Raw genomic sequence first — 57671 nt, forward strand, 5'->3', positions numbered from 1 at the left:
GGCATTGTTGATCACCGCCTCGATCTTGCCGCGGTGGCGGACGATGCCCTTGTCCTGCAACAGCCGCGCGACATCCGACGCGCCGAAACCCGCCATCACGTTGAAATCGAACCCGGCGAAGGCGGCGCGGAAATTCTCGCGTTTGTCCAGAATGGTGCGCCAACTGAGGCCGGACTGGAAACTCTCAAGGCAGACTTTCTCGAACAGGCGGATGTCATCGCCCACGGGATAGCCCCATTCCTCGTCGTGGTAGCGCAGGAAATCCGGCGCCGACGCGGCCCAGCCGCAGCGAGGCTGACCATCGGGCGCGGTGTAGATCCGGCTCACTCGCCGCCCCGCAGGAAGTCAAGCCGGGGGTCCATCATGGTGGGCGCCACGCCGATGATTTCCGGCTCCACCACGCCTCCGGTCACGAAGGGGTCCTTTGCGATGCGGGCGGCAAGCTCGTCCTCGGTTTCACCAACGGCAAGGATCGCGCCGCCCTCGCCATCCGTCATCGAGCCGGCCGCGAGGAAGACCCCATCCTCGAACCCCTGCTGAAGCCACGCCTTGTGCGCCTCAAGAAACTCGGCCAGCCGATCCTTCTGGGCGGCAAATGAGAGCAGAATGAAATACATATGTGTCTCCTGTGATGTGAACCAATCGGGGCACAGCGCTGGCGTATCCTCCCCCCGCCCCCGGCACTGCGTCGGCGCGACTGCTGATCGCGAGCCGACAGGTGCAGCGCACGCGCATCGGGCTGCGCCCCTGCAACAGCCGCCCGCAGCCTCGGGGATGCGGTTTCAGGACGCCCCGGCTGCTGGCGGCGCCACGACAGCTCCCAAGGCACGCGACATGGGTCTCGATAGGGCAAATGCCCCCATGCCACAACAGTCCACAACAGGAATGGCCATTGCCGAGCCCATCCGCTGGTTTCGCGTTCAGCGCTTCCGGGCGAAGAAATCCTTCAGCAAGGCGCTCGCCTCGGCCTCGGCAATGCCCTCGTAGACCTCGGGGGCGTGATGCGCCTGCGGGTGCGAGAAGACGCAGGCGCCATGGGCCACGCCGCCGGACTTGGGGTCGGAGGCCCCGTAGTACACCCGCCGGATACGCGCGGCAGCAATGGCGGCGGCGCACATCGCGCAAGGCTCCAGCGTCACATAAAGATCAAAACCGGTCAGCCGCTCGCTGCCGAGGTGGGCGCAGGCTTCGCGGATAGTCAGGATCTCGGCATGGGCGGTGGGGTCGTTCAGCTCCCGCGTGCGGTTGCCCGCCAGCGCGGTCACCTGCCCGTCGGGCGCGATCAGCGCGGCCCCCACCGGCACCTCGCCCCGGCGCGCGGCGGCCCGCGCCTGCTCCAGCGCCTTGTCCATATGCGATTTGAACGTCATGCCTCTTCCTGCCCGCGATTGCGCGCTTTCGCAAGGCGCATGCCTCTTCCTGCCCGCGATTGCGCGCTTTCGCAAGGCGGCGGAATGTTCTATGGCAGCCTTATGAGCAAAACACCCGCATCCCCGAAGGGCAAACCGGCCCCGAAAGCCGCAGCAGGCAAAGCGCCCGCTGCAAATCCGACTGACGGCAAAGCTGCCGAGGGCGACCGCATCGCCAAGGTACTGTCGCGCGCTGGCGTGGCCTCGCGCCGCGAGGCCGAGCGGATGATCGCCGAAGGGCGCGTGTCGGTAAACGGCAAGAAGATCGACAGCCCGGCGCTGAACGTGACGGCACGAGACCGCATCAGCGTCGACGGCCAGCCCCTGCCCGAAGCGGAGGCGCCGCGGATGTGGCTGTATTACAAGCCGATCGGGCTGGTGACCACGACCAGCGACGAAAAGGGCCGCAAGACGATTTTCGACGAACTGCCCGAGGATATGCCGCGGGTCATGACGGTCGGGCGGCTCGACCTGAACTCGGAAGGGCTGCTGCTGCTGACCAATGACGGGGCCATCAAGCGCAAGCTGGAACTGCCCTCGACCGGCTGGCTGCGGCGCTACCGGGTGCGCATCAATGGCCGTCCCCGCGACGAAGATTTTGCGCCGCTGCGCAAAGGGGCGGTGATCGACGGGGAAAAATTCCAACCGATGACGGTGACGCTGGACCGCCAGCAAGGTGCCAATGCCTGGCTGACGGTAGGGCTGCGCGAAGGCAAGAACCGCGAAATCCGCCGCGCGATGGAACATGTCGGCTTCACCGTGAACCGGCTTTTGCGGGTGTCCTACGGGCCGTTTCAACTTGGCGAGCTGAAACCCGGCGAGGTCGAGGAGCTGCGCCCGCGCGTGGTGCGCGACCAACTGGGCCTGGAACCGGAGGAGGCCGCCCCGACCGCGCGTCCGACCCGCGCCCGTGGCAAGCCAGGCGCCAAACCGGGGCGCAGACCCGGCAGCGCCCCCCAGGACAAGGCAACTGGTGGCGCAGGCAAACCGGGCGGACGCCCCGACGGCAAGCGGGGCGACAAACCGGTGCGCGCCCCGGGCGGAAAACCCGCCGCGCCATCGACCGGCCGCCGTGCGGCCCCCGGCGGCCGCGGCACCCCCAAAGGCGCAGGACGCCCGGCGCACCCCGGCGGCGCAAAGCCCCCGGGTGGCAAGAAACCCCGGCGCTGAGACAATTGCGGCAGACTTCCCCCTAGCAAGATCGCAACCTATCCCCTAGGTTTCCAATTAGTTAATCGCTTTTGGCTGCTTTGGGGGATGCTCGCGTGCAGAAAATTGCCTTCGTCGCCTTGTTGATCCTTCTGCTGGGGCTTGGCACCGGCTGGATCGTGGGGGGCTGATCGGATGGCACAGCGCTACGGCGGCAAGTACAGTCCCGATACGAAAACCACGGAGGCGTCCCAGCCCAAGGGCACGCCTGCGGCGCGACGCCCGGCACGGGTGCAGGTCGATCCCGTCGGTCTGCGCGCCAACCTGATGTTTGTTCCGCCGGCGCTGCTGACGCTGCTGTCCCTGACCGACGGCGCCACCGGGCTTGCACTCGGGCTGGTGGGCGCGCTGTCCTGGACCGGCGCGGCGCTGCTGCTGCGCGAGGGGCTGAAAGCCGAAGCCGCTTACCAGGCGCGCAAGGTCGCGCGCCGCCCCGCCCTGCCCCGCAAGATCCTGGCCGCGGTCCTGTCTGGCGGCGGCGCGGCGCTGGCCGCGGCCAAGGGCGATCCCAGCATCGTGACAATGGCGCTCTACGGCCTCGCGGCCGCCGGGCTGCATCTCGCGGCTTTTGGCCTTGACCCCTTGCAGGACAAGGGCGCCGACGGGGTTGACGATTTTCAACGCTCGCGCGTGGCCCGTGCCGTCGACGAGGCCGAAGCCAACCTGTCGGCGATGACGCAGGCCGTGCAGCGCACCCGCGACCGGCAGCTGGAAGCACGGGTGGAACAGTTTCAGGCCATTGCCCGCGAGTTGTTCCGCACCGTCGAAGAGGACCCGCGCGATCTCACCGCCGCGCGCAAGTACCTGACCGTCTATTTGCGGGGCGCAAAGGATGCTACTGTGAAATTCGCCGACATCTATGACCGCAGCGGCGATCAGCAGGCCCGCATCGATTACCTGGCTCTGCTGGACGATCTGGAACAGAATTTCGCCGCCCGCACCCGCAAGCTGCTGGTTGAGGACCGCACGGATCTGACCGTTGAAATCGACGTGCTGCGCGACCGCTTGCAGCGTGAAGGGGTCCACCTGGACCGGAACTGATGAGTGAGGAAGCCATTTATGTCCCAAGCAATTCAAACCAAGGCCGCTGAGGCCGAAACTCTGGTTCAGGAAGTCACCGCCACCCAACTGCCCGAGCCCAAGGCCGAGGTGCAGAGGCTGGAGGAGGCCGATGCCGAGACCTCCGAGGCGATCCGCAAGCGGATGAACCAGATCGATATGGCCGATACCAACTCGATCATCCACTTCGGTTCCGACGCGCAGGCGGAGTTGCAGACGATCAGTCAGGCGATGCTGGCGGATGTGCGCAACAAGGACGTGGGCCCGGCTGGCGACAGCCTGCGCAACATCGTCACCACCATTCGCGGCTTCTCGGTGTCGGAACTGGACATGCGCCGCAAGCCGTCCTTCTGGGAGCGCCTGCTGGGCCGCGCCGCGCCCTTTGCCAAGTTCACCGCCCGCTATGAAACCGTGCAGGAGCAGATCGACAAGATCACCGATGACCTGCTGGGCCATGAACACACGCTGCTGAAGGACATCAAGTCGCTGGACCTGCTGTATGAAAAGACGCTGGAGTTCTACGACGAGCTGGCGCTTTACATCGCCGCGGGCGAGGCCAAGCTGGCCGAGCTGGACGGCACCGCCATCCCCGCCAAGGAGGCCGAGGTGCAGGCGGCGCCCGAAGGCGACCAGGTGATGAAGGCGCAGGAATTGCGCGATCTGCGGGCCGCCCGCGACGACCTGGAGCGCCGGGTGCATGACCTGAAGCTGACCCGCCAGGTCACCATGCAGTCGCTGCCCTCGATCCGGTTGGTGCAGGAGAACGACAAGTCGCTGGTGACCAAGATCAACTCGACCCTGGTGAACACCGTGCCGCTGTGGGAGACCCAGCTGGCGCAGGCGCTGACCATCCAGCGTTCGGCGCAGGCAGCCGCTGCCGTGCGCGATGCCAACGACCTGACCAACGAACTGCTGACCTCGAACGCCGCCAACCTGCGCCAGTCGAACGAGATGATCCGGCAGGAGATGGAGCGCGGCGTGTTTGACATCGAAGCGGTGAAACAGGCCAACGCGGATCTGATCGGCACCATCCAGGACAGTCTCAAGATCGCCGACGAGGGCAAGGCCAAGCGCGCCGCCGCCGAGGCCGAGCTGCAGAAGATGGAAGCCGAGCTGCGCGACACGCTGGCCGCCGCCAAGGCCCGTCGGGACGGGGTGGGCGACAATGCCGGCACCGCGGTGCCGGGCTGAGCCATGCGGCGGGTCGCGGCACATAGGTCTGTGCTCGGTCGCAGCGCCGCCCTTGGCGCTCTGGTTGCGACGGCGGGCTGTCTTCCGATGTCAAAACCGGAGTCGCTGGTGCCGCGCCCGCGCCCGGCCACGCTGCAACCGGCGGTCTACGAACCCTCCGCCGACAGCGCCCAACTGGCCTATTACTACCAGACCCTGCAACGGGACCTGCTGACCCGCGGGTTGCTGCGCACCGATGGCGGCGGGCCCGACACCCCCTACGACGCCGAGGATCTGGCCGAGAGCTTTGAAGCGCTGGCCTTCTACGATGAATACGGCGGCTCCGACGTGGCCGGGGAACTGGGGCGCTGGGACAAGCCCGTGCGCATCGCGGCCGAGTTCGGCCCCTCGGTTCCGAAGTCCCAGCGCGACGCCGACCAGCAGATGCTGGGCGACTACGCGGCGCGGCTGGCACGGATCACCCGGCACCCGATCAGCATGGTCAGCAGCCGCGCCAATTTCCACGTGATCTTCGCCAGCCTCGACGACAGCGCCTTTGTCGCCGAGCGGGTGCGCGAGCTGCTGCCCTCGATCAGCGCCAAGGACCTGTCGCTGCTGGCCGCCCCGCCGCGCAACTACTACTGCCTGGTGATCGCCGGTGGGCCGCAGGAGGATCCGCTCTCCTACAGCCACGGCGTGGCCCTGATCCGCGCCGAACACCCCGACCTGGTGCGCAAAAGCTGCGTGCATGAGGAAGTCGCGCAGGGCCTGGGTCTTCGCAACGACAGCCCGCGGGCGCGGCCTTCGATCTTCAACGATGACGACGAATTCGCCCTGCTGACCAGTTTCGACGAGAAGCTGCTGCAGATGCTGTATGATCCAAGACTGAAGACGGGCATGCGTGCCGAGGACGCCCGCCCGATCGTTCGCATCCTCGCCCGCGAGGCGACCGGCCGCGACCTGTAGGCCGCCACATGAAGAGGACCTGACTGATGGGTATTTTCGATTTTCTCAAGGGTGAATTCATCGATGTCATTCACTGGGTGGATGATACCCATGACACGATGGTCTGGCGGTTCGAGCGCGAAGGCCACGCGATCAAATATGGCGCCAAGCTGACGGTGCGCGAGGGCCAGGCGGCGGTTTTCGTGCATGAGGGCCAGCTGGCGGATGTCTTCACCCCCGGTCTCTACATGCTGGAGACCAACAACATGCCGATCATGACGACGCTGCAGCACTGGGACCACGGCTTCCAGTCGCCGTTCAAGTCCGAGATCTATTTCGTCGACACCACCCGTTTCAGCGATCTGAAATGGGGCACCAAGAACCCGATCATCTGCCGCGACCCCGAATTCGGCCCGGTGCGGCTGCGCGCCTATGGCACCTACACGATCAAGGTGGCGGACCCTGCCCGCTTCCTGACCGAGATCGTCGGCACCGACGGTGAATTCACCATGGACGAGATCTCCTTTCAGATCCGCAACATCATCGTGCAGGAGTTCTCCCGCGTGGTGGCAGGCAGCGGTATCCCGGTCCTCGACATGGCCGCCAACACCGCCGATCTGGGCAAGCTGGTGGCGGCAGAGATCTCCGGTACGCTGGCAGAATACGGCCTGATGATGCCCGAGCTTTACATCGAGAACATCTCGCTGCCGCCGGCAGTGGAGGAGGCATTGGACAAGCGCACCCAGATGGGCGTGCTCGGCGATCTGGGCCGCTACACCCAGTTTTCTGCCGCAGAGGCGATGACGGCGGCGGCCCGGACCCCGAACAGCGGCATGGGCGCCGGAATGGGTATGGGCATGGGTATGGCGATGGCCCAGCAGATGGCGCAACAGATGGCACCGGGTGCGGCGGGTCAGCCTTCGGGCCCCTGGGGCGCCCGTCCCGCCCCCGCTGCGGCGGCCCAGGCCGCGCCTGCCGCAAGGTCGCAAACCGCCCCGGTGGCACCTCCGCCGCCCCCGGTGGAGCATGTCTGGCACATCGCTGTCGACGGTCAGACCTCCGGGCCCTTCTCCAAGGCCCGCATGGGGCGCATGGCGCAGGATGGCACCCTGACCCGCGACACCCATGTGTGGACGCCCGGGCAGGATGGCTGGAAACGGGCCGGGGACGTGATCGAACTGGCACAGCTGTTCACCATTCTGCCGCCGCCCCCGCCTCCGCCGCCACCCGCGGGCTGACCCTCGCCATCTTGCTGCTGCCCCTGCCCGACTTTCGACCGCCCTTTACCTGACAGGTACGCCCGACCGTGACGATGCCGCCGCCGCCGATTGCGCCCGAAACCGCCGCCGAAACCACCCACCGCTTTCCCTGCGAGAATTGCGGCGCGGACTACACCTATGATCCGGCCACCGGCCAGCTGACCTGTGCGCATTGCGGCCATACAGACCGCATTCGCAGCGGCCCCTGGAAGGGATCCGCGCTGAAGGAGCTGGATTTTCACGCCGCGGTGGCGGAGCAGCTGCCCGAGATCGAAACGGAAGTCACCCGGGTCAGCACCTGTCCCAACTGCGCCGCCCAGGTGGAGTTCGACCCTCAGACACACGCCCGGGAATGCCCCTTTTGCGCAACGCCGGTGGTCACGGACACGGACGAGAGCCGACAGATCAAGCCCAAGGCTGTGCTGCCCTTCGCCATAACCGAACGCCTGGCGCATCAGGCGATGAGCAACTGGCTGGGGCAACTGTGGTTCGCGCCCAGCGGGCTGAAGCAATATGCCCGCAAGGGGCGGCGCATGCAGGGCATCTATGTGCCCTATTGGACCTATGACGCCCAGACCCGCAGCACCTACCGCGGAGAGCACGGCACGGTGTATTACGTCACCGAGCGTGTCCAGCGCAATGGCCGTACCGAAACCCGCCAGGTCGCCAAGGTGCGCTGGCGCCCCGTGGCGGGACGGGTACAGCGCTTCTTTGACGATGTTCTGGTCCTCGCGTCGCGAAGCCTGCCGAAACGCTACACCGACGCGCTGGATCCCTGGGACCTGTCGCAACTGGAGCCTTACCAGCCGCAATACCTGGCCGGGTTCCGGGCCGAGGCCTATGGCGTGGACCTGGAAACGGGTTTTGCCGAAGCCCGCCAGCGGATGGACCGGGTGATCGAGCGGGACGTGCGGTTTGACATCGGCGGCGACCGCCAGCGCATCCACGCGATCGACACGCAGGTCTCGGACGTCACCTTCAAACATATCCTGCTGCCTGTCTGGCTGGCCGCCTACAAGTACCGTGGCAAGACCTATCGCTTTGTCGTCAATGGCCAATCCGGCAAGGTTCAGGGCGAACGCCCCTATTCCGCCATCAAGATTGCCCTTGCTGCGCTAACGGCCGCGGTCGTGGTTGCAGCGGTCGCCTATCTGGCTGGACAACAGTAGATCGTCTCGCCAAAGAGCCCCGGGACACCAACACAGAGAGCCTGAGCATGCGCGCTTTGATACAAAGGGTTACAGAAGCCTCGGTCACTGTAGACAAAGAGGTCTGCGGCGAAATCGGCCCCGGCCTGCTGGTCCTGGTCTGCGCCATGCAAGGCGACGATGAGGCGGCGGCCGAGCAACTGGCCGCGAAAATCGCCAAGCTGCGCATCTTCAAGGACGAGGCCGGGCGGATGAACCGCTCGGTGCTGGACACCGGCGGCAGCATCCTGGTCGTCAGCCAGTTCACCCTGGCAGCGGACACCCGCAGCGGCAACCGTCCCGGCTTTTCGCAGGCTGCCCCGCCGGTGGAGGGCGAACGCCTCTACCTGCATTTCGCCGAAGCCGTGCGGCAGCAGGGCCTGACCGTCGCCACCGGCCGCTTTGGCGCCGACATGAAGGTGGCGCTGGTCAATGACGGGCCGGTGACCATCTGGCTGGATACCGCACAGCGCTGAACCGACCGGTGGCCGCTGTGACCGGATCGAAGCAAGGTGACTCGCGTCGGGGTCAACAGGGCTGGTTGAGACGTGGCATGCCCATGTTTGCGGCAACATTTTGGCAACTCCAGGTTGCGAGCTAGCGACGTCAGCGCAATTAAATTAAGCGTTTGCGGCTCCGTAGGGTAAAAAAATTCTGGTCGCATTCCGGCCGGAAATTTGATTTACACGCCGCACGACAATCTGAATACGGCACCTAACCACACAAAGGCGACGCGCTGCGATTTCGCCATGACTCTGCATGTGCGCCCCCTCCGGGGCCGCCGCGAATAATCCTTGCGAGGCTGCGGCAAATGCGCAAATCTTGAACCATCAATTAAAAAACGGGTGTTTACAGCACCTAATCAAACCGGGAGATCCTCATGAACAGACACATCCAGTATCTGGCCAGCCAGGCCGTGGCAGGCAAGCTGTCGCGTCGCGAATTCCTGGGCAAGGCCGCGGCTCTGGGCTTTACCGCCGTGTCCGCCAATCTTGTCCTCGCCAACAGCGCCCGCGCGGCCGGTCCCCAGACAGGCGGCACCCTGCGTATGGGTCTGCAAGGCGGCTCGACCACGGACAGCCTCGATCCGGCTTTGGTCACCAACACCGCTGGCCTGATGATCACCCGCCTCTGGGGCGAAACCCTGGTCGAGCTGGCCGAGGACGGCGGCATTGAGGGCAAGTTGGCCGAAAGCTACGAGGCTTCGGCGGACGCCAAGACCTGGACCTTCAAACTGCGCCCCGGCGTGACCTACTCGAACGGGCAGAACGTGACCGCTGACGACGTGGTCAAAACCATGGAGCGCCACAGCGGCGAAGACACCAAGTCCGGCGCCCTGGGCATCATGCGCGGTATCAAGGATGTGCGCGCGGACGGTGACACCGTGGTCTTCGAACTGGACAGCCCGAATGCCGACCTGCCCTATCTGCTGGCCGATTATCACCTGATCATCCAACCGGGTGGCGGCGTCGATGACCCGGCCGCAGCCATCGGTACCGGCCCCTACATCATCAAGTCCGCCGACATGGGCGTGCGCGTGGTGGCCGAGAAGAACCCCAACTACTGGGGCGATCTGGGCTATGCCGAGACCGTGGAAATCATCGTCATCAACGACGACACCGCCCGTGTTGCCGCACTGCAGTCCGGCCAGGTGGACGTCATCGACCGGGTGCCGCCGCGCACCGCGAAGCTGGTCGACCGCGCGCCCAACATCACCGTGCATTCGACCTCGGCGGCAGGCCATTACGTGTTCATCATGCACTGCAATACGGCCCCGTTCGACAACAACGACCTGCGGATGGCGCTGAAGTACGGCATCAACCGTCAGGAAATGGTCGACAAGATCCTGAACGGCTACGGCACCGTCGGCAACGACACCCCGATCAACGCCTCCTATCCGATGTACACCGAGCTGGAGCAGCGCACCTTCGATCCCGACAAGGCGATGCACCACCTGAAGAAGTCGGGTCACGACGGCTCCATCCTGCTGCGCACCTCCGACAACTCCTTCCCCGGTGCGCCGGATGCGGCGGCGCTGTTCCAGCAGTCGCTGTCCAGCGCCGGCATCAAGCTGGACGTCAAGCGCGAGCCGAATGACGGGTACTGGTCGGAAGTGTGGAACAACAAGCCCTTCTGCACCAGCTACTGGGGCGGCCGTCCGACCCAAGACCAGATGTTCACCACTGCCTATCTGTCGACTGCCGACTGGAACGACACCCGCTTCAACAACGAGCAGTTCGACCAGATGCTGATCGCCGCCCGCGGCGAGCTGGACGTGGCCAAGCGGACGCAGATGTACGCCGACATGTCGACGATCCTGCGCGACGAAGGCGGTCTGATCTGCCCGATGTTCAACGACTTCGTCGAAGCGACCGGCGACCGCGTGGACGGGTTCGTGGCAGGCATGCCGGGGCAGGTTCTGATGAACGGCTACGCCGCCAGCAAGATGTGGGTCAAAGCCTAAGATGTCCCCAATCGTGAAACTTCTGGCTCAGCGCATCGCGCTGAGCCTACTTCTTCTGTTGCTCATCTCGGCGGTGATCTTCGCCGGGACCATCGTCCTTCCGGGGGATGTGGCCCAGTCCATTCTCGGCCAGTCCGCAACCCCTGAAGCCCTGGCCAACCTGCGCGCCGAACTGGGCGTCAACGACCCGCCGGTGGAGCGCTATTTCTCCTGGCTGTTCGGTGCGATCCAGGGCGATCTGGGCACCGCATTGACCAGCGGACAGGACATTGCCGAAGCACTGAGCAACCGGTTCTGGAATACCCTGTTCCTGGCTTTCTGGGCCGCCGTGGTTGCGGTGCCGCTGGCCATCTTTCTCGGCCTGCTGGCCGTCCGCTACAAGGACCGCTGGCCGGACAAGCTGATCTCTGCCGTCACGCTCGCCTCGATCTCGATCCCCGAATTCCTGATCGGCTATGTGCTGATGTATTTCATCGCGGTGAAGCTGCGCTGGTTCCCCTCGGTCGCGATGATCAACGACAGCATGAGCCTGCTGGACAAGCTGAGCGCGATCGCGCTGCCCGTCGCCGTGCTGACGCTGGTGGTGCTGGCGCATATGATGCGCATGACCCGCGCCGCGATCCTCAACGTGATGCAGTCGGCGTATATCGAGACCGCCGAGCTGAAGGGCCTCAATGCCTTTCAGGTGATCTTCCGTCATGCCTTTCCCAACGCGATCGCGCCGATCGTCAACGTGGTGATGCTGAACCTGGCCTATCTGGTGGTCGGGGTCGTGGTGATCGAAGTGGTCTTTGTTTACCCCGGCATGGGCCAATATCTGGTCGACCATGTCTCCAAGCGTGACGTGCCCGTGGTGCAGGCCTGCGGCCTGATCTTTGCCGCGGTCTATATCGGCCTGAACATGATTGCCGACATCGTCGCCATCCTGAGCAACCCGCGTCTGAGGCATCCGAAATGAAGAATATCCCCATTTCCGCACTCGTCGGGCTGTTTTTCACCGCCCTCTATTTTCTCGGGGCCATCTTTGCTCCGCTGCTGGCGCCCTACGGGGTCGGCGAAATTGTCGGCGACGTCTGGGAGCCCTCCAGCGCCGACTACCTGCTGGGCACCGACAATATCGGCCGCGACCTGCTGAGCCGGATGATCTACGGCGGCCGCACCACCATCTTCATCGCCTCTGCCGCGACGGTTCTGTCGTTCACGCTGGGCTCCGTGCTGGGTTTCTTTGCCGCCGTGATGGGCGGCTGGGTCGACCAGATGCTGTCGCGTTTCGTCGATCTGGCGATGTCCATCCCGACGCTGATCTTCGCACTGGTGGTGCTGTCGGTGGCACCGGTGACCATTCCGATGCTGATCATCGTGATGGGCCTTCTGGATTCCACCCGCGTCTACCGTCTGGCCCGCGCCGTCGCGGTGGATATCGAGGTCATGGACTTTGTCGAGGCAGCCCGTCTGCGCGGCGAGAAAACCGCCTGGATCATCTTCCGCGAGATCCTGCCCAACGCGCTGTCGCCGCTCATCGCCGAGATGGGCCTGCGTTTCATCTTCGCGGTGCTGTTCGTCTCCACCCTGTCCTTCCTGGGCCTGGGTGTGCAACCGCCCGAGGCTGACTGGGGCGGCATCGTGAAGGAGAACAAGGAAGGCATCGTCTATGGCATCCCGGCGGCGCTGATCCCGGCCTTTGCCATCGCCACGCTGGCGATCTCGGTGAACCTGGTCGCTGACTGGGTGCTGAACCGGACAACCTCGCTGAAAGGAGGCCGCGGATGAGCGATACCCTGTTGAAAGTCCGCGACCTGAAGATTGGCGCGACCGTCTACCCGCCGGGGGAGAAGCCCCGCGACATCGAGATCGTGCACGGGGTCAGCTTTGACCTCGCGCCCGGCAGGGTGTTGGGGCTGATCGGTGAATCCGGGGCCGGCAAATCCACCATTGGCCTTGCCTCCATGGCCTACGGCCGCGGCGGCGTGAAGATCACCGGCGGCGAGGTCTGGGTGAACGGCCGCGACATCCTCAAGTCCAAGCTCGGCGATATCCGCCGCTTGCGCGGCGGCGAGGTCACCTATGTGTCGCAATCGGCAGCCGCGTCCTTCAACCCGGCCAAGAAGATCATGGACCAGGTAGTGGAAGCCGCCGTCGAGCAGAAGAAGTTCTCCCGCAAGGAGGCCGAGGCCCGTGCGCGCGCGCTGTTTGCCAAGCTGGGCCTGCCGGATCCGGACAACATCGGCGACCGCTACCCGCACCAGGTGTCGGGCGGCCAGCTGCAGCGCTGCATGACGGCGCTGGCGCTCTGTCCCGAGCCGGACCTGGTGGTGTTCGACGAGCCGACGACGGCGCTGGACGTGACCACCCAGATCGACGTGCTGATGGCGATCAAGGAAGCCATCCGCGACACCGGCGTTGCGGCGCTCTACATCACCCATGACCTCGCGGTTGTGGCGCAGGTGAGCGATGACATCATGGTGCTGAAGATGGGCAACACGGTCGAATACGGCCCTGTTGACCAGATCATCAACAACCCGCAGGAGGAGTACACGCAGGCGCTGGTCTCGGTCCGTTCCATCGAGCACGAGGAAAAATCGCCAACCGAGGAGCCGGTACTGAGCGTGCGCAACATCACCGCGCGCTACAAGGGCACCCAGTTCGACGTGCTGCACAACGTGAACGTCGATCTGTATCCCGGCCAGACCCTGGCCGTGGTGGGGGAGTCCGGCTCCGGCAAATCGACGCTCGCCCGGGTGATCACCGGCCTTCTGCCGCCGCGCGAGGGGGAAATCGAGTTCGCCGGTCGCGTCCTGTCGCCCGACCTCAAGGGCCGCACCCGCGAGGACCTGCGCGAGTTGCAGATGATCTACCAGATGGCCGATGTGGCGATGAACCCGCGCCAGACGGTGGGCACCATCGTCGGCCGACCGCTGGAGTTCTACTTTGGCCTGCGCGGCGCGGAAAAGCGCAAGCGGGTCATCGAACTGCTGGACGAGATCGAGCTGGGCGAAAAATTCATCGATCGCTACCCGGCGGAACTCTCCGGCGGCCAGAAGCAGCGTGTCTGCATCGCTCGCGCCCTGGCGGCAAAGCCCAAGATGATCATCTGCGACGAGGTCACCTCGGCGCTGGATCCCCTGGTGGCGGACGGCATCCTCAAGCTGCTGTTGGAGCTGCAGAAAATCGAGGATGTCGCCTACCTGTTCATCACCCACGACCTGGCCACGGTGCGGGCGATCTCCGACAACATCGCGGTGATGTACCAGGGCAAGGTGCAGCGCTACGGCGGCAAGAGCCAGGTGCTCAGCCCGCCGTTCGACGACTACACCGACCTGCTACTCAACTCGGTGCCGGAAATGCGGCTGGGCTGGCTGGAAGAGGTGATCGCCAACCGCAAGATGGAGAGCGCCGGCAACTGACGCCGCCAGCAGGAATTCAGGCTGATGGCCCCTGCCCCGCTTGCGCGGCGGGGGCCTTTTTCTGACCTGCGATGCCAGGCCGTGCCGGATGAGGAAACCCACTGCACCTTGCGCGGTTTCGCCCCCTTTGCATCAAGAGACCTTTCCAGTGAAACAGCGCATTTGCGACATCATTCTTCGGGTTTGGACCGGCGTGGCTGCTCCTTGTCCGCATGATGGCCGTGAGGCGAATTGACCCCCAAAGGAGCATCCATGAATAGCAAGCTTCTTCTCATCATTCTCGACGGCGTGCCCTGGCGCAACTTTCGCCGTCTGTTCGGAAATCTGGAGGGATGGGTCGACAGCGGCGACGCCCGCGTCTGGAAGCTGCGCTCGGTGCTGCCGTCGATTTCGGCCAGCTGTTATGCCTCGATCCACACCGGCGTGGCGCCAGCGGTCCATGGCTGCACCGGCAACGCCAATGTCTTCCGCCTGAAGGAAAAGGACGTGTTCTCGCAGGTGCGTGCGGCTGGTGGTGTGACTGGCGCCGTGGCGCACAGCTACTGGTCGTCCTTCTTCAATCGCCACCCCTTCGATCCGGTGCGCGACATCGAGTATGACGAACCGGACAGCGCCACCATCAACCACGGCCGGTTTCACAGCATGACCGGCTATGGCAAGGACAACCAGATGACGCCCTGCGACGTCGATCTGTTTGCCACGCTGACCAACCTGTGCATGCGCTTCGGCCTGGACTACGGCATGCTGCACACGTGTACGCTGGACAGCATGGGGCATCGGTTCTTCCACGACTGCCAGGAGATGGACCACGCCTGTTTCGTGATGGACGAAATGCTGGCGCCCTTCATCCACCGCTGGCGGGACATGGGATATGAGGTGATCGTGACCGCGGATCACGGCCAGGATGAACGCGGCCACCACGGCGGTCGCGATCCGCTGCAACAGGAAACGGCGCTCTACTACTTTGGCGAGGCTGAAGGGCCTGCGCGCGATGATGTCATCGATCAACGCCAGCTGGCGCCCACCATCCTGACCCGGCTGGGCGCCCCGGTAGCGGACACCATGACCGCCGCCTCCTTTTTGCAGTAACCCCAACTGGCGGTGGCCTGTACGCAGGCCATCGCCCCAGACCATCGCGCGGGGATCGTGTCGGCAGCGCCCGATCAATCCTCGAAAGACCAGATCTCCTGACCAAGCGCTTCGATCGCAATCGAAATGCGCTCGAAACTGTCGCGGGCACGGCTGACGCTGTGGCGGGCCCTCAGATACCCGTGGACCAACCCGGACTCGTTGATCCAGTGCGCCTTGCCGCCCGCTGCCTGAATCCGATCACGGTAATGGCGCGAGTCGTCGCGCACGGGGTCGCAATCCGCCGTCACCAGGACCGTCGGCGGCAGATCCGCAAAATCGCTGTCCTGCAGGGGCGAAAACCGGGGATCCCCCTCCGGCACCGCGCCCCCCGCACGCAGCTTGGTGTAATATAGGATGTCTTCGCGCGTCAGCATCGGCGCATGGGCGTGTTCGACATAAGATCCTTCGTCCATATCGCCGCCAAGCGCCCCGTAGATCAGCACCTGCCCCAGCACCACCTCGCAACGGCCCCGGGCGTGATGCGCCACCGCGGCACACAGGTTCGCCCCGGCGCTGTCCCCCGCGAGGACAATACTGCGGCCATAGGTCGTGCCCGCCCATGTCAGCACCGCCCAGACATCGTCAAAGCTCGCCGGGTGCGGGTGTTCCGGTGCCAACCTGTAATCAACCGAGACCACGCGGTAGCCGGTCTGGGCACAGATTTCGGCGCAGACATCGTCATGGCTGTCCAGCCCACCGACCACGAAGCCGCCACCGTGACAGTAAAGCACCGTGCGGGTGGGATCGCCCGCGGTATATATCCGCACCGGCACATTGTGGGCGGTCTCATCCTGCGTCGCGACCACGTCCGGCCGTGGCATGCGGAACTCGCGCGCCATCGCATCATAGATCTTGCGTTGCTCGGTGATCGGCAGCTCAACGGCGTCATCGGGATACAGTTCCCCGGTCTTCTGGATAAACTCCCAGGTTTCCTCGTCGATCAGCCTTTCGTAATCCATCCGTGCCTCCCGGTGGCCAGAGTTTTCCCGAGCCTAGGCGGGCTTGGCCGCAAATGGAATGGTTGAAAAAAAGAGCGCCCCAAGAAGGGACGCCCCGTGTGGCCAAGGTGATGGCCAATCGTGCCTGCATGACCTGTGCAGCGATCAGCTTGCCGCAGCAGGCTCCCACGGGCGCGTGAAGCTGTTCAGCACCCCCGCAACCTCTGCCTCAGAGCTGCCATTGGCGGCAACCTGAGCCACCAGGCCGCGTTTCTTGTCATCGACCACGGACGTGACCCGTGCCGCCACCCCGGCCTTCTCCAGCGCCTCATTGTAGACGCGGGTGATGGCCATCTTTCGAAGGTCCGGTTTGAACACCTTGCCGACCGCGGTCTTTGGCAGCTCGTCCAGCACCGTCAGATGCTTTGGGATCGCCGCGCGCTCATGGACATGAGTCGCGCAATAGTCGAGCAACTCCTTCTCGGACACGCTGGCACCATCGACCAGTTCGACATAGGCGCAGGGCAGTTCGCCCGAATGGGCATCCGGCTGGCCAATGGCCCCGGCAAAGGCGACCGCCTCATGCCCCAGAAGCGCCTCTTCGATCTCCGCCGGGTCGATGTTGTGGCCGCCGCGGATAATCAGGTCCTTGGCGCGACCGGTGATCCAGAGATAGCCGTCCGCATCGATCCGCCCCAGGTCGCCCGTGCGCAGGAACTTGTCCTGGTAATACAGTCCCACGTTCTTGTCCGCTTCGGTGTAGGTATGCCCGGCATAGACACCCGGGTTCGAGACGCAAATCTCGCCCACCTCGTCCACGCCGCATTCCCGCGCGCCCGCACCGTTCTGCTGCACGATGCGCACATCCGTATAGGGAAAGGGAATACCGACGGAGCCGACCTTCTTCTCGCCACCGGGCGGGTTGCAGGACACCAGGCAGGTCGCCTCGGTCAGCCCGTAGCCCTCGACGATGGCCACACCCGAGGCGGCCTCGAATCGCTTGAACAGCTCCATCGGCATCGGGGCCGATCCGGAGAAGGCGGTTTTCACGCTGGAGATATCAGCATCGACCTCGCGCTGCATCAGCGCCGAAACCGCGGTCGGCACGGTGATGATGAAGGTGATCTTCCAGCGTTCGATCAGCTTCCAGAAATTGTCGAACACGCCTTCGCCGCGGTAGCCCTGCGGTGTCGGGAACACAACATGCGCGCCCGACGCGATCGCCGCCATCACGATCACATGCACGGCAAACACATGGAACAGCGGCAAAGGACACATGATGTTGTCCTCTTCGCTGAACAAAAGCGTATGCCCCAGCCAGCCGTTGTAGATCAGGCCCGAATACTTGTGCTGCGCCACCTTGGGCATGCCGGTGGTGCCGCCGGTGTGGAAATAGCAGGCCACCCGGTCGCCCGCGGAATCGGCAAAAGCCAGCGTCTTGGGTTGTTTCGCCATCTCCTTGGCAAAGCTGAGGTATTTCGCCTGTGGCGCACGCGCATCGGCGGCCAGCTTGGGCCGGATCAACGGCACGATCCAGGACTTCGGCGGCGTCAGGTAGCGGTTCAAATCCACCTCCAGCACCGTCGCGACATCCGGCGCATGGCGCACCGCCTCCGCCACCTTCTGGGCCACATCGGTCTTGGGGAAGGGGCGCAGCGTGACGACGACCTTGGCACCGGTCTCGCGCAGGATCGAGGCGATCTGCTCTGCGTCCAGCAGCGGGTTGATCGGGTTGACGATCCCCGCAACGGCCCCGCCCAACATGGTCACCAGCGTCTCGTTACAGTTGGGCAGCACATAGGCGACCACGTCCTGCTCGCCCACGCCCAACGCGCGGAACAGGTTGGCGGCCTGGCTGACCTGATCCTTCAGCGTGGACCAGGTCAGCGTTTCCGCCTTGTCCTGCGGACCCGAGAATATCTGATAGCTGACCGCGTTGCGGTTCGGAAACTTGTCCGCAGTTCGCGACAGCAACCCATAAAGCGTGGCTGGCAGGCCGCGCTCCTCAAACGGCATATCTGCCTGCAGCGCGTCTCTGTCCGCCTTGCCGGAAAAAACCATGAAACTCCTCCCTTGTCCCCCGATGCATCGCGGGATGTGTTCTTGTTCTGCCAGATTATTGCAAACCGCATTTGGCGCAAGCGTCGGGACGGTTCACGCAAAGTCACCTTGCGCTGTGACGTCACGCCATTTCTCTCCGCCCGCGCCTGAACACCCGCCGCGCGCCCCGCGCGGTCGGTCGCCCGGGGCCTAACCCGGCGCGGTTCTTTGATGCCTTGCGAATTACTGCGCGGCCATGCCTTCGGTGAATTGCAACCGGGCCAGACGCGCATAGAGCCCGCCTTCGGCCACCAGCTCATCATGGGTGCCGGTGGCAACGATGTGCCCCTGATCCATCACCACGATGCGGTCTGCCTTCTTTACCGTCGCCAGCCTATGCGCCACGATCAGCGTGGTACGGCCCTGGCTCAGCTCGTCAACCGCGGCCTGCACCAGGCGTTCGCTCTCGGCATCCAGTGCCGAGGTTGCCTCGTCCAGAAGCAACACCGGCGCGTCACGCAGAATGGCGCGGGCGATGGCGATGCGTTGCTTCTGACCGCCCGACAACATCACGCCGCGCTCTCCGAGGAAACTGTCGTAGCCTTCCGGAAGCTTCTGGATGAACTCATGCGCTGCTGCCGCCTGCGCCGCCGCTTCCACCTCGGCGTCGGTGGCATCGGGGCGACCAAATCGGATGTTGTCGCGCGCCGAGGCGGCAAAGATCACCGGATCCTGCGGCACCAGCGCGATGTGACGCCGGAACTCGTCGCGCCGAAGATCGGTCAGCGGCACGCCGTCCAGTTTCACCGCCCCGCTGTTGGGATCGTAGAACCGCTGCAGCATCTGGATGATGGTGGTCTTGCCAGCCCCGGACGGGCCAACGAAGGCCACGGTTTCGCCGGGCGCGACCGTCAGCGACACCCCGTCGAGCGCCGGAACATCCGGCCGCGACGGATAGCGGAAAGACACATCCTCGAACTCAATGCCGCCGCGCACCGGCTGCGGCAGCTGGCGCGAGGAAACCGGGTCCCGCACCGTGTCCTCCGCATTCAGCAGCTCGACCAGCCGCTCGGTCGCGCCGGCGGCGCGCTGCAACTCGCTCCAGATCTCCGACAGCGCCGCGACCGACCCTGCGACCAGCACCGCGTAAATCACGAACTGGATCAACGTGCCCTCGCTCATCACCCCGGCGCGCACGTCGTTGGCGCCCATCCACAAGACGCCCACGATGCCCGAGAACACCAGGAAAATCACGATCACGGTCAGCTGCGCGCGGGTACGGATGCGGCGGCGCGAGACATCGAACGCGGTTTCCGTCATGCGGGCAAAGTCCGCCCGGCTCCGGTCCTCGTGGCTGAAGGCCTGCACCGTCTGCACCGCCCCCAGGGCTTCGCCCGCATTGCCGGAAGAGGCCGCGATCCAATCCTGATTTTCCTTGCTGATGCCGCGCAGGCGGCGCCCCAGGAACAGGATCGGCACAATCACCGCCGGCACGATCAACAACACCATCAGCGTCAACTTCGCCGAGGTCAGCAGCATGAGCACCATGCCGCCAAGGAAAATCAACAGGTTGCGCAGGGCAATTGATACGGAGGACCCCAGAACTGACTGAATCAGAGTGGTATCGGTGGTGATCCGGCTCAGCACCTCGCCGGTCATGATGCGTTCGTAGAAGGCGGGGCTCATGCCGATCACCCGGTCGAAAACCGCCTTGCGGATGTCGGCAACCACCCGCTCACCCAGCCGCGTGACCAGCGCGTAGCGCAACCCGGTGCCCACCGCCAGCAAGGCCGCGATCACCAGTGCCGCGCTGAAATACAGGTTCAACAGCTCCGAATCCGACACCCGGAAATTGTCGACCACCCGCCGCACCGCCAGCGGCAGCGTCAATGACAACCCGGCCGTCATGACCAACGCACAGGTCGCCGCAAACATCAACACCCGGTAGGGCCGCATGAAGGGCCACAGGGCTGCAAGTACCCCGATCTTGCGTGAGGTTGCCCGCTCCTGTTCAGAGTTCGGGGCTGCCGGTTTGCGCGCCATGCCGGTTCCTTTTGCACTGTGGGCAGGCGGGGAGCGACCCCCGCACATTCGTCAGGGTTCATGGCCCTCTCGGCCCGGCAGGTCAAGCACACAGCCCGTGCAAATGCCTCTTCTGGCCCGTTTCCGGGCGCGTCACACTGTATCACCGTGCCACGCAAAGGCCGCGGGCCACCGCCCAGGCAACAGGCAGGGATATCCGCCAAACGGTAGACTGCGAAGATCAGGGAGAGTTTGGAGCGGGTAGCGGGAATCGAACCCGCACCTTAAGCTTGGAAGGCTCTTATGATACCATTTCACCATACCCGCTCGGAGTATTTGCTGATTTATGGGAAGCGTTCGGGAAGGTCAACCACCTTGTAACAGGGATTTTTCCGCCACGGCCAAAAAGTGAGTTTCACCTTGCGCCCGAGCCGCCAAACCCGTCAGATATCACGATAAACCCGCCCCGCACCACGCCTGTCGACCGGCGAACCTGAAGGAAGCGACCGTGAGCCAATCCCAGCGCACCGCCGTCATCACCGCCCACGGCCAGCCCTCCGCACCCGCCCCGGCCGAGGCCGACCTGGCAGACGTTGCGCGGGCTGTTTCCGCGTTTTTGCCCGACTGGGACGTCCGCTCCGCTACCCTCGCCAGCCCCGGTCAGCTGGAAGCGACAGTGACGCCGGGCTCGATCATATACCCTTTCTTCATGTCCCGTGGCTGGTTCACCTCCAAGGTATTGCCAGAGCGGCTCTCAGACATCCCCTGCCACGTCGCGTCACCGTTCGGGCTTGATCCCGCGCTGCCACAGGTGGCCGCGCAGGCGGTGCTGCAGTCTGCCCAGGAACAGGCCTGGCCAGCGTCAGAGGATCTGCATCTGTTGCTCGCAGCCCATGGCTCCGCCCGCGGTCCCAAGGCGGCCGAGGCGGCCGAGGCCTTCGCCGCGCAGTTGCGGCCCCACCTGCCCGGCTGGACGGTGTCGATCGGCTATATCGAACAGGCCCCCCGGCTCGCCGAGGCGGCACGGCAGCTGCCCCCCCGCAGCCTTTGCCTGCCCTTTTTCGCGCAGGCCGGTGACCACGTGCGACAGGACATCCCCGAAGCATTGGAAGACGCGGTTTTCTCCGGACAGGTGCTGCCGGTGACCGGCGCCCTGACCGGGGTGCCGCAACTGATCGCCAAAGCCATCGAGCGCACCGCCCTTGAAAACCAAGACGCATGACGGCTTGCCCTGCTGCGCGCTCATAATGCCCCACCGCTGAGAGCCCCAGCTAGCGAGGTGCTTTGCCCAAGTACGCGTTTAGGAGCCGATGAAACGCCGACGCTTTGTGCATGTTTAGGCTTGTACTGTGCCGTGAATCACGGTACTCCCCGCTACACACCACAAGGACCTTAGAAATAAGGCAAAAGGCGAGTTGGCGGAGTGGTGACGCAGCGGATTGCAAATCCGTGTACACCGGTTCGATTCCGGTACTCGCCTCCAAATAAAATCAAGGCCTTGCGGTGATTTGTCCCCCCAAAAGACGCTAGGAACGACAGTTCCGCAGGGCGAACCGTTCGGTTGCGGCCCGGCAGCGCCGTGCAACCTCGGTTTCTTCGCCTAGAAGGCACGGCAAGTGGCACCTCCGGACCTCTAGCGCCTTACATAGCAACGGTATGCGATCACCGCGGTGACCTCTCCAAAGGAGCAAAACTGCCCCGGGTCGCCGCCAGCGCAACCTTCCCGGCCTATCTCTGCATCATCCCGGCAAGTACAATCGCCTGAAGCCGGAGGGGACCTTTACTGTTTCAAGCGGAACCGCTGGATCTTGCCGGTCTCGGTTTTGGGCAGCGCATCGGTGAACAGGACGGACCGCGGGTATTTATACGGGGCAATCTCTGCCTTCACGTGGTCCTGAAGCAGCTTGACAAGCTCATCACCCGGCTGATGGCCCCCGGCCAATACCACGTGTGCCTGCACGATCTCGCCACGCGCCTCGTCCGGCGCGCCGACCACCGCGCATTCCGTCACGGCCGGATGTGACAGCAACGCTGCCTCGACCTCCGGACCGGCGATGTTGTAGCCGGCCGAGACGATCATATCGTCGTTGCGAGCCGCAAAATGCAGATACCCCTCGGCGTCCTGGACAAAGCTGTCGCCGGTGATGTTCCAGCCGTCCTGCACGTAATCCGCCTGCCGGGCGTCGGCCAGGTATCGGCAGCCGGTCGGCCCCTTCACCGCCAGCCTGCCAACCACGCCGCGCGGGGCCTCATTGCCGTCGGCGTCCAGTACCTTCACCTCATAGCCGCTCACCGGCTTGCCGGTGCAGGCGGGCTTGTGATCGCTGAAACGGTTGGAGATGAAGATATGCAGCATCTCGGTGGCCCCAATGCCATCCAGCATCGGCTTGCCGGTCTTCTCCATCCACTCCTGGTACACCGGCGCGGGCAAGGTCTCCCCGGCCGAGACCGCCGCCCTGAGCGAGGACAGATCCGCCCCCTCCTCCATCGCGCGCAGCATCACGCGATAGGCGGTTGGCGCGGTAAAACAGACGGTTGCGCGGTATTTCTCGATGATCTCGATCAGGTTCGGCGGGCTGGCATTTTCCAACAGCGTCGCCGCTGCGCCAAAGCGCAAGGGAAAGATCGCCAGACCGCCAAGGCCAAATGTAAAGGCCAGCGGCGGCGAGCCCACGAACACGTCTTCGGGCTGCACATCCAGCACCTCGCGCGCATAGCCGTCGGCGATCATCAACAGGTCGCGGTGAAAATGCATCGTCGCCTTGGGCGATCCCGTGGTGCCCGAGGTGAACCCCAGCAGCGCCACATCGTCCCGGCCCGTCTTCACCGCCTCATAACTCACCGGCTTTTCCAGCGCCAGCCGGTCCAGCTCCGCATCGTGGTTGGAGGTGCCGTCAAACCCCACCACCGTCTTCAGAAACGCCGAATCCTTGGCGCAGGCGACCAGTTCGTCCTTCAGCCGGGTGTCGCACAGCGCATGGGAGATCTCCGCCTTGTCGACGATCTTGGCCAGCTCGCCCCGGCGCAGCATCGGCATGGTGTTGACCACCACCGCGCCCGCCTTGGTCGCCGCCAGCCAGCAGGCCACCATCGCCGGGTTGTTGGCCGAGCGTATCAGCACCCGGTTGCCCGGCTTCACGCCCAGATCCTCTGTCAGCACATGCGCCAGCCGGTTGGTCCAGTCGGCCAGCTCCTTGTAAGTGCGATAGCGCCCGTTGCCGATCAGCGCGGTGCGGTCGCCAAACCCCTTCTCCACCATCGCATCGGTCAGCTCGACCGCAGCATTCAGGTATTCGGGATAGTCGAACCCCTCCAGCAGGAATTCCGGCCATTGCTCTGCCGGAGGCAGATTGTCGCGGGTGAACGTATCCACATGCGCTGTCGGTCCCAGCATCTCAATTTCCTCCCTGAAAGGCGGCCAGTGCCTGGCGCGCGATCACCACCCGCTGCACGTCTGATGCACCCTCGTAAATGCGCAGAGCGCGAATATCGCGGTAGAGTTCCTCTACCTTCTGCCCCGAACGGACCCCGTCGCCGCCATGCAACTGCACAGCCTTGTCGATGACCTGCTGCGCCTGGTCGGTGGAGAACAGCTTGGCCATCGCGGCCTCGCGCGTCACCCGCGCAGCGCCAGTGTCCTTGGCCCAGGCGGCGCGGTAGACCAGCAGCGCCGCGGCGTCCACATCCAGCGCCATGTCGGCGATATGGCCCTGCACCATCTGCAAGTCGAACAGCGGCGCGCCCTGCACCTGCCGGGTGGTGACCCGCTCCAGCGCTTCATCCAGCGCGCGGCGGGCAAAGCCCAATGCCGCCGCCGCCACGGTGGAGCGGAACACATCCAGCACCGACATGGCGATCTTGAAGCCCTGCCCCGGCTGGCCCAGCAGGGCGGATTTCGGAATGCGGCAGTCGGTAAAGCGCAAGGTCGCCAAGGGATGCGGCGCGATCACCTGCTGACGCTCCACCACCTCGAACCCCGGCAGGCCCGCAGGCACCACAAAGGCGCTCAATCCCTTGGCGCCCGGCGCTTCCCCCGTGCGGGCAAACAGCGTGTAGACATCGGCGATGCCGCCGTTGGAGATCCAGGTCTTCTCGCCGTTCAGCACGTAAGACTCGCCGTCCAGCGTCGCGGTCATGGTGGAGTTCGCCACATCCGACCCCGACTGCGGCTCGGTCAGCGCGAAGGCCGAGATCGCCTTGCCCGCCCGCGTCAGCGGCAACCATTCCGCCTGCTGCTCCGGCGTGCCGAACAGCGAAATTGCCCCGGTGCCCAGCCCCTGCATGGCAAAGGCAAAATCGGCCAGCCCGTCATGGCGCGCCAGCGTCTCGCGGATCAGGCACAGCGTGCGCACATCCAGCTGCTCACCCGCTTCTGCCCCGCTGTGCCGGGTCCAACCCGCCGCGCCCAGCGCCGCCACCAGCGAGCGGCAGGCCGCATCCGTGTCGGAATGATCGATGCCCCCCAGATGTGCCCCGGCCCAATCGTCCAGTTCCGCCGCCAGGGCACGGTGCCGGTCTTCAAAGAACGGCCAGGTTAGAAAGCTCTTGTCCGCCATCCGCGTCTCCTCCCGGTGAACAGGCTGCGCGCCCGTTTCATCTTTCCCCAAATACTCCCGCCGGAGGCACCCGCGCTCTCCTGCCGCGCAGGTTCCGGCGGTGCCGCGGCTCAGTCGCCTTCAAACAGCGGCTTTTCCTTGTTCACAAAGGCATGATAGGCGCGCTCGAAATCGGCCGTCTGCATGCAGATCGCCTGCGCCTGCGCCTCGGCCTCGATCGCCTGTTCGATCGACATCGACCATTCCTGCGCCAGCATCGTCTTGGTCATCATGTGACCAAAGTTGGGCCCGGCCGCGATCCGCTCGGCCCAGCTCTGCGCCTCACTCTCCAGCGCATCCGCCGCCACCAGTTTGTTGTGGAACCCCCAGGCATGGCCCTCCTCGGCACTCATCGAGCGGCCGGTGTACAGCAGCTCCGCCGCCCGGCCCTGGCCGATGATGCGCGGCAGGATCGCGCAGGCGCCCATGTCGCAGCCCGCCAGCCCCACCCGAGTGAACAGGAACGCGGTCTTGGCCTCGGGCGTAGCAATGCGGATATCCGACGCCATGGCGATGATCGCGCCTGCGCCGACGCAGATGCCGTCAATCGCCGCAATCACCGGCTTGCCGCAGTTCACGATCGCCTTGACCAGATCGCCGGTCATGCGGGTAAAGGCCAGGAGCTCCTTCATGCTCATCTTGGTCAGCGGGCCGATGATGTCATGCACATCCCCGCCCGAGCAGAAATTGCCACCATTGGAAGCAAAGACCACCGCCTTGACGCTGTCGTCATAATGCAGATCGCGGAACCAGTCGCGCAGTTCTGCATAGCTGTCGAACGTCAGCGGGTTCTTGCGCTCCGGCCGGTTCAGCGAGACGGTGGCGATGCCACCCTCGATCCGGCACAGAAAATGCTCCGGGGTGCGGTTTACCTTCATGCTCTCTCTCCGTGCTCCAGCCGCCGGGCAACCGCGTCCAGGCTCTCGGCAATCGCCTGCGCCTCATCTGCGGTCAGCCCGTCAAAGGCGGCGTTGATCCAGCCTTCATGCGCCTCGGCCTGGCGGGCGAACTCGGCCCGCCCCGCAGGCGTCAGCCGCACCAGGTTGGCGCGGCGATCCCCTTCGACCTTCTCGCGCTGCACATGGCCATCTTCGACCAGCCGCTCCACGATGCCGGTCACATTGCCGTTGGAGACTTTCAGAACCCCCGACAGCTCACTCATTTTCAAGCCTTTTTCGTGCTGCACCAAGGCTGCCATCACGTCAAAACGCGGCAGCGTGGTGGCGAATTCGCGCCGCAGGTTCTCGCGCACATTGCTCTCGACCGACTTGGTCGCCTTCAGCACTTTCAGCCACAGCCGCAGCCGGTCCTTGGAGGTGGTGCTCAAATCTCACCTCCCGACACGCTCATCGCGTGCCCGTTGACCGAAGACGCACCGGGCGAGGCCAGGAACACCGCCGTGGCCGCGACCTCTTCGGGCGTGATCAGCCGCTGCATCGGGTTGCCGCCAACCACCATTCTCACCGCCTTCTCCCGCGGGATGTCATGCCCGGCCATCAGCCCGGTGATCGCGCTTTCCGCCATTTCGGTATCGACAAATCCGGGGCAGATCGCGTTGCAGGTGATGCCTCGCTTGGCCACCCCCTGCGCGACCGAGCGCACCAGCCCCAGCACCCCGTGTTTCGACGCCGCATAGGCCGGGATCTGTGCCCCGCCCTGCAAGGACGCGGTCGAGGCGATGGCGATCAGCCGCCCGCCTGACCCCATGCCCGCCCGCAAGGCCTCGCGGAAGGTCAGGAAGGTGCCGGTCATGTTTACCGTCAACGTGTGCTGCCAATCGGCCAGTTCGACATCCTCGATCCGCCCTGCCACGCCCGTGCCCGCATTGGCCACGACCACGTCAAAGGGCGTACCGAACAAGGCCTTGACCTGCGCCTCGTCAGTCACATCCGCCTCGCGGATCTCCATCTTATGGCCCGCTGCCGCCGCTTCCAGCGGCGCGCGGCGGCGGCCGGTGATGGTGACGTCGCACTCCTCGGCGGCAAAGGCATGGGCAATAGCACGGCCGATGCCGGTGCCGCCACCTGTCACGAGAACCCGTCGTGTCATGCCCGGATCACCTCCGCTTCGCGGTCCGCCAGCCGCCAGGCCTGATCGCGCCCGGCGTGATAGGGCAGCGGCCAGTCGCCATGCCGGTCGCCGATGCGCGCGGCCTCGTGCAGCGTCCAGTAGGGATCGGCCAGATGCGGCCGCCCGACGCAGACCAGATCCGCCCGACCCGCCATCAGGATCGAGTTGGCGTGGTCCGCCTCATAGATGTTGCCGACCGCCATGGTGGCAATTCCCGCCTCATTGCGGATGCGGTCGGAGAACGGCGTCTGGAACATGCGCCCGTAGACCGGCTGCGCATCAACCGAGGTCTGCCCGGCGGAGACGTCAATGATATCCGCACCGGCGGCAGTGAAGGCCTTCGCAATCTCGACTGCTTCCTCCGGGGTCACGCCTTCGTCGCCGACCCAGTCGTTGGCAGAGATCCGCACCGACATCGGCTTGCCCTCGGGCCAGACCGCGCGCATCGCCTGGAACACCTCCAGCGGGTAGCGCAGCCGGTTCTCCAGCGAGCCGCCGTAGGCATCCTGTCGAATGTTGGATTTGGGCGAAATGAAGGACGAGATCAGATAGCCATGCGCGGCGTGGAGTTCGATCATGTCGAAGCCCGCGCGCTCTGCCATCTGTGCGGCCGCAACAAATTCATCGCGGATCTGGTCCATCTCCGCCCGCGAAATCTCGCGCGGTGCGGGATTGTTGTCCGACCACGGGATCGCCGAGGCCGAGACCGTCTCCCAGTTGCCCTCCGGCAGCGGCGCGTCCATTTCCTCCCAGCCCAACTGGGTCGATCCCTTGCGCCCGGAATGGCCGATCTGGCAGCAGATCCTGGCGCTGGTCTCTGCGTGCACGAAATCCACCAGCCGCGTCCAGGCGGCTTCATGCTCCGGCGCATAAAGCCCCGGACAACCCAGCGTGATCCGCCCCTCCGCCGACACGCAGGTCATCTCGGTGTAGACCAGCCCGGCGCCGCCCTTGGCGCGCTCGCCATAGTGGATCAGGTGCCAATCGGTCGGGCAGCCGTCGACGGCCTTGTACTGCGCCATGGGCGAAACCACGATGCGGTTCTTCAGATCCATATCGCGCAGTTTAAACGGCGCGAACATCGGCGGCCGCACCGGCGCATCGGCGGGCGCACCGGCCTTAGTCTGGAACCACTTCTCGGCGCTTTGCAGCCAATCCGCATCGCGCAGGCGCAGGTTTTCATGGGAAATCCGCTGCGAGCGGGTCAGCAACGAATAGTTGAACTGCACCGGATCCATATCCAGGTAGCGCTCCACCTCCTCGAACCACTCCAGCGAGTTGCGCGCCGCCGACTGCAACCTCAGCACGTCCAGCCGCCGTTCGTCCTGATAGCGCTCAAACGCGCGCTCCAGCGTGGGTTCGGTGCTCACCAGCTCCGCCAGGGCAATCGCGCTGTCAAAGGCCAGCCGCGTGCCCGACCCGATCGAGAAATGCGCCGTGGCCGAGGCATCGCCCAGCAGCACCACGTTTTCATGGTACCACTTCTCGCACAGCACCCGCGGGAAGTTGATCCAGACAGCCGCCCCGCGCAGATGCGCCGCGTTGGACATCAGCGCATGACCGTCCAGATGATCGGCAAAGATCTCCTCGCAGGTGCGGATGATCTCTTCCTTGCTCATCCCCTCGAAACCCCAGTTCTCCCAGGTCTGGGCCGAGCATTCGACGATCACCGTCGCGGTGTCATCGTCGAACTGGTAGGCATGGATCCACATCCAGCCGTGCTTGGTCTTCTCGAAGATGAAGGTGAAGGCATCGTCGAATTTCTGATGCGTACCCAGCCAGATGAACTTGCAGGGGCGCACGTCGATCTGCGGTTTAAAGTGCTCCGCGAACTCATTGCGAACGCTGGAATTCAGCCCGTCGCAGCCGACCACCAGATCATAGTCTTTCTGATACTCCGACGCGGGCTTGGCGATGGTTTCATACTGCAGGTCCACCCCCAGCTCGCGCGCCCGGTCCTGCAACAGCAGCAGCATCTTCTTGCGCCCGATGCCGGCAAATCCGTGCCCCCCGGAGACCGTGCGCGTGCCGTTGTGCACCACCGCGATGTCATCCCAATAGGCAAAATTCGCGCGGATCGCCTCGGCGCTTTGCGGATCGTTGGCCCGCAGGTTCTCCAGCGCGTCATCCGACAGCACCACGCCCCAGCCAAAGGTGTCATCGGCGCGGTTGCGCTCGATCACCGTCACCTCCGCCTCGGGCTGGCGAAGTTTCAATGAGATCGCAAAATACAGCCCCGCAGGACCGCCTCCCAGACAGGCGACTTTCATGCGCATCCCTCCCGCTCAGCCTTAAACCGTTACCCAGAGGATAGGCTGCTGCGGAAATAAATTTCAAGCCTAAAGTTTTAGGTTTGAAATATGCGCGCACGGGGCTGCCACGGCTGCCTGAAAAGCAACCGCGCACAAGGGGTCAGTGCTTAAAGCTCGCGCAGGTACTGCATCACCGCAGGACGCACGGATTGCTCCCCACGCTGACGGGCTTCGGCGATGATCTTGCGGATCTCCTCCAGGTCGACCCGCAGCAGCAGCGACTTCACCGGCCCGATCGACGCCGGGCGCATCGACAGCGTGCGGATACCCATGGCCGCAAGGCAGACGGCTTCGACCGGGCGTCCCGCATCCTCGCCGCAGAAGCTCAGCGGGGTTCCCGAAATCGCGCAGCGTTCGACGATTTGTTCGATGAAGCTCAGAAAGCTGACGTTCAGCGTGTCATACCGTTTGCGCACCCGTTCGTTCTCGCGGTCGGCCGCAAAGAAGAACTGTTTGAGGTCATTGCCGCCAATCGACAGGAAGCTCACCTCGTCGAAGAACTTTTGCGGCGCATAGGCCAGCGACGGGGTTTCCAGCATCGCGCCCACCTTCAGCTCCGAAGGCAGTGCATGGCCGAGAATCCGCTCGCGCTCGATGGTCTTGTCGACCTCGGCCTTGGCGGCACGGTATTCCTCGAACTGGGCCACGAAGGGGAACATGATCGACAGCGGCCGCCCCTCGGCCGCACGAAAGAGCGCCTGCAGCTGCATCCGCATCACGCCGGGCTTGTCCAGCCCGACCCGGATCGCCCGCCAGCCCAACGCCGGGTTCGGCTCATCCGTTGGCTTCATGTAGGGCAGCACCTTGTCCGACCCGATGTCGAGTGTCCGGAACACCACCGGCTTGCCATGCGCCGCATCCAGGACCCGCTTGTACAAGGCCACCAGCTCCGAACGCTTCGGCATCTGGTTGCGCACCAGGAATTGCAACTCGGTGCGGAACAGCCCCACGCCCTCGGCGCCGGAGCCCTCGAGGGACGGCAGGTCCGCCATCAGACCGGCGTTCATCACCATGTTGATATGCTGACCGTCGGTGGTGATCGCCGGGGTGTTGCGGATCGAGGCGTAACGCTCCTGCGCCTTGGTGTGCATCGCGATCTTGTCGCGAAACGCCCCCACCACCGTGTCATCCGGGCGCAGATGCACCACGCCCTGATCGCCGTCGACCATGATGTGGTCGCCGTTCAGCGCCTCGGTGGTGATCCGCTTGGCGTTGACCACCAGCGGGATCGCCAGCGCGCGCGCCACGATCGCCGCGTGGGAGCCGACAGACCCCTCCTCGAGCACGATCCCACGCAGGGACCGACCGTATTCCAACAGGTCGCCGGGGCCGATATTGCGGGCAATCAGGATCGGGTTTTCCGGCAGCTCGGCACCAGTATCCGCGCCCTGCCCGGTCAGGATCCGCAGCAGGCGGTTGGACAGGTCATCAAGGTCGCTCAACCGCTCCCGCAGGTAGGCATCCTGCACCTGCGCCATTCTCGACCGCGCCTGCGATTGCTCCTTTTCCACCGCCGCCTCGGCGCTGAGCCCGCGGGCGATGTCCTCTTCCATGCGCCGCATCCAACCCTTGGAGTTGGCAAACATCCGATAGGCCTCAAGCACTTGCAGCTGTTCCTTGTCGCCGTTGCGCGACACCTCCAGCATCTTGTCGACCCCGACGCGCAGCTCTTCGACGGCCTCGTTGAGCCGCTCCAGCTCGCGCTTGGGATCGTCGGCAATCGGGTTGGTCACGATGACCCGCGGCTCATGCAGCCAGACATGGCCCTCGGCCGCGCCTTCCTGCGCCGAGGTGCCGTGAATCAGCACCGCCTGCTGGTGCAAGGGCGACAGCGCCGCGCCCTCGCCGACAAAGGCACCCAGCTCGGTCATCTCGGCGATGACCATCGCCACCACCTCCAGCGCATAGACCGCGTCGGACGAAAACTCCCGCGCCTCCTTCGACTGCACGACCAGCACGCCCAGCATTTCGCCCAACCGCTGGATCGGCACGCCAAGGAACGAGGAATACCGCTCCTCACCGGTTTCCGGCATGTAGCGAAAGCCTTTGGCGTTGGGCGCATCCGGCGTGTTCACCACCTTGCCGTATTTGGCGACGCGCCCCACCAGCCCTTCGCCGATGCGCATGCGGGTCTGGTGGACGGATTCGGCCAGCAGACCCTCGGTCGCGCAGAGCTCCAGCGTTTCCTCATCGCGAAACAGGTAGACCGAGCAGACCTCGGTGCCCATGCTGTCGGCAATCAGATGGGTTATCTTGTCAAGCCGCGCCTGCCCGGCATCATCGCCGGCCATCGCCTCACGCAGACGCACCAGAAGTTTCCGGCTTTCGGATTCCATCGTATCAGCCATTCTCACCCTTTCTCGGGCCCACCCTTTTCCCGGGCATAATCCCTGCGCGTCGGCGCATCATCACCTCCTCAGGAGCGGACAGGTTTACAGCCACGCAGCCCAAAGACGTGCGCCAGCGCACTCTCCTCCCCCCTCTTCTCCCACCCTGACGGGAAAAGTCCAAGCGTTTTTATCCCTTTGCCCGCTAACATCACGGTCCGCCGGAAAAATGGGCAAGCGACAGGGCAAGCGCCCCTTCAAACGGCAAAGGCGCCCCCCAGGACGCCTTTGCTTTGTACGAAAAATCGTTTGCGTGCTGAAACTTAGGCAGCCTTGTCCAGCTCGAACGCATCATGCAGCGCCTGGACGGCCAGCTCCATGTACTTGCGGTCGATCAGCACCGAAATCTTGATTTCGGAGGTGGTGATGACCTTGATGTTGATGCCTTCGTCCGACAGCACCTTGAACATCTTGGCCGCGACACCGGACTGCGAGCGCATGCCGATGCCCACCACCGACACCTTGGCGACATCCTTGTCAGCCAGCAGCTCGGCATAGTTCAGCTCACCCTTTTCCTTGATCGCCAGCAGCGCCTGCTCAGCGCGCGCCACCTGATCGGTGGGGCAGGAGAAGGTCATGTCGGTGCGGCCCTCTTCGGAGATGTCCTGCACGATCATGTCAACGTTCACACCCGCGTCGGACAGCGTGGTGAAGATGGTTGCCGCGATGCCGGGACGGTCTGCCACCGACTGCACGGTCAGCTTGGCTTCGTCACGGGAATAGGCCACACCGGCCACAACATTGGATTCCATGATTTCCTCCTCGTCGCAGACCAGGGTTCCGGCCTCGTCGGACTGTTCCTCAAAGCTCGACAGCACGCGCAATTTCACCTTGTAGCGCATTGCCAGTTCAACCGAGCGGGTTTGCAGCACCTTGGCCCCCAGCGAGGCCAGCTCCAGCATCTCTTCAAAGGCGATCTTGTCCAGCTTGCGCGCCTTGTCGCAAATCCGCGGGTCGGTGGTGTAGACCCCGTCTACATCGGTGTAGATATCACAGCGCTCCGCGTCAAAAGCCGCCGCGAACGCCACGGCCGTGGTGTCGGAACCGCCGCGCCCCAACGTGGTGATGCGCCCTTCGGGGCTGATGCCCTGGAAACCCGCGACCACCGCAACCTTCATGCCTTCGCCGAACTTCTGAGTGATGTTCTCCGGCGGGATCTCCTCGATCCGGGCCTGGCTGTGGGCGGAGTTGGTCTTGAGCGGCACCTGCCAGCCCTGCCAGCTGCGCGCGGGGATATCCATCTCCTGCAGCGTCAGCGCCATCAGGCCGGCGGTGACATTCTCGCCCGAGGACACCACGGCGTCATATTCACGCGCATCATACAGCGGCGAGGTCTCATCGACCCAGCCCACCAGCTCGTTGGTCTTGCCGGACATGGCAGAGACGATGACGATCACGTCATAGCCCTTGGCCACCTCGACGCCGACGCGTTTGGCGGCACGTCGAATTCGGTCCAGATTGGCGACGGATGTGCCGCCGAATTTCATCACAAGTACGGGCATGCGGAACGGGTCTCCCTGCGCTTGCGGGTTTCGATCCCGAGCCTCATATGCGACCCCCCGCCCAAGGGCAAGAGCGGGCAGCCCCCGAGGGCAAGGAAGCTGCGCGCAACAGCGCGTTTTCCACCGCGGCAAACCGCCACAACGGCAGCCTCGCGCAATTTCCGCAAATCAGCTGCGCCAGAAGCGCACTGTCAGCATCGCGTAGACCGCCATCAGCTCCAGCCGCCCGATCAGCATCGCCGCGATCAGGAGCCACTTGGCCGGATCGTTCAGGGTCGAGAAATTTCCGGCAGGCCCGATGGTGTCGCCGAGGCCCGGTCCGATATTGGCCACGGCCGTCGCCGCGCCGGATACGGAGGTCACGAAATCCAGCCCCGTCAGCGCCAGCCCCCAGGCGACCAGCCCCACCGTGACGACGAAGAACATGAAAAACGAGATCACCGAACTCAGCACCTCGGCATCCACCACCCGCCCGTCATACCGGGTCGGGAACACCCCATGCGGCGAGCGGATGCGCTGGATCTGCGCCCGGATCGAGGCAAACAGCAGCTGGTAGCGGAAGATCTTCACCGAACAGGCGGTCGAGCCCGCGCAGCCACCGATCAGCCCGATGAAGAAGAACACCATGATCAGGAAATTGCCCCACTGCATGTAGTCCACGCTGGCATATCCCGTCCCCGAGATGATCGAGGTAATGTTGAACAGCGCCTCGCGGAACGCCTGTTCCGGATGGTGCGGAAACACGGTGAGCAGCACGCCGGTGGTCACCACCACCAGGATCGCGATGGTTGCCATGAACACGCGGATCTGGCTGTCGCGCAACAGCGGCTGCCCATGGCCGTTGATCAGCTGCACATAGCGCACAAAGGGCAGCGCCGCCGCGATCATGAAAAAGGAGGCCGCATATTCCGCGGGTCCCGAAAACGTGCCGAAGGAGGCATCGTAATTCGAAAACCCGCCCGTCGACATCGTGGTCAGCGCATGCACCAGCGCGTCGAATGCGCTCATCCCCAGCACCATGTAGACCAGCACGCAGGCCATCGTCAGCGACACGTAGATCAGCGAGATTTGCTTGGCGATCGCCTGCGCACGCGGCAGGATCTTCCCCATCGTGTCAAAGGCTTCGGAGCGGAAGATCTGCATGCCGCCGACCCGCAGCTCGGGCAGGAAGACCATCGCCACGACGATGATGCCGATACCGCCCAGCCATTGCAGGATGCCGCGCCACAGCAGCAGGCCGCGCGGCAGACCATCGAGCCCGGAGATCACCGTCGAGCCGGTGGTGGTCAGCCCCGACATCGCCTCGAAGAAGGCGTCGACAAAGCGCAGATCGGTCGCGCCCAGCATCAGCGGAATCGCCCCGAACAAGGGCAGCGCCACCCAGACCGTCGTGGTCAGCAAGAAGGTCTGGCGGATGCTCAGCCCCTCGCGCACGCCATTGGCGCAGCTCAGCGACAGCAGCCCCCCCACCAGGATGGTGAAGATGGCGCTCTCCAGGAACACATGCCATTCCCCGCGGCCGTCCATCAGATCGACCAGCAGCGGGAACAGCATCATGGCTCCCAAAATTACGACCAACAGGCCAATGACATACCCGACCGGGCGGAAATCCAACATGCGGCGAAGCGTTGGCCTCCCACGCGCTAAGTGTCAAGACTGCGGCGTTATTTGCCGCTGTCCCCCTTGTCGTCAGACTTGCCGGATCCTGTCGTGCGGCCCGTGCTCTGCGGCATTTGCGGCGGCTTGGCCGGTTGGCGCGGCCGCTTGGCAGCGGCCGCCGACTCGCCACCTTCGCTGCTGCCACCCGTGCGGCGCGAGGGCGGAAAGGTTGCCGGTCCCGTGGCCTTCGCCTCGGACGTCGTCGCCGATGCGCGCGGGTCCGTCACCGGCGCCTTGGCTGCTGGCTCTGACTTGCCAGACGGCGGCGTCGACGCCGCGGGTTTTGCCGCGTCTTTGGGTGTGACCGCAGGCGCCTGTTCCGCGGCGGCGATGGCGGGTTTGCTGCTGGTCGGGCGAGTGGGCACCTTGCGCCGAGCGGGCTTTGCCGTCGTGGACTTGCTGGTCGCGGACTTGCTGGTCGCGGACGTGCCGGTCGCGGTTTTGGTGGTTGCGGTTTTATTGGTCGCAGTTTTGGAGGGCGCGATCTTACGGGGCGCGCGCTTTACTTCAGCGGCCTTGGCTGTCTCGACCTTCGGCTGGTCCACCGGCTCCACGCTGGTCTCGGCGGCGCGGCCAGCGTCGGTCGGTGCCGGGTCTGTCATCTCCTCTTGCGGCGCGGCAGCCGGGCCACCTTGCAGCAGCCGCTGCTGCGCCGCCATCAGGCTCTGCGCCACGCGCAGCTGATGAAACGGTGCCTGTACCGCCAGTTCCGTGGCCTGCCGCCACAGTTTCAACTGGAAACCCGCCGCGGTACCGGCCCATTCATGCGCTCGCATCGCCATCCCGGCCATCTGGTGAAAACCTGTCATCTGATACTCCTCGCTTGCGGCGTCAGCTGAAGAACCGGCCCCTCAGGCATCCGGTCCACCAACCCGGCTGGGCGCACAGGCGCCCTCCCCCAAAGGTCGTTTCAGGGGATTCGCTCACAAGGCTAACATGATATTCTGCACGGCAGCATAAAAAATGCGGCAGCGCAGCATTGGACACGGCAGTGTCTTGCCTACGCCCTGATAATCACCGCAAGGGCCGACCGTGGGCGGTCAGCCCTTGTGGATCAGGCTGGCGAACAACCGCGGGTCCATGCTGGTTGCCTTGAACAGTGCGCCCTGCGTCAGGACGCTGACGGCGTCATGGCTGTGCAGGCTCTCCTGGTGGCTGGCAATGACCCGGAAATCGCCGATCCGCGCATCACCCTGCAGGGCCTCGCAGAACAGTCGCGCGGCATCCTCGACAAAGATCGGGTTGGCCGCGTTCAACTCTGCAAAGGCCTGCTCGTCCTCGCGCTTGACCATCACCTGCGTCTCGGTGGGCACCGCCTGGCGGCACAACTCGATGAGATCCTCGAACCACAGGCAGCCCGCGTCCGGCTCGACCTGAACCGAGATCCGCGCAACGGAGCGCTGCGAATGCGGCGTTGCCAGCTGCCCGCGGGCCTGTCGGGCATGCTCAGACAGTTCCAGCGAACAGGGGCACGTTGAGGAATAGACGTAGTCGAGGTGGATGATCTTTTCGCGCACGCCGTCATGGTCCACCAGCTCCAGCGCGAAATCGTAATACTGATACCCGCTGAGCCCCGACCGCAGGCTCTGCACCTTGACCGGGAAGGAAAACCGCATCTGCAACCGCGCATCCGGGCTGTCGAGATCGCTCAGGTAGTCGTCCAACGCCGCTGCCATCACCTCGAAGCTGAAGGTGCGCTCGGCGTGCTTGTAAAAACTGCGCATGATCCGGGACATGTTGATGCCCTTCTTGCTGGCGTCCAGAGACACCGTGCCGGTCACGCTGGTTTCGAGCGTCAGATCGCCATTGTCGCGGGTGTGGAACCGGATCGGCAGGCGAAAGTTGGAAATGCCAACGTGCTGGATCTGCTCCTGCGCGCCACGGATCAGGCTGGTCGGCCCGTTCTGCAGATCCGGCAAGGAGGCGCGATAGATGTCGTCCGCGTTGAAATCCTCAGGATAGTGCCGCGACAGATCCGGGTAGTTGGCCGTCGCGCGCTCGGGCAGCAGCCGGGCCACCGCCGGATCCAGCTGGGCGATCTCGGTTTCGGTCGCGGTCCCGGCCCAGGCGCGCAGCACGTCCAGCGCGGCGGCGGCGGCCTCACGATCCGGGGTTTGTGCGTTGTCGCGGGTGTGAATGTTCATCGGCGCGTTTCCCTACTCTGGCAGGCGCCCGGCGGCGCCTGCAGACAATGCAATTATACCTTTACGCCGCAAAACTCAAAACGGATCAGTCAAATGCGGCAAAACCTGCGCCTGAACGGACGTTCGGCTCACCCCTGCGCCGCCGCAAGCGCCTGCGTGAGGTCGGCAATCAGGTCGGCTGCATCCTCCAGCCCGACCGACAGGCGCACCAGCCCCGGCGTGATCCCCAGTTCGGCCTTCAGCTCATCGCTGAGCCGTTGGTGGGTGGTGGTGGCGGGATGGGTGGCGATGGATTTCGCATCGCCCAGGTTGTTGGAGATCACCGGGATCGTCATCGCGTTCAGAAAGCGGAAGGCCGCCTCCTTGCCGCCCTTCAGATCCAGCGACAGCACCGTGCCGCCCTTGCCGCCCAGCTGGGTCTGCACCAGCGCGTTCTGCGCATGGCCCGGCAGCCCCGGATAGATCGTGCGCGCCAGGGCCGGATGCCCCTCCAGAGCCTCGGCAATCTTCAGCGCGCTGTCGGCCTGGGCGTTCACCCGCAGGGAGATCGTCTCCAGCCCCTTCAGCAGCACCCAGGCGTTGAACGGGCTCAGCGAGCCGCCGGTGTGCTTCATGTAGGGTTCCAGCGTGCCGCGGATGAAATCCTTGGTGCCCAGCACCACGCCGCCCAGCACCCGGCCCTGGCCGTCGATATGCTTGGTCGCGGAATAGACCACCACATCCGCGCCCTGCGCGATCGCGCGCGAAAACACCGGGGTCGAGAACACGTTGTCGACGATCACCAGCGCGCCGACCGCATGGGCGATCTCGGCCACCGCGGCGATGTCGATCACTTCCAGCGTCGGGTTCGACATCGATTCAAAGAACACCGCCTTGGTGTCGGGCCGCACCGCCGCACGCCACTGCTCCGGATCGGTGCCATCGACGAAGGTCACCTCGACACCATACCGTGCCAGGATATTTTCCAGGATATACAGGCAGGACCCGAACAGCGCCCGGGCCGAGACCACGTGATCCCCCGCCTTCAGCACCGAGGTCAGCGCGCCATTGACCGCCGCCATGCCCGAGGCCGTGGCAAAGGCGTCCTCCGCCCCCTCAAGCGCCGCGATGCGCTTTTCGAACATGTCGACGGTCGGGTTGCCATAGCGGGCATAGATGAACTCGTCCGGGCCGGTTTCGACAAACCGCGCCTCGGCCTGTTCGGCGTTGTCGTAGACAAAGCCCTGCGTCAGGAAGATCGCCTCGCTCACCTCGTTGTATTGGCTGCGGCGACTACCGCCATGGACCAGCTTGGTACGGGTGTTCCAGTTGTCGCTCATCTTCTGTCTCCTCGCGCCCGCGGCGCATAAAAAACCCCCGTTCGGCCAAGCGAAAGGGGGTCCTTCACGTCCTGACCTCTTTAGCGGGTATGTTTTACGTGGCCCGCAATCCGGTAACAAATCGCCCACGTTTGAGGCGTAAAACCTCAGAATTTCAGCAGCTTAACGGGTAAGACCTTGATTCTCGCGGCATACCCTCGCCAATTTTGGCCCGTTATTTTCTTGGGTTTTCGATCATTTGCCAACCATGTTATGCCCCGAAGGCATACCGCAGCACTCAGGGCATACCAAGGATTGAAGGCGCATAATGGGCACGATCGCAGAACGCAAGCTCTCAGACGGACGCACCGCCTATAAGGCCCAAATCATTATCAAACGCAAGGGAGAACCAACACACAGGGAATCCCGCCAGTTCCCGCGCCGGTCCACCGCGAAGGCCTGGATGGAAAGACGCGAAAAGGAGCTTCGCGCCCCCGGCGGGCTGGAGAAAGCCCGAGGGAAGCGCAAGACACTTGCCAACGCGATCAACCAGTACATCGACGACCACAAGAAGACGTATGGCCGATCCAAGGCTCAGGTGCTCCAGCGGCTGAAGGAAATGCCGATCGCCGAAATGCCCTGCGACGAAATCACCAGCCAGCACATTGTAGATCTGGCCCGCGAGATGGGCGAATCCCGCGCCGCATCGACAGTAGGAAACTACCTGTCGCATCTGGCCCCAATTTTTCGTATGGCGCGCCCGGCTTGGCAAATCGACCTTGACCCTGCCGCCATCAACGATGCCCTGATCATCTGCAAGCGGCTTGGCCTGATCTCAAAGTCCAACCGACGCGACCGCAGACCGACGATGGAAGAGCTAGACAAGCTCATGTCGCACTACCAGGACAGTGCAGCGCGCGGCCACATGCCAATGAACAAGATCATCCCCTTTGCGATTTTTTCAACACGGCGACAGGACGAGATTGTGCGCGCCCAGTGGCAGGATCTCGACAAAGCACACAGCCGCTTGCTCATCAGAGACATGAAGAACCCAGGCGAAAAGATTGGGAACGACGTATGGTGTGAGCTACCGCCAGAGGCAATGCGCGTCATCGATACGATGCCAAGAACCGGCCCGGACCAACCAATCTTCCCCTACCGAGCGAACAACATTTCCGCATCCTTCATTCGAGCATGCGCCCTATTGGGGATCGAGGACCTTCGGTTTCACGATTTGCGGCATGAAGGGGTAAGTCGGCTATTCGAAACCGGTAAGACCATTCCGCAGGTCGCGAGCGTGTCCGGGCACCGGAGCTGGCAGAGCCTCCAGAGATACAGCCACCTTCGCGCCACTGGCGACCGCTTTGAAGGCTGGCAATGGCTAAACCTGATCGCGCCGGTAGGGGGTTCTGAGAACGATGCAGGCTAAGGACTACCCTTTGCCCATGGTCGAGATAACTTGCGATCAGTGCGGTCGGCACGGTAAATACAAAAAGAGCACGTTTGTACAGCTGGTTGGGCCGAACACAGAGCTCCCGCAAGCGCTGTCTATCATTGCTTCCGACTGCCCGGAGGAACGACCCTCGATCAACAACATGCGCGGCCGGTGCCGACCGCATTATGCGCAGAATTGGTGGCTCATGCCGACAAGCAAGGAAGGCGAATAACCCACCCACTAATTGCCGCCTCCCATCCAGATCACCCTGGCAAAGGAGCTAACCCCCGCAGCGCCTTGGCCATTTCGAGGTAGCCGAGATAGCCATACTCGGCGTGCATCTGTTCATAACATGCCGCCCAGGGCTCTCGCCTTTCTTCGGGGAAGACATCGAACCATGAACCTTTTCGAACGCGAACCTGGCCATCAGGCAACCGCTCAAAGTCTATCGCCCTAGTGCTCATCCCCCCTGCTCCTACTTGGACCGATCCGATTATTCAGCTATGGCCAGCGCATCCCAATCTCACCAGAGTGGGAAGGAGCGGCTCGCCGCGCTCACCCCATCTGAGCGTATAAAACGCGGGCCGCTCTTCCTCCCTACTTGGACCGGTCGAGAGACTTGCGAAACGTGGATACGTTCTTTCTCTTGCGCCACCGTACTAAGTAGCCCGCCGACATCGCCACCTAGCGCATGAAGCGATAAACCATTGCCAAGTTTCGTGTGCACATAGCCCCATGTACTGCGCGCCCACCGCCTTCTGTCGCATTCCTTTCATCGCACAGGAACCAACTCGACACGGTGACCTTGCAGCCTCTGCCACCTTTATATTTCTGCAGTCAGCTCAAAGGAGACGCTCGGTCCAGGGGAAGCTCGAGGTGAAGCGCTTGTGAGCTGGCCAGGAAGTAGGCCTTCGATGCAAGTGCGTCACTGCCGAACCTTCTGGGAAGGCGGCCATTCAATACATCACACAGCTATTGGTGCCGCGCCGGATGCTTCCATTTTCCAAAGTAATTGCGACCGGTCATGGTGCTCAAATGCTACATGTGAGACACCGTGCTGCCACGACATCAATCAGCAGACAATTTTGGCTTCGGCACAACACGCTGGTCAACATCTACTCCCCAACCGTACAGTTGCCGCATTAGAGTTGAAAAGCTATAGCTTCCGGAAACAGCAAATTAGCGAGCCTGAAGGTGGAAAAAACAAGCATTGACAACTCAGATTCGCAAGCAACGATCGGAATCGCCCTATCTGGTGGTGGTGCGCGAGCAATTGCGTTTCACCTTGGATGTCTACGTACGCTCCACAAACACGGCATTCTAGCGGAGTGTGCTGTGTTGTCGTGTGTCTCAGGCGGCAGCGTCATTGGTGCCGCTTACGTAACACATCGAGGGTCATTTGAGAGCTTTGAACAGAAGATAATCGACCTTCTCCGATCAGGACTTTTTCTACCTACTATCAGGACTGCCCTCACAACACCTGAGGGCGCAAAGGTAGTTATCAGCTGTATTATCCACCTGACGGCGTTTTTTTGGAGGCTTTTAATTGCCCTGCCTTTTTGGCTATATACGAAGGCAATGCGTGGCGTTTTTGGCGTAGTCGACGAACAACAAGAGATCAGGCGAATGCCGCGCCGTCTCGCCAGCCGTACAACACTGATTGCGAGTACGCTCGACCGACTATTGTTCGCCGGCGCGACGCTAAAAGATCTAGAAAATACATCTCCCAAATTTGTTGCGACGGCTGCTGAGCTACGAACAGGGGCCGCTTTCTACTTCAGCTCCGTTGAAAGCGGTTGTTGGAGGTTTGGCAAAGTGAACGCTGATCGAATCCCTTTATCAAGAGCGGTAGCAGCGTCTGCGGCGTACCCGCTCTTTTTGCCGGCTATCGATGAAGTTTTTTCCTTCAACCAAATTGATGGAAGCGTACGCCGAGACAGAGTAACGCTCACCGATGGCGGCGTGTACGATAACTTGGGTTTGGCTCCACTTTGGCCTGATCGCGATTCAAAAATTTCAGTGCTGTTTCCCAAACCGGACACCATCATTGCTTGCCGAGCTGGGTATGGGTTGAGGCTTGATCGGCCAAGCCTGTTTTGGGTTTCGCGGATGAAAGCGAGCTTCTTTACGATCTTCGACAGAGCACAGAACGCGGCTATGAAACGGCTGTTTGATTTAAAAGCTAACCGGCGATTGAAGCGCTTTGTTTTGCCATACCTAGGGCAATCAGATCAGCGCTTGGCAGAACCACCAGCGGATTTGGTGCGACGTGAAGAAGTTGACGGCTATCCGACTGATTTCTTTGCCATGAGTGATGACTGGATTACGAAACTCTCAAAACGCGGTGAACAAGTCACGTTGGCAGTCTTGAAGGAACATCACCCAGAGCTTTTGCGAGGTTAGAACTTTTTTGAACGCCCCCTTGCATCTCACGCGCTCGTTACCAAGTTCATCAATTATTAACAACGAGGTTCAGAACATGACGCAGATTACATTTTTTCCCATAGGCAACGCAGACACAAGCTTGGTAGAGTTGAAGGATGGGAGGCGCATCCTCATCGATTTTGCGGATACGAAAGGGCGCAACCCAAAAAACAAGGACAAGAAGTGTGACTTGTCTAAATTGCTACGGGAAGATCTCGAAGGATCAGATTTTGACAGCTACCACATTGTTGCATTCACCCATCTCGACGACGATCATTGCCTGAAAGCGCCGGAGTATTTCTGGCTGGAACACGCTGCCAAGTACCAATCCAAAGATCGCAAGAAGATAGATACGCTCTGGGTGCCTGCAACCGCGATCACCGAAGAAGGCATGAAAAATGACGGTCGCGTTATCCGTCAGGAGGCGAGACATAGACTGAAAGAGGGTAAGGGGATTAAGGTTTTCTCACGTCCAGAACGGTTGAAGGACTGGCTGGAGGATAACGGTCTTACCGTAGATGATCGAAAAAACTGTTTTGTCGACGCAGGCGAGCTGGTTCCCGAGCTGACCCTCGACAATGACAAAGTCGAAGTTTTTGTCCATTCTCCGCACGCCACACGCACCGACCGAAATGGAGTAGAGGATCGCAATGGGGACTCTTTGGTGTTCCAGATGCGGTTCGAAGAAGGTGGGTACCACACTGATGTGCTCTTCGCAGCGGATGTGCCTCATGAAGTACTGTCGGAAATTGTCGATATCACAAAGAAAAAGAAAAATGACGACCGGTTGCACTGGAACATCTTCAAATTACCACATCATTGCTCCTACCTCTCGCTCTCAGATACTAAAGGAACTGATAAGACCTCGCCTGTAGATCAGCTGAAATGGCTGTTTGAGGATCAGGGGGAAAGCAGTGGATACGTTGTATCGTCCAGCAAGCCCATTCCCACCAAAGGTTCGGAAGAAGATGACGACATTCAACCGCCGCATCGGCAGGCGGCCAACTACTACAAGCAAGATGTCGTTAACAAAAACCATCTCCTTGTGACAATGGAACAACCAAATAAATCGAATCCCAAACCGATTGTTCTGAAAATTGGCAGGCGGGGTGCTGCGCTGAAAGCATTTGGAGCGCCCGCTGCTGCTATGCTCACCGGAGGTGCTGCTCCGCGGGCCGGCAATGGAAATTGATACCAAATGGCTGACGGCAAAAGCCGAGGTCGCAGTCGCACCAGAAGAATTGTCTGATCCTGGCCTCAGAGCACTCTGTGCTCTGCTCCAGAGGGACGACTACACGGGCGCAAATTTCCTGGAGGCACGCCGGAGTACTACAAGTGAAACCGAAGTTGTTCTTCTAGAAGCGCTTCCTGAGCTTGGCCAAAAACCTGTTGCCAATGACATCCGGCACATTGAACCAATGGCTGTTGTTTCCCGCGTTGGCTGTCAGATTCCCAGTGTCTATCCGGTAAGGTGTGACTTTCCGCAGACTGTTCCTCATTTAAATTGGGGTTATCTTGGTGATCGCCGCTCACTTTGTTTATTTGATGCGAAACCTAGTGACGTGGCACATATTTATAGCCCTGACCTCCTTGTAGAACGTATCAGGTGGTGGCTCGCGGAAACAGCGCATGGTGAACTTCATGGCGAAGACCAACCCCTTGATCCTGCAATTGCACCAAGCATTTTTGAACTGATCCTTCCCACCGATTTCGATCCTGAAGTCCAACAACAATACTTCGCTTTCAGGCCGTCTAATAGGACGTTGTCTCCAGTCGTCCTTGTACCTGCGACTGCAGATCCGGAAAACTGGAAAGAAAGTTATGGCGCAACAGTTCTGATCACGGACCCAGTTCCCCATGGATCAATGCTGGATCTTCCGAAAAACATGGCCGAGCTTATCGAAAGCTATACTCAAATTGGCATCGACATCAAAGCACATCTGAAAGGGGAATTTAAGGGAGACCTCGAAAAAGGCGTAAAAGGTGTCCAGGTGAACAGTTGGCTGCTTATGATAATCATTACGCCCCTGCTGAGAGAAGACGGTAGTGTTGGGGCTCAATCGACACGCGCATATCTAAGTAGCAGAAGTAGCCTTCAGCAAGTTGGTTTGGATCTCGGATTGCTGAGTTCTGCGGGAGAGAAGGTAGCGCTGTTGCTTCAAGACCAGCCCCCCGATATGGAAGCCTTGGCTAACATCCAACTTATGCCTCTCAACGTCGTGAAAGGTTTTAGCCCGGATCAGGCGCGAATATTGTCAGGATTGGATCCCGATGGACGCAAAGGTTTTGTTGCCATCGGTGCTGGAGCACTTGGCTCTCAAGTGATCGATAACTGCGCGCGAATGGGCGCAGATGACTGGATCATTGTCGACGATGACTTCTTACTCCCCCATAATCTGGCTCGCCACAATGCTTCTGGATGGATGGTCGGCCAGTCTAAATCGGATATCGCGAAAGGTAGGATAGACAACCTTTTCGGTTCGCAACGCGCGGTTTCTTTACATGAAATTGTTGGCGGGCCTGAAGAAAGCGATGCGCTCAAAGATGCTATTGCCTGCGATAAGCAGATTGTGGATCTAAGTGCTTCACTAGACGTAAGCCGATCATTGGCGATGAGGAGAAATATAAAAAAACCAATAGCAAGCTATTTCGTCACGCCCTCAGGGACATCGTTGATTGAATTCCGCGAAGGTCGAGATCGGCACGTCCACCTCACGGACATTGAGATGACATATTATTGGTCAATCTTTTCTAATTCTGAGTTAAATGAACACTTAGCTATTGGAGATACGGTCCAAATTGGCAGTTGTCGGGACGCAAGTGTGACTATTCCACAGCATCGAATGGCTTTGTTCGCAGCAATTGCATCCGAGCAGGTCATCGCCCCTATCCAAACCAAAGACCATGGGCACATCAAAATTTGGGAGGTGCAGACTAGCGGCGAGGTCACGGTTTTGAAGTATGACGTCCCCCCATTCGTGAAATTGGGATTGGGGGATTGGAGCGTGTCGGTATCGATGGAAGTTCAGGCTACCATTGCCGCAGCGCGAACTTCTGCAGGCCGAGTGGAAACCGGTGGCATACTGCTTGGATCCTGTGACCGAAGAAACCGCTGCATTTACGTCACAGGCGCGTTGCAAGCCCCAGCTGACAGTCGAGCCGGTGCAAGTTATTTCGAGCGCGGCGGGCATGAAGTCGAAAAAACGATAATGTCGGCAGAGCACATGACAATGAGTCATCTGACATACATCGGAGAATGGCACACCCATCCACTGGGAATGAACAACGAGCCAAGCTCAGAAGATGAAAAGTTACTTGACTGGATTGCTGAGAGGAGAGAGCTTTTCGTCATGCCAGGGATTATGATTATTATGGGCGAAAACGGGTTGCGAGTACGCATTCGCGTAGCGGACGAAACTCAGGAAACGGTGATTTGAACCAGTGAATTAGTTTGCGCTGTACGATATAATGATCGAAATTCGATATCGGCGAGGGCTTAAATGGTCGTCAACTACGTCCGCACTTCCAACATTCGCTGACTTTCTCTTCTCGCGAAAACACTGAATGGCTGAAATGCGGCCTGCATCAGCACAAGGTAAAGGTCGTGATAAAATCGGCTCTGGACCGATCGTGCATCCTAGCACTGCATAGCACTCTGAAGTATGCAAAGATCGATAGCTGCGCATAGCAAACATCAATCCAGAAACCTCCGATCACCGGCGGGGCTTTCGCCCCGACAGTGCGCCAACTTTACCCCCACAATCAAGCAGCGCGCGCCGGTCACGGGACCACAGAAGCTCCACCTGCTGATCACTGACCCAGCCCTCAGGGATCCGCACAGGCACCGCGCACGGCTCCACAGCCTCAGCGTAATGTATTGAGCCGCCGCACCCGGCCAGGGCCGAGACAGCGAGGCACAGCAACAGGATCCGCATAGGCCTTCTCCTCCAGTTGGCGTGAGAGTTCATCGCGCGCGCGCAAAGCCTTGATGCGGGCGACCTCCAGTTTCCGGAACGCCTCGATCTGCGCCAGCTCGCGCGCCTGGTAGCTGGCGCGGCAGTCCGCGGCCCCCTGCCGATAGCCGAAAGCGGCAGCGGCCGTCAAAGCTGCGAGGGCGAAAAGTGCAACCGCCCCTCTCATGCTTCCGCATCCAGCGCCCTCAGGCACATGGATCGCTCCGACAGGCGACGGTTGGTCAGGCCACGGATCACCCGCCCCCCTGCCCGGTTCCAGCGCGGCAACTCATTGCAAGCGCCGCGCAGATCGCCCGCATTTGCCTTGCGCACCAGCGTCGACCGGCAAGCGGCGCCTGCGCCCACATTGTAAGTCCAGGACACCAGCGCGATCTTCATCCCAGCAGGCACCTTGGCGGTCAAACATCGGTCCAGCGCGGCCTCGTAGCTGACGATTTCTTGCGCCAGCATCGCATCGCACTCTGCCTTGCTGTAGCGATCGCCGGGCCTGACCCCCTTGGTTTCGCCATAGCAGACCGTCCAGACGCCAACGATGTCGCGGTAGGCCTGCGTGCGCAGCCCTTCCCATTGGCCAATGAAGGACACCGCCGAGGCGAGTGCGACCGACCCGCCCGCGATCAGGCCGACGGTCCGCTTGCGCAGGGCACCGCTCTCATCCCGTCGGAACGCCCGCCACAGGCCAGATGCAGGCTGCACCAGCACCCGGGCCGGAATGGCGAGCAGGTTCACCACGGTCGCCGCCAGGGCAAACCACAGCGGATCCAGCCCCAGCATGTCAGGCGTAACCAGCGACACAAACACTGGCGCGACCGACAGAACGGCCGCCAGAAGCAGAAGACGAACAGACCAGGCGCCTTTCAGCGTGGCCTGCCAGTTGTCGATGAATTTCATGGGAATTCTCCATGCCAAAAGAGCCCGCAAGCGGGCCGTTGAAGGTGAACTGTGTGGGGGGATGGATCAGGCCTTCGGCAGCAGCTCGAAGAACAACGTGTCAGTGCGGTCCCAGCGGGTTTCAGTGCCCCCTGCGACCGGGCAGCGATATTCGAGGACGATATGCACGCCGACACGCCCCAGGCGCAAACCGGCAGGCATGTCTACAGGCGCCCTCAAACGCTCCGGAGACATACCAACCTGCGTGATCGGCTTCAGGCGAGATCCGCCTTGCCGAACGCCGCGGCTATCTTCAAAAACGCTTGCCCCCTCGACAAAGGTGCAGTTCGCTCCCGCCTTGGTTCGGGCCATGTAGAGCACGATCCAGAGCGGCTCGCCTTCGCGCACCGGCTCCTCGACATAGCTGTAGCCCCGCGGCTGGCGAATGATCCGGTTTTCGCCCGCGATCTCATCGATGCGGTCGACCAGGTGCGCCAGTCGCCGATCGATGCGCTCAAGGCTATCAGGGCTGCGCCAGATCGCCAGCGCCTGGTCGCTGAGCGGGGTGAAGATAGCGGCAAGCAAAAGCAGCACAGCAGCGAAACCTGTGCGAGCGATCCATTTGAGCGACTCGTCCAGGAAGAACTTTCGTACGGATGCGGCCACAGCACTCCCCGCGGTCACTTTGCCAGCCATTCTTCCACCTCCGCGGACACGTCGCGCATTTTGATCCAGCTCGGGGCCACAGGTTGTCCCTTGCGGATGCGCAGCTTGCCCATGAGGCCCACCAGATCCCATTCAGGGCGTTCGGCCCGCGGGATGTACGGCTGCGACGGATCATAGTCCGGGTTCAGCTTGCGGCGCTTCTGGGTCACGCGCTCGGCATCTACCGGCACAGTCACACCCTCGGGCACCTCATCAGCGGCGTAGCTGTGGCCCACGTCCTTAGTGGTTTCCCTCACCACCTCGACCATGCGCGGCACACGGTAAGTGCCCAGATCGTTGCCCGCCTCATCCACCAGCGGGAACTCATCGAACAGCGGCACCTGGACCGTCTCGGTCACGATCTTCTTGACCGCTTGCCCGTTCGCCACCTCGATCACCTCGCGGGTGCGCTCTTGTGCCTCGGTCGCCTGTTCCTGCACCGTCTCGGTCTCGGTGACGGTTTCGGTCCAGCTTACGGCCTCGTAATCCTCCCAGATGTAGGCGCCGAAATCATCCCGCAGATACTTGCCTTTCCAGCGGTCAATATCGCCGTCACCGACCACGGAAGGATTAGCCGAAATCACGCCGATGGGGGTTTCCCCATCCTGCGCCGGGCGGATCTTATCGCCATCCAGAACCACGGACAGGCCGGTGCGGGTTTCAGCGTCCGGGTTGTCGTCCAGCCATTCGAAATATTCCGCATAGTCCGCACCGGTCCCTTCCCACCCTCGATCACTTTTTCCCAAACCATCACCGGTCAGAAGAAACTCAATATCCGCCCCGCCGCCGCTGCGGGCGGTAAAGAGCGAATAGTCGGAGTTTGCAGGTTTCGCGGCAATGATACGCACAACATCATTTGTGAACGACGCGCCGTTATGGGTCACCCCCAACGCATGGTTGTTTGTCGAGTTCCCACTACCGGCTTCAATGTGGGCCGCAGTTCCTGCGACATTCTCCAGCACGTCCAGTCTCCTTGCGGGGCTGGTCGTCCCGATGCCGACTCTACCATCTGGCTCGATACGCATGGCCTCAGACGGCGCGGCGTTGCCGGACACATCAAACGCCAAACCGATATAGCCGGAGGCGGTGCCCCGCACGCTATTGATTGTCGCATAGCGGTCTGAGCGGTCAGAATGCATCGCAATCAAAGGGGTCGACTTGTTATTGGTCGCGTCATTGGTGATGAGGGACAGCCCCGCAATTGCAGTAAACCAACTGGAAGCACTGTTCGGTGCAATCGCCACAGACCCGCCTCGCACGTCCAGCGCCGCCACAGGGCTGGACGTCCCGATGCCTAGGATATCCGCCTCCAGCGTCGTGAACTTGCCCGCCGCGGGCGTGTTAAGGCCGATCGAGGTGCCGTTAAGCGCCCCGTTGATCACCGTGCTGTTGCTTTCAAGAAAGTTGATGAAGGCCAGCATTTCATTGCGGTGCGTGGTCGCGAAATGCTGGAACAGCGCGTACATCTTGGCGTCAAAATCCGCCTCGGGCGCGCTGCGCTGCGGAATGTCCGGCCATTCCGAAAAGCTGGGAATGCTCATGCTTGATCGATCCTATTTGAGGGTTTTCAGAATGAGGGGAAAAACGGACTCGCCCGCCACATCCAGCGGCTGGCCGTGGTCATCTACAAAGCCCAGGCCTTCGACCCCGAAGTTCGGGCCGTTGCCCGAGGCGTAAAAGGCGGTCGCCAGCCCATCGACTTCGTCGATGATATCCATCACCCGCGGCGCCTGGATGGTGGGCACCGCAAGGGACACCTCGACCTTCCGGGTCGAGCCGCGCTTAACGAGGATCTCCTCGCCGAAGTCGTCATAGCCCTTTCGACTGTGGCTGACGAAATCGATGCGCGGCAGGTTCAGGACGGTGCCGAGAAGGTGGTTCCGGCCGAGCACGATATGTCCGACCTCTGCCATCGCGCCGATCGCGGAAATCGTGATGTCGATCCGGTGCCCGATGTAGCCGGGGAAGCCATTCAACACCTTTTGCCGGGCATAGACGATGCCGCCGAAGAAATAGGTGTAGACGCTGACGACATGGCCGGTATCCGCCATGACAAAGGTTTGGTCGTAGATCCTGACCGCGCCATCCCATACCTCGATCCGCACCGAACCGGCGGTTAGGCCGAAGAGAGAGATCGCATCACAGTCCTGCGTCGGGACGATCGAATAGGTGATCTGATCCGCGCGGCGGGCCTTGTTAGAACGCCGGTTGTCGAAGGCGGACCAGCGGTTCGTTGCCCTCAGGTCCAGCCACCAGGTGCCATCGTCGGCCACCGGGTCATTGCCCTGGTTTCCGTCTTGCATGCTTTCGTAGATCCGGTGCGACGCGGTGGAAATCACCTTGTCACCGGCCGCATAGGTGGTGCCGGCACCCCAGTCCGGGTGATCATTTTCAGCAATGTTCGAGGCGACCAATTCCACATCGGTCACCTGCATCGGGGAAATGATATTGAAATCCATCACGCACGCTCCGCCGGTTGCCCGGCCTCATCCCAATCTTCCAGAAACTGCGTAATCTTGCGCACGAACAGCTCCATTCGCTGCCCCTGCGCCAGGGCGGTTTTCGCGAAGGCATCGATCGCCTGCGCCAATGGCCGGTTGTCGAGCATCGCCACGCTTTCTGCATGACTGTGGATGCGAGAAGCGCCCGTGTTCTCGATCTCCCAACCGCGCTCGCCGACGATGCGCGGCCCGCCGTAGTGAAGACCGCCAGTTGCAAACTTCGGCACAGCCCCCAAGCCGCGCAACTGCTGTCGCAGCTTGTCGAGCTTGCCCTCCATCTGCCTCTTGGAGCGGTTGAACCCGAAGATCTGATCTTCCAGCCCGCCGTCGGCCCAGAACTGCTTGCGCCACGTGTCCAGATTGCTTCCCGCACTGCGCACGACGTGATCCGCGCTGTACTGGATCTGGCCGTCCTCTCCGACTTTCAGCGTATGGCCCGGGTTCAACCGAACACCGGTGGAGTGCTCCAGCGCCCGGATCTTGCTGATGATAGACTGGCCATCCATGTTCGAGAGGTCGGACATGGCCTGCGCGCCCTTGCTCTGCAGGTCCGAAATCTTCAAGGCTGTTTCGCGCTGCTTGCGGTCCTTGTCGACGGCGGCCTGCAGCCTGCCCAGCATGCGAGACAACTTTCCCATCGGATTGATCAGGCCTCGGCTGCTGTCGGCAACGTCCTCGAACAGCGTGCTGAACGCCGTATCCGGCTCGAAGAAGACACCGCCACCGAAGGTGATTTTGCCGTTCCCTTTAGAGCCGATCAGATCCTGCAGGCGGTTGAGCTGGCGCACCGTCGCGCCGCCTTCCTTCGTCAAGGCAACATTCACCCGGCGCGACAGGGTGGCCGCCCGGGTCAGCACCATTTGGCGCGTTTTCGGGTCCAGATCCTGCGCCAGGTTCAAGTTCAGGTCACGCCGCAGGTTGGCCGAGGTCTTCAGGACCAGCTTGCGGGTCTTCGCGTCGAGGTCTTCACGCAGCACCAAATCCAGCGCGGCAACATGCTCGGACAAGGCATTGGTCGCGATCCACTTGTCGGCTGGCGACAACTCGTCGTTGCGGATCACGAAATCCAGCGAGGTCCGAATTCCACTATCCGCGCGCGCCAGCAGTTTCTTCAGCCACTTCGGCGCATTGTCATCCAGCCCCACAGCCACATCGAGGCGGCCCACCAGGTCATCATAGCTGAAAGCTTCGGCGTTCTTGATTGCATCTTCCAACGCTCCCAAAGCGCCCTCAAAGGCTCCAACAGTCCCGTCCCAATCCTCCGCCAGCGCCTGCACACCGGCGCCCAGCTGCCCCACCTCCTCGGCGGTCAGCCCTTCCAACTGCAGGAACTGGCCAAGGCTCGTCAGCACCTCGATCTGCTGCTCGTAAAGTCCGCGCAAAATGTCCTGGTTCGCGCCCTCCAGGTCCGCAATGCCAGCGGCCAGGTTCAGCTGCCCCTGAACCTCAGCCGCGGCCCGGCGATATTCGAGCGAGCTGGCCGCCCCAGCCCGAAGACTTTGCAGGTATGCCCGCGCCAATTGCGGGATGGCCTGCGCCGCCTGGACGTCGCCGTCGCGCGCCCGTTCATATGCGCTTTCATAGCGCCCTCGCTGAACCGCCAGCGCTTGGGCTGAACTGGCGGCGGTCAGGTCGGAATTGACCAAGCTGCCAAGAAAATCCCGAAGGGTCCCGGCGGCGCGATACCAAAGCTGCGCCGCGGCCTTGGCATCCGCCGCCATATCTCGCGCGATCCCAATGCGGAGCTCAATCTCAGCCCCAACCTTGCCGACCAACCCCTGCATGGCTTCGGAGAACGCACCAACCTTTGGCAGGACTTGATCCATCCCGGCGGCCAGCTGCAGCAGCTCGGCATAAAGCGCGCGGCCTGCCGCCGTGGTCAGGTCAGCCCCTTCGACAAGGTCGCGGAAGCCTTGCCGGGTTTTGGGCATGGCTAGGCCAAGCTCCTTGAACTCACCCCGCAGTTGCTTCAATGCCCGGCGCCGCAAGGCATCCGCCTGCTCTGCTTCGCTGTAGAACCCGGCAAAGTAGGCATTGGCCGCAGCGCGCATCTGCTCTGCGCCGCCGAACGCCTCAACCAGGTCGGATGCACGGTCACCGCCCTGAACAGAAGCCTTGAAGGCAGTGCGCCCCAGAAGGTCCATCATGTCGTTGACCGCCATCAAGCCTGACGCCATGCGGTCCAGTGCCTCCAGGTGGGTCTCACCCGCCCGGATGTACTTTTCGTTCGTCAGGATCAGTTCCGCCATTTTCTCGGCGGTCCTCTGCACCTGCGCCTGCAGGAGTTCCTGGATCTGCTCCTGCGACTTGCCATTGGTCCAGATGGAAAAGGATACATTCTCCATTTCCTTCAGACCACTGGTGCTGAGGTTCAGGGCATCAGACAACTCCAGTACGGACGCAGCCGCGCCCTTCATGGCCGCATCGAGGGCATCGGTCATCTCTTGCGGGATGGCCTTGTGAACCCATTTGTCGCTGCGGAAAAACCCGCCCTTGTAGAAATCGAACAGGCGCCCGCCCTCGAACCCCTCATGGCTGAGGGCTCCGTCGATTCCTGACCCCTTGTATTTCCGGCTGAAGGCTTTCGCGAGAACCGCGATCCCGCCCGCAATGATGCCGAGCGCGGGCAACGCCGCGCCCAAGGCGCCCCACCCCGCTGTCGCACCTGTCGCCAATCCGCCGAGGTTCGCAAAGCTGGCGCCAAGGCCACCACCTGACAAGATCCCACCAAGACCGGAAGTAATACCGCCCAGAATGGCCCCGCCGCCGCCCAACAGGTTCAGCAGGCCACCGCCGCCACCCGCGGCGCCCGCGACGGCCTGACCACCGCTGCCTAGCAAAAGCTGATCCAACCCAAGGAACCCGGTCACCGAGGCGATGACAGGCAGCACGATCTTGGTGTGCGCGAACTGGTAGGCGATATCGCGTAGCATGCCCTTGATCGTGTCGCCAAGGCTGCCACCCTCGAATGCGGTGCGCGTAATCGCCTCGCTCCACTGGCCCTGCAAGTCTTTGACGCGCTGCATGCGGGCTTCAACATTATCCAGCTCGACTACCTGCGCCGCCAGGCCGTGGATCTGCGCCTTGCTCAGCCCGGCCCCCTCTTTGCCGAGCCGCTGCTGCACCTGGCGCACCGCCTGCATGTGCTTACGCTGCGCGTCGGACAAGCCGACCAGCTTCCGACGATCGGCGATCTCCTTCTTCAACCCCGCCAGCGCGCTCTTTGTTGCGGCTCCACCCGCAGATTTGACACTGTTCAGTGCGGTCACCTGCTTCTGGTACTCAGCCCGCAAAGCCTGTTCCTGCTCATACAGTTGGACACGCTGCTCAATGGTGCTTTGCACGTAAGCGCGCTGCCCATCCTGCATCTGATCCAGCGGCCCGGCCGCAGCTTCGAGTTCGGCGCGGTACTTGGCAGCATTTGCTGCTGCCACGCCCCCACCAGCCGACAGGACCGCCATGCCCGCCTTCAATCCGGCGATATTGGACTGCGCGGCGGCCAAGGCACCCGGCACCGAAGCAAGGTAGGTACTCAGAGCAGACGCCTGCCCCGCAGCAGATCCCAGCCCGCCCGCCAGGGCATTGCTGTTGTCGGCCGCATTGCCGGTATTGTCAGCCGCAGTTCCCGTCTCCGAAGCGACACGCTGCGCGGCAACGGTCGCAGCATCGAGGCGCGCCTCGGCTTCCGCCAGCGCAGCCCCAAGCCGATCTATCTCCGCCCGCGCGGCAGCCATCCGGTCTGTTTCCCAAAGACTGCCCCCAAAGAAGTTCGTGGTGAAGGATGCGGCCTCTAGCTCGGCCCTCGCGGCTTCCAACGCCTCACGCGTGGCATCCCGTGCAGCCTCGGCGGCCCTGCGCATTGCCTCGGCGTTCTTGGCGGTCATGTTCTTGTAGAACGCGTCCGTTGCCGCGGTGAGCGTGTCATGTGCATCGGCCACCATTTGCACAGCTTCGGCATAGTCTTCCGCCGCTTGCTGGGACTGCACGAACCCGGCCGCGATGCCCCCCGCGACGGCCACCAGCGCCCCGATCCCGGTCGCCATTGCCGCGATGCGCAGAAGCTTCAGCCCACGGGTCAAACCCTTGATGGCAATGCTGGCAAGCGCAGCTTTTGCACTGGTCGCCCCAAGCGCGACTTCAAGCGCCACAGCGGCCTTCGCTGCCGCAAGAAACTTGACCGGCGCCAGTGCAACTGCTGAGACGGTTCCCAGCAAGGCGGCCCCCAAAGGCACCGCGACCTTCAGCAAAAGCCCCAGCCCGATCGCCGCCGGGCCAACAGCCGTGGTCAGCGCTACCCCAACAGAAATGAACTGCTTCGTACGCTCACCCAGCCCGTTGAACCATTCCGCGGCATCCGCTGCCCTTTCGCTGAGGTACTCCAGCGACGGCGCCAGCCCAACGGCAAGCTGGTTGGCGACACCACGCCCCACCAGGCCCAGCCGGGAAATCGCGTCATTCGTCACTTCGATCTGGTCTGCATCGACCTCGGACACGGCAAGGCCAAAGCGCGCGACATCCTCCGCCGCAGTGCGCAGAGCGGAGCCATCGATCCGGGTAAAGATCAACCCTGCACGACTGCCGAACAGATCCGAGGCCACTGCTGCTCGCTCCGCCTCTGGCACATAGTTCGAAAGCGCCGACTGGATCTTTGCCAGCCGCTCATCAAGCGGCAGCTGCTGCAACTCACGCGCATTCAAATGCAGACGGGTCAGCGCCTTGGCAGCCGCACCGGATCCGCTCGCCGCCTGGCTCAGGCGCTTGGTCAGCTGCAAGGTCGCCTGCTGCACCTCGCCGATCGAGACGCCCGACAAGTCAGCGGCACGCTCCAGCACCTGCATCGACTTCACTGTGGTGCCGAGCGACTGCGCCATCTTGGCCTGAGCATCGATCACCTGAAGGCTGGATTTGACGGCAACAGTAGCCGCACCCGCGAGCGGCAAGGTGACACCCAGCGCCATCTTGCGTCCGGCGGCCTCGATCCCAGCCCCCATGCGCATCATGCGCCGTTCCAAATCGCCCATGGCGGCCTTGGAGCGCTTCGCGCCACTCTCGAATGCAGCGGAATCCAGAGAGAGGACACCGCGAAGCGCGCCAATGACTGCGGACATCTACCGCCCCTTCTTGCTTTGGTAATGCATGCTCATCAAACCGGCGCGCAGCTGCGCCAGTTCGTGCTTCTTGTCGCGGCCGACTTTCTTCTTGCCGCCGCTTGCCTGGGTGAAATCCGGCATCTTCTTCGGATCGTGGAAGGCATATTGCACCAGGATGCCCAGCTCCTGATTGAGCACCCGCAGAGCCGAGAACTCGGCATCCTTGGCCTTGATCCGGGCCCGGGTGATCAGATCATATTCGCGCAGGCTGACGTGCCAGAATTCAGCGTGATGCAAGCCCAGCTCGCACCACACCGAAAACAGCCTCTGCCAGTCTATGCGGCCGGGCTCTCCGCGTTTCCCGCGTCACCCTCGCCGCCTTCTCCCTCCTCCTCGCGCAGGAACGGAAAGGCGTTCTGCAGCGCCTTGGACAGGTGCTCACCGGCAGCATTTGCACCGCCGAGCGCATCCAACAGATCCAGTGCATCATCGAGCTCGACACCGGCCCCATCATCTAGGAACGCCGCCCAGGCCTGCGACACCAGCTTCACGCCGCCAGCGCCACTCAGAAGCTGGGACAGGATCTCGCCGATCGGCTTGCCGGTTTCTTCTTCCAGCCGCACCTGCGCCCGCATGGAAGCTTTGAGCTTGTGGGTTTTCTTGCCCACCTTCACGGAATGGGTGCTGATCATACGACCGGATCCCCCTTGGTCCAGTTGACCAGCCCCGTCGGACGCAGCTTGAGGTCGGTCATCAGATCACCATCCTGGTCCACCGCCGGAATCGACGGGTTCAGGAAGGCCTGGTAATCGAACGTGTCGCCGGTCGACTGCACGCCATCTTCCGGCGGCAGCACCACCTGGAAATAGACCGGCTTGCCAGCGGCCTTGTAAGCAAGCGCCTGCTCATAGAGCGCGGTCGAGTAGTAGCAGTTCAGGGTCAACTCACCCGTATCGGTCAAACCGGTGCCCCATTCGCGATTGCGGCCCGGGCTGTCCAGCGAGGTACGGTCCCGGTATTCCTGCGTTTCTTCCGGAATGCCGACCGTCTTACAGCCGGGAATTTCCGTCCAGGCAACGCCGTCCGCGGACCAGTTCACGGTACACAGATCACCCGCAATGACATTTTGTGCCATCACATCATCCTTTCATCATGTTGTGAGAAAGCCGGTCGCCCGGCAGGGTCAGGCGCGGTAACGCACCTGGAAATCCAGCATTTGAAGCCGGATCACATCACCACCGGTTTCCGAGGAACCGTCCCGGCGGGATATCTCTTTGCAGCGGATCACCGAACCGCTGCGAAAGCTTGTCAGGGTTTGCGAGACCAGCGGCACAAGGCCGATCAGGTGACCGTATTTCTCGGCTGCGACATTCACCTGGATGCGCGCGGTCTCAATGTCTGTCCGCTCGGTCAGCGAATACCCTGTCACATTGCTGATCCGCTGCAGGCTAATGCGCGGAAAGCCCACGTCAGCCCCGAACACGCCCCAGACCACGGGATGGCCAAGCGTCTTCAGCAGGTCTTTCAGCTCACCTTCCATGCTCATCTTGCCGCCCTTTCCGCCTTGCGGCGTGCGCGCTCGACCGTCTTTTCGATTTCCTTCCACGCCTCACGCTTCAGCGTTTCCAGCATGGTCGCCTGGTGCGCATCCCAAGCCGGGCGCATGAACGGGCGTGCGGGCATGGCGCCCACGGATTTGCCAGACTTCTTGTGAAAACGCTGCACGGTGCCGAACTCATAAAGGTGCGCGTGCGGTGCCGTGTCTCCATCCGGCATGACCGGCCCCACATAGAGAACCACTTTGCTGCGACCGCGATCCATGCGGGCATCCCGCCGCTGGCTGGCCGCGAGCTTACTGGTCACTGCCACCTTGAAGTTTCCACCCGAAAGGTCTTCTGCAGCTTTGGCCACGGGCTTCAGCGTTTTCTTCATCGCCCGCCGCATCGTGCCCTTCGCAGTCCCGCGGGCCAATTCCGCAAGGGCGCGCTCGATATCGCCCGCGCCTTCCATCTTGAATTTCATGGCCATGTCAGTCTGCCCCCTTCATCAACCGCCAGGCCGTGAATTCCAGCCGGTCGCGGTATCCGATTTCCTTCACCCCGGTGATCCGCCAGTCATCCCCCTGGAAGCGGATCCGGAAGGCACCGGTGACCGCTGCCAGTTTTGCTGTCCAAAGCACCTGAAACCGGGCATCCGTCTTCTGCTCAACCGCCGCCGCCCGCTGCCGCTCGCCATCGCTGACCGGCTGATAGGCGGCCCAGGGCATGGCGAATTCGTCCCAGCCCGCCACCTCCTGTTCGCCCGCCTCATTCTCCGTGAAAGCGGCCTTCAGGATGAGGATGCGTCGATCACGCTGCGCAATCCGCATCACCGCCACCAGGTCTTGAAGTTCGCGACGAGCCGTCCGATCGACAGTGGCACCTCAACCGGCGCGCCCTCGAACACGACCGGCTCCCGCGCCTTGTAGA

At 62.6% G+C, this 57671-nt stretch carries 48 protein-coding genes, 2 tRNA genes and 1 riboswitch (2 of these 51 cut by a window edge); of the genes, 18 read left to right on the forward strand and 32 right to left on the reverse strand.

Going from position 1 to position 57671, the window contains the following annotated elements; genetic code table 11:
• The 3 genes from ACZ52D_RS01980 to ACZ52D_RS01990 form a co-directional block, all read right to left on the reverse strand.
• On the reverse strand, positions 1–327 hold the 5' portion of the coding sequence (locus tag ACZ52D_RS01980; RefSeq protein WP_464442379.1) for a DNA-3-methyladenine glycosylase I. Its footprint begins 297 nt before the window's first position; only the first 327 of its 624 coding nucleotides appear in the window; the start codon lies at positions 325–327; its stop codon lies off the left edge, out of view.
• Positions 324–617: a YciI family protein gene (locus ACZ52D_RS01985; protein ID WP_222453989.1), complete on the reverse strand. Its 294-nt coding sequence runs from the start codon at positions 615–617 to the stop codon at positions 324–326. Before ACZ52D_RS01985 ends, ACZ52D_RS01980 begins: the two co-directional genes overlap by 4 nt.
• A gap of 303 nt (positions 618–920) precedes the next feature.
• Entirely contained in the window at positions 921–1370 is a 450-nt protein-coding gene (locus tag ACZ52D_RS01990; RefSeq protein WP_464442380.1) for a nucleoside deaminase, read from the reverse strand.
• A 102-nt stretch (positions 1371–1472) separates the two neighbouring features.
• Here ACZ52D_RS01990 and ACZ52D_RS01995 point away from each other — a divergent pair, with 102 nt between their 5' ends.
• The 12 genes from ACZ52D_RS01995 (at position 1473) to ACZ52D_RS02050 (ending at position 15195) form a co-directional block, all read left to right on the forward strand.
• Positions 1473–2579 carry a pseudouridine synthase gene (locus ACZ52D_RS01995; protein ID WP_464442381.1) on the forward strand — a complete coding sequence of 369 codons (1107 nt, stop codon included), beginning with the start codon at positions 1473–1475 and terminating at the stop codon, positions 2577–2579.
• 174 nt (positions 2580–2753) lie between these two features.
• The gene (locus tag ACZ52D_RS02000) at positions 2754–3659 is read left to right on the forward strand and encodes a 5-bromo-4-chloroindolyl phosphate hydrolysis family protein (RefSeq protein ID WP_464442382.1); all 906 of its coding nucleotides are present in this window, start codon (positions 2754–2756) and stop codon (positions 3657–3659) included.
• A gap of 18 nt (positions 3660–3677) precedes the next feature.
• Positions 3678–4868 carry a toxic anion resistance protein gene (locus ACZ52D_RS02005; protein ID WP_464442383.1) on the forward strand — a complete coding sequence of 397 codons (1191 nt, stop codon included), beginning with the start codon at positions 3678–3680 and terminating at the stop codon, positions 4866–4868.
• Between the two features lie 87 nt (positions 4869–4955).
• Positions 4956–5813, forward strand: coding sequence for a DUF2927 domain-containing protein (locus ACZ52D_RS02010; protein WP_417473428.1), 858 nt, complete (start codon positions 4956–4958; stop codon positions 5811–5813).
• A 26-nt stretch (positions 5814–5839) separates the two neighbouring features.
• Positions 5840–7030, forward strand: coding sequence for an SPFH domain-containing protein (locus ACZ52D_RS02015; RefSeq protein ID WP_464442384.1), 1191 nt, complete (start codon positions 5840–5842; stop codon positions 7028–7030).
• A gap of 74 nt (positions 7031–7104) precedes the next feature.
• A complete protein-coding gene (locus ACZ52D_RS02020) occupies positions 7105–8220 on the forward strand; it encodes a TFIIB-type zinc ribbon-containing protein (protein ID WP_464443102.1) in 1116 nt (371 codons plus the stop codon).
• Positions 8221–8267: 47 nt separating this feature from the next.
• Positions 8268–8714, forward strand: coding sequence for a D-aminoacyl-tRNA deacylase (gene dtd / locus ACZ52D_RS02025; RefSeq protein WP_417473426.1), 447 nt, complete (start codon positions 8268–8270; stop codon positions 8712–8714).
• A 404-nt stretch (positions 8715–9118) separates the two neighbouring features.
• Positions 9119–10702: an ABC transporter substrate-binding protein gene (locus tag ACZ52D_RS02030; protein ID WP_222453998.1), complete on the forward strand. Its 1584-nt coding sequence runs from the start codon at positions 9119–9121 to the stop codon at positions 10700–10702.
• Position 10703: 1 nt separating this feature from the next.
• Positions 10704–11660, forward strand: a complete 957-nt coding sequence (locus tag ACZ52D_RS02035) for an ABC transporter permease (protein ID WP_369927110.1) — start codon at positions 10704–10706, stop codon at positions 11658–11660.
• On the forward strand, positions 11657–12472 hold the full coding sequence (locus tag ACZ52D_RS02040) for an ABC transporter permease (protein WP_222454000.1): 816 nt from the start codon (positions 11657–11659) through the stop codon (positions 12470–12472). The genes ACZ52D_RS02035 and ACZ52D_RS02040 overlap by 4 nt, the downstream gene beginning before the upstream one ends.
• Positions 12469–14106, forward strand: coding sequence for an ABC transporter ATP-binding protein (locus tag ACZ52D_RS02045; RefSeq protein ID WP_464442385.1), 1638 nt, complete (start codon positions 12469–12471; stop codon positions 14104–14106). Before ACZ52D_RS02040 ends, ACZ52D_RS02045 begins: the two co-directional genes overlap by 4 nt.
• Positions 14107–14358: 252 nt before the next feature.
• Complete coding sequence (locus ACZ52D_RS02050) at positions 14359–15195, forward strand: alkaline phosphatase family protein (RefSeq protein ID WP_464442386.1); 837 nt, start codon at positions 14359–14361, stop codon at positions 15193–15195.
• Positions 15196–15269: 74 nt separating this feature from the next.
• Here the strand turns inward: ACZ52D_RS02050 and ACZ52D_RS02055 are convergent, their stop codons facing one another.
• The 4 genes from ACZ52D_RS02055 to ACZ52D_RS02070 all read right to left on the reverse strand — a co-directional run bounded on the left by ACZ52D_RS02055 (position 15270) and on the right by ACZ52D_RS02070 (position 20564).
• Entirely contained in the window at positions 15270–16196 is a 927-nt protein-coding gene (locus ACZ52D_RS02055) for an alpha/beta hydrolase (RefSeq protein WP_464442387.1), read from the reverse strand.
• 144 nt (positions 16197–16340) lie between these two features.
• On the reverse strand, positions 16341–18236 hold the full coding sequence (locus ACZ52D_RS02060) for an acyl-CoA synthetase (protein WP_464442388.1): 1896 nt from the start codon (positions 18234–18236) through the stop codon (positions 16341–16343).
• 222 nt (positions 18237–18458) lie between these two features.
• Positions 18459–20258 carry an ABC transporter transmembrane domain-containing protein gene (locus ACZ52D_RS02065; RefSeq protein ID WP_464442389.1) on the reverse strand — a complete coding sequence of 600 codons (1800 nt, stop codon included), beginning with the start codon at positions 20256–20258 and terminating at the stop codon, positions 18459–18461.
• Between the two features lie 232 nt (positions 20259–20490).
• Positions 20491–20564, reverse strand: a tRNA-Gly gene (locus ACZ52D_RS02070).
• Between the two features lie 181 nt (positions 20565–20745).
• Between ACZ52D_RS02070 and ACZ52D_RS02075 the strand changes: the two genes are divergently transcribed.
• Complete coding sequence (locus ACZ52D_RS02075; RefSeq protein ID WP_464442390.1) at positions 20746–21459, forward strand: CbiX/SirB N-terminal domain-containing protein; 714 nt, start codon at positions 20746–20748, stop codon at positions 21457–21459.
• Between the two features lie 187 nt (positions 21460–21646).
• Positions 21647–21720 (forward strand) — tRNA-Cys (locus tag ACZ52D_RS02080).
• Between the two features lie 297 nt (positions 21721–22017).
• On the opposite strand, the gene ACZ52D_RS02085 is transcribed toward ACZ52D_RS02080, so the two are convergent.
• The 12 genes from ACZ52D_RS02085 to metZ all read right to left on the reverse strand — a co-directional run bounded on the left by ACZ52D_RS02085 (position 22018) and on the right by metZ (position 38225).
• The gene (locus tag ACZ52D_RS02085; protein ID WP_464442391.1) at positions 22018–23631 is read right to left on the reverse strand and encodes an AMP-binding protein; all 1614 of its coding nucleotides are present in this window, start codon (positions 23629–23631) and stop codon (positions 22018–22020) included.
• A gap of 1 nt (position 23632) precedes the next feature.
• Positions 23633–24793: an acyl-CoA dehydrogenase family protein gene (locus tag ACZ52D_RS02090; RefSeq protein ID WP_222454007.1), complete on the reverse strand. Its 1161-nt coding sequence runs from the start codon at positions 24791–24793 to the stop codon at positions 23633–23635.
• 110 nt (positions 24794–24903) lie between these two features.
• A complete protein-coding gene (locus ACZ52D_RS02095; RefSeq protein WP_464442392.1) occupies positions 24904–25710 on the reverse strand; it encodes an enoyl-CoA hydratase family protein in 807 nt (268 codons plus the stop codon).
• Complete coding sequence (locus ACZ52D_RS02100; protein ID WP_464442393.1) at positions 25707–26159, reverse strand: MarR family winged helix-turn-helix transcriptional regulator; 453 nt, start codon at positions 26157–26159, stop codon at positions 25707–25709. Before ACZ52D_RS02100 ends, ACZ52D_RS02095 begins: the two co-directional genes overlap by 4 nt.
• A complete protein-coding gene (locus ACZ52D_RS02105) occupies positions 26156–26881 on the reverse strand; it encodes an SDR family NAD(P)-dependent oxidoreductase (RefSeq protein ID WP_464442394.1) in 726 nt (241 codons plus the stop codon). The genes ACZ52D_RS02100 and ACZ52D_RS02105 overlap by 4 nt, the downstream gene beginning before the upstream one ends.
• A complete protein-coding gene (locus tag ACZ52D_RS02110) occupies positions 26878–29172 on the reverse strand; it encodes a bifunctional salicylyl-CoA 5-hydroxylase/oxidoreductase (RefSeq protein ID WP_464442395.1) in 2295 nt (764 codons plus the stop codon). Before ACZ52D_RS02110 ends, ACZ52D_RS02105 begins: the two co-directional genes overlap by 4 nt.
• Before the next feature lie 149 nt (positions 29173–29321).
• Positions 29322–31562: a phosphoenolpyruvate--protein phosphotransferase gene (gene ptsP / locus ACZ52D_RS02115; protein ID WP_464442396.1), complete on the reverse strand. Its 2241-nt coding sequence runs from the start codon at positions 31560–31562 to the stop codon at positions 29322–29324.
• A 302-nt stretch (positions 31563–31864) separates the two neighbouring features.
• Positions 31865–33103 carry an aspartate kinase gene (locus ACZ52D_RS02120; RefSeq protein ID WP_464442397.1) on the reverse strand — a complete coding sequence of 413 codons (1239 nt, stop codon included), beginning with the start codon at positions 33101–33103 and terminating at the stop codon, positions 31865–31867.
• A gap of 168 nt (positions 33104–33271) precedes the next feature.
• Entirely contained in the window at positions 33272–34720 is a 1449-nt protein-coding gene (locus tag ACZ52D_RS02125; protein ID WP_369927195.1) for a TrkH family potassium uptake protein, read from the reverse strand.
• A gap of 47 nt (positions 34721–34767) precedes the next feature.
• On the reverse strand, positions 34768–35571 hold the full coding sequence (locus ACZ52D_RS02130) for a hypothetical protein (RefSeq protein ID WP_464442398.1): 804 nt from the start codon (positions 35569–35571) through the stop codon (positions 34768–34770).
• A 231-nt stretch (positions 35572–35802) separates the two neighbouring features.
• Positions 35803–36906: a GTP cyclohydrolase FolE2 gene (gene folE2 / locus ACZ52D_RS02135; protein WP_222454016.1), complete on the reverse strand. Its 1104-nt coding sequence runs from the start codon at positions 36904–36906 to the stop codon at positions 35803–35805.
• 128 nt (positions 36907–37034) lie between these two features.
• A complete protein-coding gene (gene metZ / locus ACZ52D_RS02140) occupies positions 37035–38225 on the reverse strand; it encodes an O-succinylhomoserine sulfhydrylase (protein WP_464442399.1) in 1191 nt (396 codons plus the stop codon).
• Between the two features lie 59 nt (positions 38226–38284).
• Positions 38285–38364: riboswitch (SAM riboswitch) on the reverse strand.
• Positions 38365–38532: 168 nt separating this feature from the next.
• Between metZ and ACZ52D_RS02145 the strand changes: the two genes are divergently transcribed.
• From ACZ52D_RS02145 to ACZ52D_RS02160, 4 genes are all read left to right on the forward strand, one after another.
• Positions 38533–39633 carry a site-specific integrase gene (locus ACZ52D_RS02145; protein WP_464442400.1) on the forward strand — a complete coding sequence of 367 codons (1101 nt, stop codon included), beginning with the start codon at positions 38533–38535 and terminating at the stop codon, positions 39631–39633.
• 1200 nt (positions 39634–40833) lie between these two features.
• Positions 40834–42042: a patatin-like phospholipase family protein gene (locus tag ACZ52D_RS02150; protein ID WP_464442401.1), complete on the forward strand. Its 1209-nt coding sequence runs from the start codon at positions 40834–40836 to the stop codon at positions 42040–42042.
• 76 nt (positions 42043–42118) lie between these two features.
• Positions 42119–43255, forward strand: coding sequence for a ComEC/Rec2 family competence protein (locus ACZ52D_RS02155; RefSeq protein ID WP_464442402.1), 1137 nt, complete (start codon positions 42119–42121; stop codon positions 43253–43255).
• Positions 43245–45500, forward strand: coding sequence for a ThiF family adenylyltransferase (locus ACZ52D_RS02160; protein WP_464442403.1), 2256 nt, complete (start codon positions 43245–43247; stop codon positions 45498–45500). The genes ACZ52D_RS02155 and ACZ52D_RS02160 overlap by 11 nt, the downstream gene beginning before the upstream one ends.
• 427 nt (positions 45501–45927) lie before the next feature.
• Here the strand turns inward: ACZ52D_RS02160 and ACZ52D_RS02165 are convergent, their stop codons facing one another.
• The 13 genes from ACZ52D_RS02165 to ACZ52D_RS02225 all read right to left on the reverse strand — a co-directional run.
• Positions 45928–46203 (reverse strand): hypothetical protein, encoded by a 276-nt coding sequence (locus ACZ52D_RS02165; RefSeq protein WP_464442404.1) that lies wholly within the window; start codon positions 46201–46203, stop codon positions 45928–45930.
• A complete protein-coding gene (locus tag ACZ52D_RS02170; RefSeq protein ID WP_464442405.1) occupies positions 46200–46928 on the reverse strand; it encodes a lysozyme in 729 nt (242 codons plus the stop codon). The genes ACZ52D_RS02165 and ACZ52D_RS02170 overlap by 4 nt, the downstream gene beginning before the upstream one ends.
• A gap of 66 nt (positions 46929–46994) precedes the next feature.
• A complete protein-coding gene (locus ACZ52D_RS02175) occupies positions 46995–47603 on the reverse strand; it encodes a hypothetical protein (protein ID WP_464442406.1) in 609 nt (202 codons plus the stop codon).
• Positions 47588–49153, reverse strand: a complete 1566-nt coding sequence (locus ACZ52D_RS02180) for a peptidase G2 autoproteolytic cleavage domain-containing protein (protein ID WP_464442407.1) — start codon at positions 49151–49153, stop codon at positions 47588–47590. Before ACZ52D_RS02180 ends, ACZ52D_RS02175 begins: the two co-directional genes overlap by 16 nt.
• A 12-nt stretch (positions 49154–49165) precedes the next feature.
• On the reverse strand, positions 49166–50071 hold the full coding sequence (locus ACZ52D_RS02185) for a hypothetical protein (RefSeq protein WP_464442408.1): 906 nt from the start codon (positions 50069–50071) through the stop codon (positions 49166–49168).
• The gene (locus ACZ52D_RS02190) at positions 50071–55221 is read right to left on the reverse strand and encodes a phage tail tape measure protein (RefSeq protein WP_464442409.1); all 5151 of its coding nucleotides are present in this window, start codon (positions 55219–55221) and stop codon (positions 50071–50073) included. The genes ACZ52D_RS02185 and ACZ52D_RS02190 overlap by 1 nt, the downstream gene beginning before the upstream one ends.
• Positions 55222–55500 (reverse strand): hypothetical protein, encoded by a 279-nt coding sequence (locus ACZ52D_RS02195; protein WP_464442410.1) that lies wholly within the window; start codon positions 55498–55500, stop codon positions 55222–55224. It abuts the gene before it with no gap.
• 38 nt (positions 55501–55538) lie between these two features.
• Complete coding sequence (locus ACZ52D_RS02200; protein WP_464442411.1) at positions 55539–55895, reverse strand: hypothetical protein; 357 nt, start codon at positions 55893–55895, stop codon at positions 55539–55541.
• Positions 55892–56338, reverse strand: a complete 447-nt coding sequence (locus ACZ52D_RS02205; protein WP_369927507.1) for a phage tail protein — start codon at positions 56336–56338, stop codon at positions 55892–55894. Before ACZ52D_RS02205 ends, ACZ52D_RS02200 begins: the two co-directional genes overlap by 4 nt.
• 48 nt (positions 56339–56386) lie before the next feature.
• Positions 56387–56749: a hypothetical protein gene (locus ACZ52D_RS02210; protein ID WP_464442412.1), complete on the reverse strand. Its 363-nt coding sequence runs from the start codon at positions 56747–56749 to the stop codon at positions 56387–56389.
• Positions 56746–57213, reverse strand: a complete 468-nt coding sequence (locus ACZ52D_RS02215; RefSeq protein WP_464442413.1) for an HK97-gp10 family putative phage morphogenesis protein — start codon at positions 57211–57213, stop codon at positions 56746–56748. Before ACZ52D_RS02215 ends, ACZ52D_RS02210 begins: the two co-directional genes overlap by 4 nt.
• A gap of 19 nt (positions 57214–57232) precedes the next feature.
• The gene (locus ACZ52D_RS02220; protein ID WP_464442414.1) at positions 57233–57571 is read right to left on the reverse strand and encodes a phage head closure protein; all 339 of its coding nucleotides are present in this window, start codon (positions 57569–57571) and stop codon (positions 57233–57235) included.
• Positions 57571–57671, reverse strand: the 3' end of a protein-coding gene (locus tag ACZ52D_RS02225) for a head-tail connector protein (RefSeq protein WP_464442415.1). The gene runs 484 nt beyond the window's last position; only the last 101 of its 585 coding nucleotides appear in the window; the start codon falls outside the window, past its right edge; the stop codon is at positions 57571–57573. The genes ACZ52D_RS02220 and ACZ52D_RS02225 overlap by 1 nt, the downstream gene beginning before the upstream one ends.

This window comes from Leisingera sp. S2M4 (assembly GCF_055398055.1).

What these genes read in the sequence shown, in the direction of transcription:
- ACZ52D_RS01985 (WP_222453989.1), bottom strand. Translation starts at nt 617, where the DNA reads ATGTATTTCATTCTGCTCTCATTTGCCGCCCAGAAGGATCGGCTGGCC.
- ACZ52D_RS01990 (WP_464442380.1), bottom strand. Translation starts at nt 1,370, where the DNA reads ATGACGTTCAAATCGCATATGGACAAGGCGCTGGAGCAGGCGCGGGCC.
- ACZ52D_RS01995 (WP_464442381.1), top strand. Translation starts at nt 1,473, where the DNA reads ATGAGCAAAACACCCGCATCCCCGAAGGGCAAACCGGCCCCGAAAGCC.
- ACZ52D_RS02000 (WP_464442382.1), top strand. Translation starts at nt 2,754, where the DNA reads ATGGCACAGCGCTACGGCGGCAAGTACAGTCCCGATACGAAAACCACG.
- ACZ52D_RS02005 (WP_464442383.1), top strand. Translation starts at nt 3,678, where the DNA reads ATGTCCCAAGCAATTCAAACCAAGGCCGCTGAGGCCGAAACTCTGGTT.
- ACZ52D_RS02010 (WP_417473428.1), top strand. Translation starts at nt 4,956, where the DNA reads ATGTCAAAACCGGAGTCGCTGGTGCCGCGCCCGCGCCCGGCCACGCTG.
- ACZ52D_RS02015 (WP_464442384.1), top strand. Translation starts at nt 5,840, where the DNA reads ATGGGTATTTTCGATTTTCTCAAGGGTGAATTCATCGATGTCATTCAC.
- ACZ52D_RS02020 (WP_464443102.1), top strand. Translation starts at nt 7,105, where the DNA reads ATGCCGCCGCCGCCGATTGCGCCCGAAACCGCCGCCGAAACCACCCAC.
- dtd (WP_417473426.1), top strand. Translation starts at nt 8,268, where the DNA reads ATGCGCGCTTTGATACAAAGGGTTACAGAAGCCTCGGTCACTGTAGAC.
- ACZ52D_RS02030 (WP_222453998.1), top strand. Translation starts at nt 9,119, where the DNA reads ATGAACAGACACATCCAGTATCTGGCCAGCCAGGCCGTGGCAGGCAAG.
- ACZ52D_RS02035 (WP_369927110.1), top strand. Translation starts at nt 10,704, where the DNA reads ATGTCCCCAATCGTGAAACTTCTGGCTCAGCGCATCGCGCTGAGCCTA.
- ACZ52D_RS02040 (WP_222454000.1), top strand. Translation starts at nt 11,657, where the DNA reads ATGAAGAATATCCCCATTTCCGCACTCGTCGGGCTGTTTTTCACCGCC.
- ACZ52D_RS02045 (WP_464442385.1), top strand. Translation starts at nt 12,469, where the DNA reads ATGAGCGATACCCTGTTGAAAGTCCGCGACCTGAAGATTGGCGCGACC.
- ACZ52D_RS02050 (WP_464442386.1), top strand. Translation starts at nt 14,359, where the DNA reads ATGAATAGCAAGCTTCTTCTCATCATTCTCGACGGCGTGCCCTGGCGC.
- ACZ52D_RS02055 (WP_464442387.1), bottom strand. Translation starts at nt 16,196, where the DNA reads ATGGATTACGAAAGGCTGATCGACGAGGAAACCTGGGAGTTTATCCAG.
- ACZ52D_RS02060 (WP_464442388.1), bottom strand. Translation starts at nt 18,236, where the DNA reads ATGGTTTTTTCCGGCAAGGCGGACAGAGACGCGCTGCAGGCAGATATG.
- ACZ52D_RS02065 (WP_464442389.1), bottom strand. Translation starts at nt 20,258, where the DNA reads ATGGCGCGCAAACCGGCAGCCCCGAACTCTGAACAGGAGCGGGCAACC.
- ACZ52D_RS02085 (WP_464442391.1), bottom strand. Translation starts at nt 23,631, where the DNA reads ATGCTGGGACCGACAGCGCATGTGGATACGTTCACCCGCGACAATCTG.
- ACZ52D_RS02090 (WP_222454007.1), bottom strand. Translation starts at nt 24,793, where the DNA reads ATGGCGGACAAGAGCTTTCTAACCTGGCCGTTCTTTGAAGACCGGCAC.
- ACZ52D_RS02095 (WP_464442392.1), bottom strand. Translation starts at nt 25,710, where the DNA reads ATGAAGGTAAACCGCACCCCGGAGCATTTTCTGTGCCGGATCGAGGGT.
- ACZ52D_RS02105 (WP_464442394.1), bottom strand. Translation starts at nt 26,881, where the DNA reads ATGACACGACGGGTTCTCGTGACAGGTGGCGGCACCGGCATCGGCCGT.
- ACZ52D_RS02110 (WP_464442395.1), bottom strand. Translation starts at nt 29,172, where the DNA reads ATGAAAGTCGCCTGTCTGGGAGGCGGTCCTGCGGGGCTGTATTTTGCG.
- ptsP (WP_464442396.1), bottom strand. Translation starts at nt 31,562, where the DNA reads ATGGCTGATACGATGGAATCCGAAAGCCGGAAACTTCTGGTGCGTCTG.
- ACZ52D_RS02120 (WP_464442397.1), bottom strand. Translation starts at nt 33,103, where the DNA reads ATGCCCGTACTTGTGATGAAATTCGGCGGCACATCCGTCGCCAATCTG.
- ACZ52D_RS02125 (WP_369927195.1), bottom strand. Translation starts at nt 34,720, where the DNA reads ATGTTGGATTTCCGCCCGGTCGGGTATGTCATTGGCCTGTTGGTCGTA.
- ACZ52D_RS02130 (WP_464442398.1), bottom strand. Translation starts at nt 35,571, where the DNA reads ATGACAGGTTTTCACCAGATGGCCGGGATGGCGATGCGAGCGCATGAA.
- folE2 (WP_222454016.1), bottom strand. Translation starts at nt 36,906, where the DNA reads ATGAACATTCACACCCGCGACAACGCACAAACCCCGGATCGTGAGGCC.
- metZ (WP_464442399.1), bottom strand. Translation starts at nt 38,225, where the DNA reads ATGAGCGACAACTGGAACACCCGTACCAAGCTGGTCCATGGCGGTAGT.
- ACZ52D_RS02145 (WP_464442400.1), top strand. Translation starts at nt 38,533, where the DNA reads ATGGGCACGATCGCAGAACGCAAGCTCTCAGACGGACGCACCGCCTAT.
- ACZ52D_RS02155 (WP_464442402.1), top strand. Translation starts at nt 42,119, where the DNA reads ATGACGCAGATTACATTTTTTCCCATAGGCAACGCAGACACAAGCTTG.
- ACZ52D_RS02160 (WP_464442403.1), top strand. Translation starts at nt 43,245, where the DNA reads ATGGAAATTGATACCAAATGGCTGACGGCAAAAGCCGAGGTCGCAGTC.
- ACZ52D_RS02165 (WP_464442404.1), bottom strand. Translation starts at nt 46,203, where the DNA reads ATGAGAGGGGCGGTTGCACTTTTCGCCCTCGCAGCTTTGACGGCCGCT.
- ACZ52D_RS02170 (WP_464442405.1), bottom strand. Translation starts at nt 46,928, where the DNA reads ATGAAATTCATCGACAACTGGCAGGCCACGCTGAAAGGCGCCTGGTCT.
- ACZ52D_RS02175 (WP_464442406.1), bottom strand. Translation starts at nt 47,603, where the DNA reads ATGGCTGGCAAAGTGACCGCGGGGAGTGCTGTGGCCGCATCCGTACGA.
- ACZ52D_RS02180 (WP_464442407.1), bottom strand. Translation starts at nt 49,153, where the DNA reads ATGAGCATTCCCAGCTTTTCGGAATGGCCGGACATTCCGCAGCGCAGC.
- ACZ52D_RS02185 (WP_464442408.1), bottom strand. Translation starts at nt 50,071, where the DNA reads ATGGATTTCAATATCATTTCCCCGATGCAGGTGACCGATGTGGAATTG.
- ACZ52D_RS02190 (WP_464442409.1), bottom strand. Translation starts at nt 55,221, where the DNA reads ATGTCCGCAGTCATTGGCGCGCTTCGCGGTGTCCTCTCTCTGGATTCC.
- ACZ52D_RS02200 (WP_464442411.1), bottom strand. Translation starts at nt 55,895, where the DNA reads ATGATCAGCACCCATTCCGTGAAGGTGGGCAAGAAAACCCACAAGCTC.
- ACZ52D_RS02205 (WP_369927507.1), bottom strand. Translation starts at nt 56,338, where the DNA reads ATGGCACAAAATGTCATTGCGGGTGATCTGTGTACCGTGAACTGGTCC.
- ACZ52D_RS02210 (WP_464442412.1), bottom strand. Translation starts at nt 56,749, where the DNA reads ATGAGCATGGAAGGTGAGCTGAAAGACCTGCTGAAGACGCTTGGCCAT.
- ACZ52D_RS02215 (WP_464442413.1), bottom strand. Translation starts at nt 57,213, where the DNA reads ATGGAAGGCGCGGGCGATATCGAGCGCGCCCTTGCGGAATTGGCCCGC.
- ACZ52D_RS02220 (WP_464442414.1), bottom strand. Translation starts at nt 57,571, where the DNA reads ATGCGGATTGCGCAGCGTGATCGACGCATCCTCATCCTGAAGGCCGCT.